We start from the raw sequence: 56,004 nt of genomic DNA on the forward strand, positions 1-56,004 counted from the left end.
ATGGCAACACCACCTCGGAGACTCCCACGACGACGGAGGCGCCGGTGACCTCGGAGGGTCCGGCGACCCATACCGAGACCACCGTCATCGAAACTCCGGTATCGCCTGCACCTGCGTCACCGTCGGCTGAGATGCCCGCTCCTCCGGGCAACGGCGGCGGTGACGGCGACATGACAGTCCAGATTCCCTCACCGGGTATCCCCTCGCCCCCGCCGATCCCGGCGCCGCCGGCGATTCCCGCGCCGCCGGCCATCCCCATGCCCTGACCGGGTCAGGGCAGCCGCCAGTCGATCGGGTCGGCGCCTTTCTGCTGCAGCAGTTCGTTGGCCCGGCTGAACGGGCGTGACCCGAAGAATCCCCGCGACGCCGACAGCGGCGACGGGTGCGGCGATTCGATCGTCGCGCAGTCACCTTCGGCCAGGAGCGGTTTGAGCGTCGAGGCATCACGACCCCACAACACCGCCACCATCGGCTGCTCGCGTGCGACGAGCGCCCGGATCGCGCACTCCGTCACCGCTTCCCAGCCCTTGCCCCGGTGCGAGGCCGGAGTGCCCGGTGACACCGTCAGCACCCTGTTGAGCAGCATCACGCCCTGTTGCGCCCATGGGGTGAGGTCACCGTTGGCCGGTTGCGGGTAACCGAGATCCTCGGAATACTCGCTGAAGATGTTCGACAGGCTGCGAGGCAGCGGACGGACATCGGCGCCCACCGAGAAACTGAGACCGACAGCATGCCCCGGCGTCGGGTAGGGGTCCTGACCGACGATCAGCACGCGTACCTGGTCGAAGGGAAAGGTGAAGGCACGCAGAACATTTTGGCCCGAAGGCAGATAAGTTCTGCCTTCGGTGAGCTCGTCGCGGAGGAACTCCCCCATCTGTGCGACATGCGTTTCCACCGGCGCGAGCGCGCGGGCCCATCCGTCCTCGACAAGTTCATTCAGGGGGCGTGGAGTCACGGAAAGCCAACTTAGCGTGAGCCGTTAGTCGAACGACTGCCATCCCGCGTTTCCCGCCCACGGCGCGCCGTCGACAAGCACCCTGGCCGGTCCTTCCGACACCCGCCCGACGGCGCGCCAGCCGGGTGGCAACGCACCGGGGAAAGTGGCGGCCAGCGCGTGGTCCTCACCACCGCCGAGCACCCACTCCCACGGGTCGGCTCCCACCGCCGTGGCGGCATCGGTGACCGCGAGGCGGTCGGCATCGAGAAGGCCGCGGTCCAGGTCGATGCCGACGCCGGAAGCCGTCGCGATATGACCCAGGTCGGCGAGCAGGCCGTCGGAGACATCGGTCATCGCGGTGGCCCCGGCGTCGGCCGCGCGGGCGCCCTGGCCGTACGGCGGGTGCGGGGTCAGGTGACGCTGCCGCAACTCGGCGAGGCCGTCCTGTCCGTCGATGCCGCGCTCCCACAGCGCGAAGCCCGCTGCCGAGCGGCCCAAGTCACCCGCCACCGCGACGGTGTCGCCGGCTCGGGCGCCGCTGCGGCGCACCGGTTCCCGGCCGCCGAGATCACCGAGCACCGTGACAGATATCACCCACAGCGGGGCACTGACCAGATCGCCACCGGCAATGCTGGCACCCAGCGCACGTGCCTCAGCCCACAGTCCGTCGGACACTTCCTTCGCCGCCGTGACGGGAGTATCGGACGGTGCTCCGAACGCCACCACGAATGCGGTGGCCCGCCCACCCATCGCCTCGATGTCGGAGGCGTTCTGAGCGATGGCTTTTCGCCCGATATCGTGCGGCGTTGACCAGTCGAGCCGAAAGTGGCGGTCCTGCACCAGCATGTCGGTGGAGACGACGGTGCGGCCGTCGGACACCGTCACCACGGCGGCATCGTCACCAGGGCCCAGCGTCACGGCCTCGGCTTGCGCGCGCCCGGCCACCAGACGGTCGATGACGACGAATTCCCCGGCGGACGCCAGGGTGTCGCCGTCGTCGTCTCCGGGATCGTCGCCGATCGTCTTGCCGGTCATGTCGCCTCCTGCCGGTCGGCCGCCGCGCCGGAAGAAACCGGACCCGACCTGCGGTACGTTTGGTGCCTGCGGCCAGCAGTTTATGCAGCGAGATCAAGGAGACAGCCGGTGGTGGAGGCTTACGTGCTGATCCAGACGGAGGTGGGCCGCGCCGAAGTCGTCGCAAAACAGCTCGCCGGCCTTCCGGGTGTGGTCTCCGCGGAATACGTGACCGGACCCTATGACGTGGTCTTGCGGGTCAGTGCCGACACCTTGGCCGAGCTGCAGTCCGACGCGGTGCCTGCGGTGCAACAGGTACCCGGAATCACCCGGACCCTGACCTGCCCGATCGCCGACACCGGCCGGCCATAGAGTTGGTGGTGTGACCGACTCGCCCGCCGCCGACGGACCGCCCCGCACCCTGCTGATCGCAGCGGTCGTCGTTGCGGTCTCGGTGCTGATCACCGTCCTCGGTATCGCGGCGTCCCGGCAGCGCTCACCGGAACAGCAACCCGTCGCCATTCCGTCGATACCGGCACCGCAGGCCGACAGCCAGCAGTGCCACGACCTCCTGAACGCACTACCCCAGCAGCTCGGCGATTTCCGTCGTGCCCCGACGGTGGACCCCACCCCGCCGGGCACCGCGGCCTGGCGTGCCGAGCCCGACACCGAGCCGGTCGTCCTGCGCTGCGGGCTGGAGCGCCCCACCGATTTCGTCGTCGGCACGCCCCTGCAGGTGGTCGACGAGATCCAGTGGTTCCGAGTGGGCGAATCGGGACCGGCCACCGATGATCAGGGCCGCAGCACCTGGTACGCGGTCGACCGCCCGGTGTACGTCGCGCTGACCCTGCCCGCCGGGTCGGGGCCGACACCCATTCAGCAGATCTCAGGTCAGATCGCCCGCACCATGTCCGCGCAGGAGCCGGCACCGGCTCCGGCGCGCTGAGGTCAGCGCAGGCCGGTCCCGCGTGCCAGCGCGGTCTCGACCATCGCGGTCAGCAATGTCGGGTAGTCGACGCCGCTGGCTGCCCACATCCGCGGGAACATCGAGATGGTGGTGAACCCCGGCATCGTGTTGATCTCGTTGATCACCGGGCCGTCGTCGGTCAGGAAGAAGTCGACGCGGGCCAACCCCTGGCAGTCGATCGCGGTGAAGGCACGCACCGCCAACCGGCGGACCTCGTCGGAGATGTCGTCGTCGACCTTGGCCGGTACGTCCAATTCGGCTGCATCGACGAGGTATTTGGTGGCGAAGTCGTAGAAGCCGTCCTCGCGTCCGCGCACGCCGGCCACCCGGATCTCGCCCACGGTGCTCGCCTCGATGCTGCCGTCGGGGAATTCGAGTACACCGCATTCCAGTTCGCGGCCAGGAATCGCGGCCTCGACGATGACCTTGGGGTCGTGACGCCGCGCGAGTTCGATCGCCGCGGGCAGCTCGTCCCATGCCGAGACCCGACTGACGCCGATCGAAGAGCCGCCCCGGGAAGGCTTGACGAACACCGGCAGGCCGAGGCGCTCGCGGTCCTCCAGATCGAGGGTCGGAACGGAACCGTCGGGGCTGGGACGCAACACCACGAAGTCGCCGATCGGCAGCCCCTCGGCAACGAGCAGCTTCTTGGTGAACTCCTTGTCCATACCGGCTGCGCTGGACAGCACGCCGGAGCCGACGTACGGAATCCCGGCCAACTCCAGCAGCCCCTGGATGGTGCCGTCCTCGCCGTACGGGCCGTGCAGCACCGGAAAGACGACATCGACGGCGGCCAGCAGTTCACCGGGACCATTGCTCAGCGCCAGCAGCTGCCCACTGCGGTTCGGGGCGGCGGGCAGCGCCAGCTCGGTACCGGACGTCTCGGTCACCTCGGGAAGCCGGCCGTCGGTGATCGCGAGGGTCTCGGGGCTTCCGTCGGTCAACACCCACGAACCGTCGGGGGTGATCCCGACGGCGACGACCTCGAACCGCTCCGGGTCGAGGTTGCGCAGGATGCTGCCTGCCGATACGCAGGAAATCGCGTGCTCAGAGCTACGCCCGCCGTAGACGACGGCGACGCGGGTGCGGGATCCGGTCTGGTTGCGGGCTGTCACAACCTAGAGAGGCTACCGTCCCGGTCCGGACCTGCCTTCCGGTGCATCCCGACCAGGGCCTTCATCGCTGCAACGCCTGCTCGACATCGGCGAGCAGGTCGTCGGTGTCCTCGATCCCGGCCGAGATACGGGCGAAACCGGCGGGAACGGGGTCGCCCCAGCGTGCCCTGCGGTCGACCGAGGTGTGGATTCCGCCGAAGCTGGTCGAGGCGATGAGCAACGTGCTGCGCTCCACCAAGGCGTGCACGGCGGCGGCATCGGCCAGCTCGATCGACACCAATCCGCCGAAACGCCTCATCTGGGTGGCCGCCAGTTCGTGTGCCGGATCTTCGGGCAACCCCGGATAACGCACCGAGCGCACCGCCGGATGGCTGCGCAGCATCAACGCCAGGGCTGCGGCGTTCTGGCACTGCCGTTCGAAGCGCAGTCCGGCACTTCCGAGGCTGCGCAGTACCAACCACGCCTCGAACGCACCCAGGATCGGCCCGGCCAGCAGCCGGTCGCGCTCCACTGCGGCCATCAGCTCGGGCTGGCTGCCCGCCACGTAGCCGGCCACCAGGTCGCTGTGTCCCGACAGTGATTTGGTGGCACTGGCCACCACCAGGTCGGCGCCGAGCGAAAGTGGTTGTTGACCCAGCGGTGTGGCGGTGGTGTTGTCGACGACGAGGGTGGAGCCACGACTGCGGCACGTGATCGCCAACCGGTGCAGATCGACGACGTCGAGCCCCGGGTTTGCCGGCGTCTCGGCAAGCACCACGTCGGCTTGAGCGGCCGCCTCACACATCTCGGCGACACTCGCTTCGATTACCGTAATACCCTGTGGCGCAAGGTATTCCATTGCATAACGACGAACCTGGTAGTAGCCGTCGGCGGGGACCACGAGCGTGGTTCCCGGTTTGGCCAGCACCCGAAGCGCCGAGGTGATCGCGGCCATGCCCGACCCGAATGTGAGTGCAGCTCCGGCACCCTCCAGCTCGGCCAGCGCCGCTTCCAGCTGCCGCCATGATGGATTGGAGCTCCGGCCGTAGCTGTCCAGCGGCTCGGTTTCGTCGGGCGAGAGATGAAACGTCGACGCGGGCACCGGGATCGGCGCCACCGGCTGGCCTGGAACCGATTCCAGACCAACAGCTTTGACGCTCCGCGTGGAATCCCCGTACAAGCCGTCCATACCTGCTTTCCTCCTCGCACCCGGAGGCCCGTCACTCCGGTTTGGTGCTGCGACCCAGTAGTCCCGCGACTGCCTCGTGAACAGACAATCCTTTGTGACACACCCGATAAACGGCGTCGGTCAATGGCATCTCGACGCCGTAGCTGGACGCCAGCGCCAGCACCGATTCACACGAGGCCACTCCCTCGGCCACGTGGCCGCCTCCCGCGATCATCGCCGATTCCATGGTGCCGCCCTTGCCGAGCCGCTCGCCGAACGTGCGGTTACGCGAATGCCGGGACGTACAGGTGGCCACGAGGTCTCCGACGCCGGCCAAACCGGCCAGCGTGGCGGGGGTGGCGCCCAGCGCGATACCCAGCCGCATGACCTCGGCCAGGCCGCGGGTGATGATCGCGGCCACGGTGTTCTCCCCCAGCCCGACGCCCACCGCCATACCGCAGGCCAGCGCGATGACGTTCTTGCAGGCACCGCCGACTTCCGCGCCGACCACGTCGGCGTTGGTGTAGGGCCGGAAGTATCCGGTGGCCAGTGCGCGCTGCAGCGTGACCGCGCGTCCCGAGTCACTACAGGCAACGACGGTCGCCGCGGGCTGCTCGTCGGCGATCTCACTGGCCAGGTTCGGCCCGGTCACGACGGCGACCCGGGACGGATCGACGCCGGTCACCTGCACGATGACCTGACTCATCCGCATGAGTGAGCCAAGCTCAATTCCCTTGGCCAGACTGACCAGCGTGACGTCGTCACCGATCAGGTGCTTCCAACCCTCCAGGTTCGCCCGCAGTTGCTGAGCAGGCACACCGAGCAGCACGGTGCAGGCGCCCGCCAGCGCCTCGGCCGGATCGGAAGTGGCCCGGATCGTCGACGGCAGCACGACATCGCCGAGATACCGACTGTTGCGATGCTCGGTGTTGATCTCCTCGGCGACCTCCGGCCGACGGGCCCACATCGTCACCGGATTTCCCGCATCCGCCAGCACCTTGGCCAGCGCCGTCCCCCACGCACCGGCACCCATCACCGCAGCCTCTACCACCCGTTCACCCTATCCCGGCGGCTGCGCCACGCGCCGTCACCGGCCGGGCTGGCAGGATGAACCCATGAGCGGCTCCCGGAGCGGCAACGCGGCAGCAACGCAGGCCGCCGACGTCACCCTCGTGATCGCGGTGAAACGGCTGTCGGCCGCCAAAACCCGGCTGGCACCCATCTTCTCCGCGGCCACGCGCGAGGCCGTCGTGCTGGCCATGCTCGTCGACACCATCAACGCCGCGTCGTCCATCGCCCCCGTCACCGTCGTCACCCCGGACGAGACGGCGGCCGACGCCGCGCGGCAACTCGGCGCCGGGGTTCTGATGGACCCCACACCGCCCGGTCATCGTGACCCACTCAACAACGCCATCGCCGCCGCCGAGGCCGAGCTCCGCTCCTCTTCACCGAATATCGTTGTCCTCCAAGGGGATCTACCTGCACTGCAACCCCAGGAGTTGGCCGAGGCGCTGTCTCTGGCCCGCGGTTATCAACGCAGTTTCGTCGGCGATCGGCACGGCACCGGAACCTCGGCGCTGTTCGCGTTCGGCACTCCCCTGGCTCCGCACTTCGGATCCGATTCGGCTGCGCGCCATCGTCACTCCGGTGCGATCGAACTCACCGGCGCCTGGCCCGGTTTGCGCTGCGACATCGACACTCCCGACGATTTGCAGACGGCACGGCGACTCGGCGTGGGCACCGCCACCGCACGCACCCTCGGCAGGCATGCCGTTAGGTAGCCGGGGACCCGCGCGATAGGGAATGATCGGACAGATGAGCGAAGCCACCGAAGCCGAGCCAGGTACCCGGTCGAACAACTCTCACCGGGACACCGCGGCAGCCGTATCGGGGCAGTCCGACGAGTCGACGACACCCGAAGCGCCACCGGCGGCCACCTCACCTGCGGTGGACGACGCGCTGCCCGAGGACCGCTACCTCAACCGCGAGCTGAGCTGGCTGGACTTCAACGCCCGGGTCCTGGCCCTGGCGGCCGACACTTCGCTGCCGTTGCTCGAGCGGGCGAAGTTCCTGGCGATCTTCGCGTCCAATCTCGACGAGTTCTACATGGTCCGGGTGGCCGGTCTCAAACGCCGCGACGAGATGGGACTTTCGGTGCGCTCGGCCGATGGCCTGTCCCCGCGCGAACAGTTGCGACGCATCAACGAGCGCACCCAGCAGATCGCCAACCGGCACGCCAAGGTGTTCCTCAGCTCGGTCCGCCCGGCGCTGGCCGAAGAGGGCATCGTCATCGTCAACTGGGCCCAGCTCGACGAGTCCGAACGCGCAAAGCTCTCCACGTACTTCCACGAACAGGTGTTCCCGGTCCTCACCCCGTTGGCGGTGGACCCGGCGCACCCGTTCCCGTTCGTGAGCGGGCTCAGCCTGAACCTGGCCATCACCGTCAAGCACCCCGACGACGGCGGACAACACTTCGCCAGGATCAAGGTGCCTGACAATGTCGGTCGCTTCGTGGAACTGACGCCCCCTGCCGATGGATCGACGGTGGTGCGGTTCCTGCCGATGGAGGAACTCATCGCGGCGTTCCTGCCGGTCCTGTTCCCCGGCCTGGAGATCGTCGAGCACCACGCGTTCCGGATCACCCGCAATGCCGACTTCGAGGTCGAAGAGGATCGCGACGAGGACCTGCTGCAGGCACTGGAACGCGAACTGGCTCGACGACGGTTCGGGTCGCCGGTCCGGTTGGAAGTCTCCGACGACATGACCGAGAGCATGCTCGAATTGCTCTTACGGGAGCTCGACGTGGCCCCCGGCGACGTGATCGAGGTGCCCGGGCTGCTGGATCTCTCCGCGCTCTGGCAGATCTACGACGTGGACCGGCCCGCGCTCAAGGACCGGCCGTTCGTGCCTGCCACCCCACCGGCTTTCGGCGAACGCGAGACACCCAAGAGCATTTTCTCGACGCTGCGCGACGGCGATGTACTGGTGCACCACCCCTATGACTCGTTCTCCACCACGGTGCAGCGCTTCATCGAGCAGGCCGCCGCCGACCCCAACGTGCTGGCCATCAAGCAGACCCTCTACCGCACCTCCGGTGACTCACCGATCGTCAACGCTCTGATCGACGCGGCCGAGGCCGGCAAGCAGGTCGTGGCGCTCGTCGAGATCAAGGCCCGCTTCGACGAACAGGCCAACATCAAGTGGGCCAGAGCGCTTGAGCAGGCCGGCGTACACGTCGTCTACGGGTTGATCGGACTCAAGACCCATTGCAAGACCTGCCTTGTGGTGCGGCGCGAGGGGTCGACGATCCGGCGCTACTGCCACATCGGCACCGGCAACTACAACCCGAAAACCGCGCGACTGTACGAGGACGTGGGGTTGCTCACCGCCGATCCCGACATCGGCGCCGATCTCACCGACCTGTTCAATTCACTGACCGGTTACTCACGCAAGGACTCCTACCGCAATCTGCTGGTGGCTCCGCGCGGCGTGCGTAAGGGCATCATCGAGCGCATCGACCGCGAAATTGCCGCTCACCATGAGGGAGCGACGACCGGAATCCGGTTGAAGGCCAACGCCCTGGTCGACGAGCAGGTGATCGATGCGCTGTACCGGGCGTCGCAGGCCGGGATCCCGGTCGAGATCGTGGTGCGCGGTATCTGCGCACTGCGCCCTGGTGTGCCCGGCTATTCCGACAACATCACGGTGCGCTCGATCCTCGGACGCTTCCTGGAGCACTCGCGGATTATTCACTTCCGCGCCATCAACGAGTTCTGGATCGGCAGTGCCGACATGATGCATCGTAATCTCGACCGCCGTGTCGAAGTGATGGCTCAGGTCAAGGATCCGAGGCTGGCCGCACAACTCAACGAGGTGTTCGAGTCCGCGATGGATCCGGCCACCCGGTGCTGGGAGTTACGACACGACGGCCATTGGACTGCGCTGCCCCAGGAGGGGCAGACAGTCCGCGACCACCAGGTGTCGCTGATGGAACGTCACCGGCACCCCTGATCCCCACTTGGCCGGGCCCATAGCCCGGACCGGTGAATGACCTGCAGGAGTTGAGGTGTCCGACGACAGCACGAAGGCGGCCAAACCGGGCACCAAGCTGGTGCCCGCGGCAGGCGCCGTGTTGTGGCGCGGCGGTCAGGACGCCGCAGGCGCGACCGTCACCGAGGTAGCCGTGATCCACCGTCCTCGCTACGACGATTGGTCGCTTCCCAAGGGGAAGGTCGAACCGGACGAAACCGATCCGGTGGCCGCGGTACGCGAGGTTCACGAGGAGACCGGGTACGCGGCACAGCTCGGCCGCCGGCTCGGCTCGATCTCGTACGAGATTCCGCAGGGCACCAAACGGGTCTGGTATTGGGCGGCTCGCGCCACCGGAGGAGACTTCACGCCCAATGACGAGGTGGACAAGCTCATCTGGCTGCCGGTGCATGCGGCCATGGATCAGGTCGTCTATCCGCATGACCGAAAAGTGTTGCGCCGCTTCGAAAAATACCCGCCAGATACGAAAACTGTGATCGTGGTGCGGCATGGATCGGCCGGGCGGCGGTCACGATTCAAGGGCGACGACCGCAAGCGACCACTCGACAAGAAAGGTCGGGCGCAGGCCGAGGCTCTGGTCGCCCAACTATTGGCATTCGGTGCCACAACGCTTTACGCGGCCGATCGGCTGCGCTGCCATCAGACCTTGGAACCTCTGGGCCAGGAGCTCGGTGTGGACATCCACAACGAGCCGGCACTGACGGAAGAGGCCTACGCCGACGATCACAAGGCCGCTCGCAATCGATTGCTCGACATCGCGGCGCGCGCAGGTACACCGGTCATCTGCTCACAAGGCAAGGTGATCCCCGGGTTGATTTCCTGGTGGTGTGAACGGGACCGCGTGCGACCCGCCACGACTGGGAACCGCAAGGGCAGTGCGTGGGTGTTGTCGATCGCGGACGGCCGGCTGCTGGCCGCCGACCACATGTGCAGTCCACTATCCAAGCAGCAGTAAACCCACACGAGAAAGGCACGTCGTGAGCTCATCTACGGCTCACGACGCGCCTTTACCGTAATTACTTGCGGCCCTTCTTGGCCGGTGCCTTCTTGGCAGCCGCCTTCTTGGCGGGCGCCTTGGTCGCGGCCTTCTTGGCAGGAGCCTTGGTCGCAGCCTTCTTGGCCGGTGCCTTCTTGACTGCGGCCTTCTTGGCGGGCGCCTTGGTCGCGGCCTTCTTGGCAGGAGCCTTGGTCGCGGCCTTCTTGGCCGGTGCCTTCTTGACTGCGGCCTTCTTGGCGGGCGCCTTGGTCGCGGCCTTCTTGGCAGGAGCCTTGGTCGCAGCCTTCTTGGCCGGTGCCTTCTTGGCGGCGGTCTTCTTGGCGGCAGTGCGCTTGGCAGGGCCTGCGGTGACGCCACGCTTGACGGCCGGACCGTCAGCCGGGAGACGCTGCGCCCCAGCGACAACCGCCTTGAACTGTGCACCCGGCCGGAAAGCCGGCACCGAAGTGGGCTTGACCTTCACGGTCTCGCCGGTGCGCGGGTTACGGGCCACCCGGGCAGCGCGACGGCGCTGCTCGAAAACACCGAAGCCGGTGATCGTGACGCTGTCACCCTTGTGCACCGCGCGGACGATGGTGTCCACAACGTTCTCGACCGCGGCGGTAGCCTGCCGACGATCGGTGCCCAGTTTGGTTGTGAGTACGTCGATGAGCTCCGCTTTGTTCATCCAAAACCTCCGAAACCAGTGGTCCTCTTTGGACCGACTAGAGGACACGGTAAACCCTGTGACCACTGATTTCCAAGAGCCACGCGCAATTTCAGGCGTAGCTAGCGAACAATCCGGCAATCCGCTTGCCCCACTTGGACTCCGCCGGGACGGGTCCAGAACCGGTTTGGCAGGCGGCGAATTCGGGCGCTGAAGCGCCCTCGGGAGGCCTCGATCAGGCCGGCAGAGTACGCGGCTTCCAGCTCGGCCTGCGCTTCTCATAATCCTCGATCGAAGACAGTTTCCGCAGCGTAAGGCCTATATCGTCGAGTCCTTCGAGCAGCCGCCAGGCCGTGTAGTCATCAATTCTGAACGGCAACACAACCGTTCCGGCGACGATATTTCGATCTTGAAGATTCACAGTGATTTCCAGGCCGGGATTCTGCTCGATGAGCTTCCATAACAGCTCGACATCGTCTTGGGCGACCTCGGCGGCCAATAGCCCGGCCTTGCCGGCGTTGCCGCGGAAAATATCGGCGAATCGGGATGAGATAACCACCCGGAAGCCATAGTCCATGAGCGCCCAGACGGCGTGTTCGCGAGAAGATCCGGTGCCGAAATCGGGGCCGGCGACCAACACGGAGCCTTTGTCGAATGGCGGGAGATTCAGAATGAACGACGGATCCGTGCGCCAGGCGGCGAACAATCCGTCCTCGAAACCTGTTCGGGTGACCCGCTTCAAATAGACCGCGGGGATGATCTGGTCGGTGTCGACGTTGGACCGCCGCAGCGGGACCCCGATTCCGGTGTGTGTACTGAAAGCGTCCATCACGCTTCTCCTTCTGGCTTTTTAGCGGGTCGCGGCGGGCAGATCGGCAGGGGACGCGAGTTTTCCGCGCACGGCGGTGGCAGCCGCGACAGCCGGTGACACCAGGTGGGTGCGGCCGCCCTTACCCTGTCGGCCTTCGAAATTCCGGTTGGATGTGGAGGCGCAGCGCTGCCCCGGGGACAGTTGATCGGGGTTCATTCCCAGACACATCGAGCAGCCGGCCTGCCGCCATTCGGCGCCTGCGGCGGTGAATATCTGGACTAGACCTTCCGATTCGGCCTGGGCACGCACCCGCATCGAGCCCGGCACGACCAGCATCCGCACCCCGTCGGCCACCTTGCGATCGCGCAGCACGTCGGCGACCACTCGGAGGTCCTCGATGCGACCGTTGGTGCAGGAGCCGACGAAGACGGTGTCCACGGCGATGTCGCGCATGGCCATCCCGGGCCGCAGATCCATGTAGGCCAAAGCCTTCTCCGCCGACTGACGCTCGCCGTCGTCGCCGATCAACTCAGGATCCGGGACCGAAGCGGACAACGGGACCCCCTGCCCCGGGTTGGTGCCCCACGTCACGAACGGGCTCAACGCGGCGGCATCCAGGTAGACCTCGGTGTCGAATTCGGCACCCTCGTCAGTGCGCAACTGGCTCCACGCGGCAATGGCGGCGTCCCAGTCCGCTCCCTTGGGAGCGTTCGGACGGCCTTTGAGGAACTCATAGGTGGTCTCGTCGGGAGCCACCATCCCGGCCCGCGCCCCGGCCTCGATGCTCATGTTGCAGATCGTCATCCGGCCTTCCATGGACAGCGCTTCGATGGCACTGCCCCGGTATTCGATGACGTGGCCCTGGCCGCCGCCGGTACCGATCTTGGCGATGACGGCCAAGATGATGTCCTTGGCGCTCACCCCGGGCGGAAGCACGCCGTCGACGTTGACCGCCATGGTCTTGAACGGCTTGAGCGGCAGTGTCTGCGTGGCCATCACATGCTCGACCTCGGATGTGCCGATGCCCATAGCGATGGCGCCGAACGCCCCGTGGGTCGAGGTGTGGCTGTCTCCACACACCACCGTCATGCCCGGCTGTGTCAGTCCGAGCTGCGGTCCGATGATGTGCACGATGCCCTGCTCGACGTCACCCATCGGGTGCAGTCGGATACCGAATTCCTCGCAGTTGCGCCGCAATGTCTCGACCTGCGTGCGCGAGACAGGGTCCGCGATCGGCTTGTCGATGTCGACCGTGGGCACGTTGTGGTCCTCGGTGGCGATCGTCAGGTCGGGCCGTCGCACCGGCCGACCCGCCATGCGCAGACCGTCGAACGCCTGCGGGCTGGTGACCTCGTGCACGAGATGCAGGTCGATGTAGATCAGGTCGGGCTCGCGGGATGCGCCCTCGCCCTCACCGCGCGCCACGACGTGGTCTTCCCAAACCTTTTCGGCCAGGGTGCGCGGCTTCACGGATGTCTGTGTCGATTGGTCCATCGCTACTTCTCGATTCGATTAACGGCATATGCGGGCTTGCATCAAGAGTCCGCCAGGGCTGGGCGGTACTGTCGTCATCTCGCCTTCATCTCACAATGCGAGACGCTAGTATCTCTCTGTGAGAAATGATAGCGGCATCGGCGTTCTCGACAAAGCGGTGGGTGTGCTGCACACCGTGGCCGAGTCACCTTGCGGGCTGGCCGAACTCTGCGAGCGGACCGGACTCCCCCGAGCGACCGCGCACCGGCTGGCCGCGGGCCTCGAAACCCACCGGCTGCTGGCCCGCGACGGCGACGGCCGCTGGCGCCTCGGCCCCGCACTGACCGAATTGGCCTCCCACGTCAACGATCCGCTGCTGGCCGCCGGGGCCGCGGTACTGCCCCGCCTACGCGAGATCACCGGCGAGAGCGTCCAGCTGTACCGGCGCGAGGGCCAATCACGGGTCTGCGTGGTGGCGTTGGAGCCGCCGGCCGGACTTCGTGACACCGTGCCGGTCGGGACCCACCTCCCGATGACCGCGGGCTCTGGAGCCAAAGTGCTACTGGCCTACGCCGACGCGGCCACCCAGCAGGCCGTGCTTCCGGCGGCCAAGTTCACCGATCGGGCGCTGGCCGAGGTCCGCAAGCGCGGCTGGGCCCAGAGTGCCGCCGAACGCGAGCCAGGAGTGGCCAGTGTCTCGGCGCCGGTGCGTGACGGGCGCGGCGCCGTGATCGCCGCGGTTTCGGTGTCCGGACCGATCGACCGTATGGGTCGCCGGCCGGGAGCCCGTTGGGCTGCCGATCTACTCGCCGCGTCCGACGCCCTGACCCGGCGACTGTGAGGCGAATCTCAGTAGCCCGGTGTGTCACGCCAGAGTGGCTGTCGAGCGCCGGCGCCACTCCAGCGTGACAAACCAGGCGGCCTACCGCCGCCCGCACCACCGAGTCTCACCGAGCGTCACGCCCGAGTGACCTTCGACACCCAGAGCCACTCTGGCGTGACAAAGCCGGCGGGAGGAACGCAAGAGGAGCGCAAGTCGGGAGAGCGACGCAAACCGGGCGGACGAATCCCATACAACGCAAAAGCGCCCAGTTCGTGAGAACTGGGCGCTTTTGCGGTTCGCGCCGAGGCGCTCACCTTCTGTACCCCCGATGGGATTCGAACCCACGCTACCGCCGTGAGAGGGCGGCGTCCTAGGCCGCTAGACGACGGGGGCTAGAACTTCCGGATGGTCAGCATAGCTCAGGCAGTGGTGCTCGCCTAATCCGGCTGAACCGCTCCGGATGGCTGGGGTACCAGGACTCGAACCTAGAATGGCGGTACCAGAAACCGCTGTGTTGCCAATTACACCATACCCCATTAATTGCCTATCACCGCAGGTGGCAGGCAATTTCGATCCGATCGGCTCAGCGGGGGCTTCCCCGTTTTGCTTTTCGGGCCGACGAGCAGACTACCAAAGATTTTCGGCGCTTTTTACCAAGCCCCGCCACCCCAGGCGCTCACAGCCGGGCCCGGGCGGACCGCAACCGCGTCAGGCTGCGGTCGGCCCCCAGCAGTTCCATGGATTCGAACAGCGGCGGGCTGATCGTGGCGCCCGTGACGGCGACGCGGATCGGCCCGAACGCCTTCCGTGGCTTGAGCTCCAGACCGTCCAGAAGGGCCTCCTTGAGCGCAGCCTCGATGTTGGCGGTGTTCCACTCCCCGACCGCCTCCAGCGCGCTCAGAGCGGCATCCAGGACCGGTGCGGCCTCCTCGCGCAGTTCCTTGGCAGCGGCCTTCTCGTCGATCTCGTAGGAGCCGTCGTCGAAGAACTTCAGCAGCCCCCACGCATCGCCGAGGACGACGATGCGCGTCTGGACCAGCGCGGCCGCTTCGGCGAATGCGGCGTCGTCCAAACCTGTGTCGTGGCCATGGGCTTCGAAGTACCCATGCAGCCGAGCCGTGAAGTCCTCGACCGTCAGCAGCCGGATGTGCTCGGCGTTGATCGCGTCGGCCTTCTTCTGGTCGAACCGCGCCGGGTTGGAGTTGACGTTGACGACGTCGAACGCGGCCACCATCTCCTCGAGGCTGAACACGTCGTGATCGTCGGCGATGCCCCAGCCCAGCAGCGCCAGGTAGTTCAGCAGACCCTCCGGCAGGAAGCCGCGATCACGGTGCAAGAACAGATTGGACTGCGGATCCCGCTTGGACAGCTTCTTGTTGCCCTCGCCGAGAACACTTGGCAAATGAGCGAATTCAGGCACCCGCTCAGCCACGCCGATCCGCATCAGCGCCCGGTACAGCGCGATCTGACGCGGCGTCGAGGGCATGATGTCCTCGCCGCGCAGCACGTGGGTGATCTTCATCATCGCGTCGTCGACCGGGTTGACCAAGGTGTACAACGGATCTCCGTTGGCGCGGGTGATCGCGAAATCGGGCACCGACCCCGCCGGGAAGCTCACCGGCCCGCGCACCAGATCGGTCCAGCCGAGGTCCTCGTCGGGCATCCGCAGGCGCAACACGGGCTTGCGGCCTTCGTCGACGAATACCTTGCGCTGCTCGTCGGTCAGGTCCCGGTCGTAGTTGTCGTACCCGAGTTTGGGATTGCGTCCGGCCGCCACGTGCCGCGCCTCGACCTCTTCCGGCGTCGAATATGCCGCGTAGACCTCACCGGCCTCGAGCAGGCGGTTGATCACGTCACGGTAGATCTCGCTGCGCTGCGACTGCCGGTACGGCTCGTAGGGGCCGCCGACCTCGGGGCCCTCGTCCCAGTCCAGCCCGAGCCAGCGCAACGCGTCGAGGATCGCGGCGTAGCTCTCGGCACTGTCACGCGCGGCATCGGTGTCCTCGATGCGGAAGACGAACGTTCCGCCGGTGTGCCGGGCGTAGGCCCAGTTGAACAGCGCGGTACGCACCAACCCGACGTGCGGTGTGCCGGTCGGGGACGGACAGAACCTCACGCGGACCGGACGAGAGGGAGATGTCATCACTTGCCTCTATTTCTGCTTACGCACAACGGGATTGGTGAGGGTGCCGATGCCTTCGACGGTGACGCTCACGGTGTCCCCGTCTTCGATCGGACCGACCCCCTCCGGGGTTCCGGTCAGGATCAGATCACCGGGTAGCAGCGTCATCACGGCCGAGACCCATTCAACGATGGCACCGATGTCGTGGATCATCAGCGAGGTTCGGCTGCGCTGCCGCACTACGCCGTTCACCTCAGTGCGAATCTCCAGATCGGACGGATCGAGGTCGTTGACGATCCACGGGCCCACCGGACAGAAGGTGTCGTGCCCCTTGGCCCGCATCCACTGACCGTCCTTGGCCTGCTGGTCGCGCGCCGAGATGTCGTTGGCAATGGTGTAGCCCAGGATGTTCTCGGCGGCGCGCGCAGCGGGGACGTCCTTGCACGGCCGCCCGATCACGATCGCCAGCTCCCCCTCGTGGTGAACGGGGTTGGCATCGGCCGGCAACTGGATCGGCACATTGGGGCCGATGATCGCGGTGTTGGGCTTGAGGAAGATCACCGGATCCTCGGGCGCCGCACCGCCCATCTCCGCGGCGTGAGCCTCGTAGTTCTTGCCCATGCAGATGACCTTGCTGGCCAGGATGGGTGCCAACATGCGGACGTCGGCCAGTGGCCAGCTCCGCCCGGTGAAGTTGGGGTTACCGAACGGATGCTCGGCGATCTCTTTGCAGACGGCATCTGCACCGTCGCCTTCGACACTGACGAAAGCGACGCCGTCGGGACTGGCGATTCGACCTAAGCGCATTTTGACCAGGGTAGTGCGCAGTGTCTTACGACCAGCGCTGACGCCTCCGGTCGGCTTCCGTCAGTGCCCGTCGAACAGCGCGGCGAGGAACGGCGTGGAGTCCGGAACCGAGGCCAGCACGGTGCCCGAGTGATCCTCGTCGGGATAAACCTTCAATGTGACGTCCTGACCGTTGGCGCGTAGTTGATCGGCGAGCTGCTGCGACATGTTTGGCGGAACATCGCGGTCCAAGAGCCCGACGCCGAGGAAGATCGGCCGGTCGTAGCCGCTGGTCGGTGTCCCCATGTAGGCGTCGAGACCTTCCGGAACGCCGGGCCGGGTGGCCAACGGCGCGCTGAAGTACGCCGTCGGTGTCATACCGGCCAGCTGCTGATCGAGATCCGGCTTGCACAGCGTCTCGGCCTTGTTCACCGCGTCCAGTCCGGCGGGGGTGAGCACGCTGTCGATGTCGAGATCGGGGCGCGCCTCACGCAGTCCGGCGAGGATGTAGCCGGTGTAGCTGTTGGCCGCGGGTCCCAGATTCGGCGGCAGCAACATATCGGGCCCGGACTGTTCGACGATTCCCTGGACGTTGAACGGTGTTCCGGTGGCCACTACGCCGCGGTAGTCCAGACCCGTCCCCCGGCTGAATTCGGTGGCCCAGCGCGCACTGTTGACCGCGGCCCCGCCGCCCTGGGACTGACCGACGATGGCCCATTTCGGTGACAACGGCAGGTCCATGTGGTGCATGGCGATCACCGAGTCGACGACGCTGTGGGCAGTGGCCACGCTGTTGAGATAGCTCATCAGCCCGGGGGTGCCGAGTCCGGCGTAATCGGAGCCGACGACGGCGTAGCCCTGGTCGAGCCAGTGCGTGAGGTATACGGCATCCCGCGCGCTGCGGGGCTGCGCCGACGGTGCGCAATCGTCACCGAGTCCCACCGTGCCGTGCGCCCACGCGATGGTCGGCCAGCCGCCGTCGGGTGCCTGGCCGTGCGGGATGAACACCACAGCGGTACTGACTGCGGCTGCATCATGCTGGTCGACAGTCGAATAAAGGATGCGGTAGGCACTCGCCGCGCCCGGTACCGAGAGCGCCGGGTCCAACGGAACCGTCTCGATCAGGGTGCCTGCCACCGGAATCGGCGCGTCATAGTGCCGGGCATCCAGGCCCGACCAGTCCGGTGCGACTGCCGCCACCGCCGTCGGCGCCGTCAAGAATCCACACGTCAGCAGAGCGGTGACCGCAAACCACATCTTCACGGTCACAGCCTAGGACAGTCCGGACGCCTCTCATATATTGAGATATCAGTTCAATATTTTGGGACATCCGTGAAACGATGCAGACATGCCGGTTTCGTCGATCAGCACATTTCGCCGTTGGTCGATGTTGGTGATCGCGTTGACTGCGACCACATGTGCCAACGTGTTCATCAACGGCGCGGCATTTCTCATCCCCACCCTGCACGCCGAGCGAGGCCTGGATCTGGCGCAGGCCGGTCTGCTGTCGTCGATGCCGAGCTTCGGATTGGTGGTCACGCTGATCGCCTGGGGCTACGTCGTCGACCGGGTCGGTGAACGGATCGTGCTGACGGTGGGCTCGGCCCTGACCGCCGCGGCGGCGTTCGGAGCGGCCGCCGCGCATTCCCTGGTGGCCGTCGGCGTGTTCCTGCTACTGGGCGGAATGGCCGCGGCCAGCAGCAATTCGGCGAGTGGGCGGGTCGTGGTCGGCTGGTTCCCACCCGACCAGCGTGGCCTGGCCATGGGAATCCGTCAGACGGCAACGCCTCTGGGTGTCGGACTGGGCGCGTTGGTCATTCCGCGCCTGGCTGAATCCCACGGTGTGGCAACCGCATTGCTGTTTCCGGCGGTCGTATGCGTGCTGTCCGCGGTGATCTGCGCTGTGGGCGTGCTGGATCCGCCACGGCCACCCCGCCACGAAGCACCGGCCGAACACCTCGCCAACCCGTATCGCGGTTCAAACGTGTTGTGGCGCATCCACGCAGTGTCGGTTCTGCTGGTCGTGCCCCAGGGCCTGGTGTGGACCTTCACCCTGGTGTGGCTGATGAGCGATCGGGGTTGGTCTGCGGCCTCGGCGGGCACGCTGGTAACCATCGCCCAATTGCTGGGCGCGGCAGGACGAATCGCCGCGGGCCGCTGGTCCGATGTGATCGGACAACGGCTGCGTCCCATCCGCACCATCGCGTTGGCGGCGGCAGCGACGATGGGGCTGCTGGCGCTCACCGACTGGCTGGGCTCCCCGATCAGTGTCGCCCTGATCGTGATCGCCTCGGTGATCACGGTGTCCGACAACGGTTTGGCGTTCACGGCAATCGCGGAGATCGCCGGCCCGTTCTGGAGTGGGCGGGCGCTGGGTACTCAGAACACCAGCCAGCACCTGGCCACCGCCAGCTCTGCGCCGTTGTTCGGCGCGCTGATCGGTGTGGCCGGATACCCCGCGGCCTTCGCGGTGTGCGCATTGTTGCCGTTGCTGGCGGTGCCACTGGTTCCGGCTGATCCGGTGCGCAAAGAACCGTAGGGCAGCGGGTCTCGGCCGACATACGCTGCACTGATGAGATCGGGCATCCCCACTCGAGTAGGTGCGGCGAGCCGGCCGGTCAGAACCGGTCGTGTCGTATCCGCACTCTTGGCGTTCGCACTGGCAACAAACGCATGTCAGGTGCACGACCAGCCGTCGAGCCCGCCGTCTCCAACCGCCCTGCTGGAGACTCACGGCCCGTTGATCGCCTACACCGTGCCGAGAGCCACCCCCTGGTTCGACTCGGGAGAGGTGGGTTTCGTGCTGACTGAAGGCTCGAATCCCATTGCCACCTGGAAAAAACAAGTTGGTGCGTCCCGGTTCGCGGGCCTGAGCGGACCTGCCTTCACTACCGACGGAACCTATGCCTTCGCGCAGTACGCCGATGAGCAGGCTGGGCGCTATCCCTACGACGGCGGCGACATGCACGCCGAGCTGGTGTGGATAGATGTGGCAAGCCGTCAAACTCACGAGGTGGCCATTCCGGCTCAGTCTCGCACCGACTCTCAACGGCCGAGTCGACCCGGCGTCCCGTATCCGTTGCAGGGCAGCACAATCGTCTGGCAGGCCCCGCCGACAGCGGACGCTCCCGACGGTCAGGTAACCCTGATGCAGTTGGACCTCAGCCGGCCGAGCCCGACGCCCAGTGTGTTGCGCACCGTTCAATTACCGCCACGAACGCCCGAGCAACAGGCGGTACCCGCCGAAACCCAGGACTTCACCGGAAACGTGATCGGCGCCGGTCATGGACGAGTGGCCATCGTCAAGAAGTACGGCTCAGACAGATTCACCCAGGCCGATCGCCTGTTCCTCGTCGATGCCGACGGCACCGTCCGCGATGTCGCGCACCAACCGACCACGCAGTGGATATCAGCGGTCTTCAGCCCCGACGGCACCCGATTCGCCTACGAAACCGGTGCCATCGACAAGACCGGCTCCTGCGACCGACACCAGGTCACAGTGTTCGACTCGGCCACCGGCCACCAAGCTGCGGGATTTCCACCGGGGCCCTTCGATGCGACCCCCGGGCCCTTCTTCTATGGCAATCAGAGCGGCGCGGTGTGGTGGACATCCGACGGGAGGTTGCGGTCCACCGCGGGTGCCGAGCAGTGTCCGACGAATCGGTCCGAGCCGACGCCGGACGGCGGCGTGTGGGAGCTGAACGGCGGCCAGTGGACACAAGTCGCGCCATCAGGAACCTACCGCGACTACCCGCTGCCCGACGGAGACGCGGTGATCGTCGCGAAGGTGCCCCGACCGTCCGATGAGCGGCAGGCCAACCAACCGCCTACCGTCACAAGCTTGTTCATCCGCGAGGGCGATCAGCGCGTCCACATCGCCGATGTCGACGCCACCAGCGTCGCCGTTGCACCAGCCCAGCCCTGACCGCGCACAACCGAACTCATTGATCGGGCGCGCTCATGTCCCCTGTCCCCGGGATTCCGTCGGCAAGTCCGTACCGCAGATACACGATGCCGTTCGGGCTGGCGACCGGCGGTTGCAGCAGTGTGACGTTGGTGGGCACCGCGCCACCGTCGAACACCTTCTTCCCCGCTCCCAGCATGATCGGGTGCACCCACAGGTCGAGGCGATCAAAGAGCTTCTCGCGCAAGAGCGTCTGGACCAGATTCAGGCTGCCGACGACCTTCACATGCTCATGCCGATCCCGGATCTCACGCACGGCGGCACCCAGGTCCGCGCCCAACTGTTGGGAACCGGCCCACGCGAGGTCAGGTGTGCCGCGGGAGGCGACGTACTTGGGGATGCTGTTGAACAGCGTGCCGAAGTCATCCGTCTGGTGTGGCCAGTAGGCGGCGAAGATGTCGTACGTCCGGCGCCCGAGCAGGAGAGCATCGGTGCCCTCGTATGCAGCGCCGACCTGTGCACCCGACACCTCGTCGATCAACGGCGCCTGCCAGCCGCCGAACGAGAACCCCTCGGGGTCCTCGTCAGGCCCGCCCGGCGCCTGCGCGACGAGGTCGAGGGTCGCGAACAGTTCGATGTCGATGAGTCCCATGCCCGTATAGACCGACCGGCGCCCAAAGACTCATCGCCTCGGTGATCGACTCTGCGTCCAGGGCGCGAATGTGCGAGTGACCCGCGCCCTCAGCGCAGAGTCGGTGCCGTGTCAGACCGGGGACGCAGCATCAACGCCGCGGCCAGAAAGCACAACGCACCGATGAAGGTGCCGAAATTGGCGAGCCGCTCGTCGACTGTCACGCCGGTCTTGCGAACGAATGCGGCGAGCGCGGAAACCCCGAACGCCACACAACCCATCATGTTGACCCACGCGGCCTGCCAGCCAACGGATTTCGGTGACCACGCGCCGACCGCCAGCACTGCGAGCACGCCGCTGAGCAGGAAGGCCAGTGAGCCCGTCGCGTCGGGGGCCCAGACGAACCGGCGCTCAGCCAGTACCGCGTGGGCCCAGACCGACGCGCCGGTGCTGAGGTTGAACAGGAGGGTCCCGGCGAATTGTGTGGCCGCCGACCACCAGTCGAGTCCGCGTCCGGCGAGCACGAGCTGGATGCCCGCGGCCGTGGTGAAAAACCACGAGCCGACGAAGCACAGCGTGTTCGTCACGCCCGCACCGGCCAAGGCAGGGAAACCCGGCACGGTGGCGGCCGCGAAGAACGACGATCCGATTGCGAACAGCCAACACTGCCTCGTCGGGGTGGCGAAGCGGGCAGTCACCGCCGACTCAGCGCAGAATCACCGGCTACAGCAGCGACAGGATCCGCTCGCCGACCTCGCTGGTCGAGTGCTTCGCGTCACCGCGGGTGGCCAGGTGCTCACCGACCGCCTTGTCGACCTGCGCGGCGGCGTCGGTCTCACCGATGTGCGTGAGCAGCAGCGCCACACTCATCACCGCGGCGGTCGGATCGGCGATCCCCTGCCCGGCGATGTCGGGTGCACTGCCGTGCACCGGCTCGAACATCGCCGGGTTCGTGCCCGTCGCATCGATATTGCCCGAGGCGGCCAGGCCGATACCGCCGGAGACCGCGGCCGCCAGATCGGTGATGATGTCGCCGAACAGGTTGTCGGTGACGATCACGTCGAACCGGCCGGGATCGGTGACCATGTGGATGGTGGCCGCATCGATGTGCTGGTAAGCCGTCTCGACGTCCGGGTACTCCGTACCGATCTCGTCGACGGTGCGCTTCCACAGCGAGCCGGCGAACGCCAGCACGTTGTTCTTGTGCACCAGAGTCAGGTGTTTGCGTCGCGCGCGGGCTTTCTCGAACGCATAACGCACCACGCGCTCCACGCCGAACCGGGTGTTGGTGGACACCTCGGTGGCAACCTCGTGCGGGGTGCCCACCCGGATCGCGCCGCCGGTGCCGGTGTAGGGACCTTCGGTGCCCTCGCGCACCACCACGAAGTCGATCTCCGGGTTGCCGGCCAAGGGACTGGAAACCCCGGCGAACAACTTCGACGGCCGCAGGTTCACGTGGTGGTCCAACGCAAACCGCATGTTGAGCAGCAACCCGCGTTCGAGCACACCACTGGGGACCGACGGATCGCCGATGGCGCCCAACAGGATTGCGTCATAGCCCTTGAGCTCCTCGACGAATCCCTCGGGCAGGGTCTCCCCCGTCGCGTGGTAACGCCGCGCGCCCAGGTCGTATTCGGTCCGGTCCACGCCGGGCAGCACCGCGTCGAGCACCTTCAGCGCCTCGGCGATGACCTCCGGACCGATGCCGTCACCGGCGATTACAGCGAGTTTCATGACAGGTCGACCACTTCCAGCGTCGTGGCGTCAACGGCAGCGGCAAGCGCGGAACGCACATCCTCTGGCACGTCGGTGTCCAGCCGCAGCATCACGATGGCGCTGTCGCCGTCGACGTCCTGGCTCAGCTGCGCGGCCAGGATGTTGACGTTCGCCCCACCCAGCAGGGTGCCGATCTTGCCAAGGGCGCCCGGCTGATCGTTGTAGTGGACGATGAGGTTGTAGCCCTCGGCGCGCAGGTCGAAGTTGCGGCCGTTGATCTGGACGATCTTCTCGACCAGCTGCGGCCCCGACAGGGTGCCCGCGACGTTCACCGCGCTGCCGTCGGCGTGCACGACGCGCACATCGACCACGCTGCGGTGGTTGGGGCTCTCGGTGGCGGTGCTGATCTCGGAGGCCACGCCACGGTCGGCGGCCAACGTCGGAGCGTTGACGAACGTGACCTGCTCGTCGACCACCGCGGAGAACAGCCCACGCAGCGCCGACAGCCGCAGGATCTCGACATCCTCCGACGCCAGCTCGCCGCGCGCCTGGACGGTGAGCGACACCGGGGCCGCATCGGACAGGGCACCGGCCAGCAGACCGAGCTTGCGCACCAGGTCCAGCCAGGGCGCCACCTCTTCGCCGACGGCGCCGCCGCCCACGTTGACCGCGTCCGGCACGAATTCGCCGGCAAGGGCGAGCTTCACGCTGGCGGCCACATCGGTACCGGCCCGGTCCTGCGCCTCGGCGGTCGAGGCACCCAGGTGCGGGGTCACGACGACCTGCGGCAGCTCGAACAGCGGGCTGTCGGTGCACGGTTCGGTCGAGAACACGTCCAGACCGGCGGCACGCACGTGGCCGCTCGTGATGGCATCGGCCAGGGCCTGCTCATCGATCAGACCACCGCGGGCGGCGTTGACGATGATGACGCCCGGCTTGGTCTTGGCCAGGTTGTCCTTGCCGAGCAGGCCGGCGGTCTCCTTGGTCTTGGGCAGGTGCACCGAGATGAAGTCGGCTCGGCCGAGCAGCTCCTCCAGCGGCAGCAACTCGATACCGAGCTGGGCGGCGCGGGCCTGCGAGACGTAGGGGTCGTACGCCACGATGTGGGCGCCGAAGGCGGCCAGGCGCTGGGCGACCAGCTGACCGATGCGGCCGAGACCGACGACACCGACGGTCTTGTCGAAGATCTCGACGCCCGAGAACGACGACCGCTTCCAGGTGTGTTCCCGCAGCGTTGCGTCGGCGGCGGGGATCTGTCGCGCCGTGGACAGCAGCAGGGCCAGGGCGTGCTCGGCGGCACTGTGGATGTTGGAGGTCGGTGCGTTGACGACGAGCACCCCGCGGGCGGTCGCGGCGTCGACGTCGACGTTGTCCAGGCCGACACCGGCGCGGGCGACGATCTTGAGTTTGGGGGCCGCGGCGATGACCTCGGCGTCCACCGTGGTGGCGGAACGCACCAGCAGCGCGTCGGCTTCCGGCACGGCAGCGAGCAGCTTCTCGCGGTCCGGACCGTCGACCCACCTGACCTCTACCTGGTCACCGAGAGCGGCGACGGTCGATTCCGCGAGCTTGTCGGCAATCAAAACAACGGGGAGACTCACGCGGACAGCCTAGTGTGTGCGCCCTACCACAGCCGAACCGCGTGCGGTGTACTGATGGGCGTGGACGTCACAATCGTCGGCAGCGGCCCCAACGGCCTGTCCGCCGCGGTCATCTGTGCCCGGGCCGGACTGGCCGTACGCGTCATCGAAGCGCAACCCACCCCGGGCGGTGGGGCACGCACCATGCCGGACCCGGAATATCCCGGAGTCAGCCACGACATCTGTTCAGCGGTGCACCCGCTGGCGTTGGCGTCGCCGTTCTTCGCCGCCTACGACCTGACCGCCCGCGGGGTGCAACTGGCGGTCCCCGAGATTTCCTACGCCAGCCCGTTGCAGCACCGCCCGGCGGCGATCGGTTACCGCGACATCGAGCGCACGTGCTCCGAACTGGACCACGGAGATTCGTGGCGACGGCTGCTCGGTCCGCTGGCTGCCGAGTGCGATGACGTGGTGGGCCTGATCCTCGGCGACAAGCGGTCGCTACCGCCGTCGCTGACCGCGGCCGCGCGTGTCGCGCCCCGATTGCTCGCCCAAGGCACCCCGTTGTGGCGCACACTGACGGGCGAAGATGCCCGTGCGTTGTTCAGTGGTGTTGCGGCACACACGATCTCGACGATGCCGTCACTGGTATCGGGTGGCGCTGGTCTGATGCTGGCGACGCTGGGACATGCTGTGGGATGGCCGATCCCGATCGGCGGATCCCAGGCGATACCGGATGCGCTGATCGCCGATCTCACCGCGCACGGCGGCGAACTCGTCCTCGGACACGAGGTCACTGAACCACCGTCGGGCGTGGTCATCTACGACACCGCACCGACCGCGCTGCTGTCGATCTACGGCAAGGCCCTGCCGCCTCGCTATGCGCGGGCGTTGAGCCGCTACCGCTACGGACCGGGAGTGGCGAAGGTCGATTTCGTGCTGAGCGGCGAGATCCCTTGGCGTGACCCGCGTCTGGCCCAGGCGCCGACCCTGCACCTGGGTGGCAGCCGGGCACAGATGGCACTGGCCGAGTCCGAGATCGCCGCGGGCCGCCACGCCGAGTGGCCGATGGTGCTGGGCGCGCTCCCCCACGTCGCCGACGCATCCCGCATCGATGACGCCGACCGGCGCCCGCTGTGGACCTATGTCCACGTACCCAACAATTCGACGCGGGACATGGCCACGGTGGTCACCGACATCTTCGAACGATTCGCCCCGGGCTTCCGCGATCTGGTGGTCGGGGTCCGCAGCGTGCCCGCGTCGCGGATGGACGAGCACAACGCCAACCTGGTCGGCGGCGATATCGGTGTGGGGGGCAACAACATGGCCAGCGCGCTGCTGGGGCCCACTCCACGGTTCGACCCGTGGACCACCCCGATCCCCAAGGCCTACCTGTGCTCGTCGGCCACTCCGCCGGGTGGTGGCGTGCACGGGATGGCCGGGTTCTACGCCGCCCGCACCGTGCTCAAACGCGAGTTCGGTATGCGGGATCTGCCTAAGCTGGCACCATGACCACTCCTGCACCCAAGGTCGCCGTCATCTACTACTCCGCGACCGGCCACGGCACGCACATGGCTCAGCGGGTCACCGCCACCGCCGAGGCCGCAGGTGCCGAGGTGCGGTTGCGGCCCGTCGCCGAGACCGCCGATCCAGAGTCCTTCGCTCACAATCCGGCCTGGACCGCGAATTACGAAGCCACCAAGGATCAACCGAGCGCCACCGGTGACGACATCGTCTGGGCAGACGCGGTGATCTTCGGCTCCCCCACCCGATTCGGTTCTGTCGCTTCGCAATTGCGCGCATTCCTCGATTCGCTCGGCGGCCTGTGGTCACAAGGCAAGCTCGCCGACAAGGTCTACGCCGGGTTCACCTCGACCAACACCGCGCATGGCGGGCAGGAGACCACGCTGCTGACGCTCTACGTGACGTTGATGCACTGGGGCGGGATCATCGTCCCGCCGGGCTACACCGATCCGCTCAAATTCGTCGACGGCAACCCGTACGGCGCCAGCCTGCTGGCCAACCACGACAACATCAGCGAGTTCGACGACACCACCTACGACGCGCTGGATCACCTTGCCCGGCGGGTCGTCAGTGTGGCGGCGCGACTGGGTTCGTAGCCGCCGACGGCTGGGGCCGGGAAAACTGCTGCGCTGCAGCACTGCCGAGGCCGCTTAGATTTGATGCGTGAACTTTGGGGGCGTCGCACGGTTGGTGGGATCAGTCCCACACCTGGATCCGGTCATGAAGTTGTTCGCGGTGGGCGACCTGGAGCTCTATCACGTGAGCCCGCCGCTGCACGGGTACAACGTCGTCGCCGCCGCGCAGACGATGTGGGCCATGCGAGCGCAGTGCATCTACCCGGACGGCCGCATCGAGCCGCCGGAGCCCGACGACCCGGTGTCGACCGAGCTGTTCGGCGTCGTCGGTGAGGGCCTGCAGATCGACAGCACCGAGAAGCTTCCCGGCAGCGCCGAAGGTAGAAATGTGGCCCGCACGCTCGCGGCGATCGGCTACCGAATCGTCTAGAAACGCCGAAAGGCCAGTTACTGCACGCTTTTAGTGATTCGCGTGCAATAACTGGCCAGTGAACGCAGCAGTTATGCCGTTTCGGTGATCGGCCGGTCGACCCAGCTCATCAGGTCGCGCAGCTTCTTGCCGGTGACCTCGATCGGGTGCTCGGCGTTGGCCTTGCGAAGACCTTCGAGCTCCTTGTTGCCGCCCTCGACGTTGGCGACCAGGCGCTTGACGAAGGTGCCGTCCTGGATGTCGGTCAGGATGTCGCGCATGCGCTGCTTGGTGTCGGCGTCGATGACGCGGGGTCCTGAAAGGTAGCCACCGAACTCCGCGGTGTCGGACACCGAGTAGTTCATGCGGGCGATGCCGCCCTCGTACATCAGGTCGACGATGAGCTTGAGCTCATGCAGCACCTCGAAGTAGGCCATCTCCGGGGCGTAGCCCGCCTCGACCATGACCTCGAAGCCGGCCTTGACCAGCTCTTCGGTGCCACCGCAGAGCACGGCCTGCTCGCCGAACAGGTCGGTCTCGGTCTCTTCCTTGAAGGTGGTCTTGATGACGCCGGCGCGGGCACCGCCGATCGCGGCGGCGTACGAGAGCGCCAGGGCCTGGCCCTCGCCCTTCGGGTCCTGGTCGACGGCGATCAGGCAGGGCACACCCTTGCCGTCGACGAACTGGCGACGCACCAGGTGGCCGGGCCCCTTGGGGGCGACCATGCCGACGGTGACGTTGGCCGGAGCCTTGATCAGACCGAAGTGGATGTTGAGGCCGTGGCCGAAGAACAGCGCGTTGCCGTCCTCCAGGTTGGGCTCGATGTCGTTCTTGAAGATCTCGGCCTGCGCGGTGTCGGGCGCGAGCACCATGATCACGTCGGCCCACTTGGCGACCTCTGCGGGGGTGCCGACCTCGAGGCCCTGCTCTTCGACCTTGACGCGGGACTTCGAGCCCTCTTTCAGGCCGACCTTGACCTGGACACCCGAATCGCGCAGCGACAGCGAATGCGCGTGCCCCTGGCTGCCGTAGCCGATGACGGCGACCTTGCGACCCTGGATGATCGACAGGTCCGCGTCGGCGTCGTAAAACATCTCAACTGCCATGCGAAATTTCCTTCTCTTTCTAGCTCTACAGCCGACTAACGCTACTTGACGTGCTTACTTCACTGCGCTGATACCACGGGGTCCGCGCGAGACCGACACCATGCCGGACTGTGCGATCTCACGGATACCGTAGGGCTCCAGGACCCGCAGCAGGGCCTCCAGCTTTTCCGAGGTCCCGGTGGCCTCGACGGTCAGGGACTCGGTCGAAACGTCAACCACCTTGGCGCGGAACAGGTTCACCGCTTCGATGACCTGACCTCGGTTGCTCGCGTCGGCGCGCACCTTGATCAGGGCGAGTTCGCGGGAGACCGAGCTGTCGTCCTCCTGCTCGACGATCTTGATCACGTTGACCAGCTTGTTGAGCTGCTTGGTGATCTGCTCCAGCGGCGATTCCTCGACACTGACGACGATCGTCATCCGCGACATGTGCTTCTGCTCGGTGGCACCCACAGCCAGGGACTGGATGTTGTAGCCACGACGGGAGAACAGTGTGGCCACCCGGGCGAGGACACCGGGTTTGTCCTCGACCAGCACCGAAAGCGTGTGGGTGGGCGTGGTGTTGCTCATCAGGCGTGCCCCTCGGCGTCGTTTTCGTCGAACAGCGGCCGGATGTCCCGAGCTGCCATGATCTCGTCGTTGCTGGTGCCGGCGGCGACCATCGGCCACACCTGCGCATCGGCACCGACGATGAAGTCGATGACCACCGGGCGGTCGTTGATCGCCCGGGCCTGGTTGATGACGTCCTCGACGTCCTCGGCCCGCTCGCAGCGCAGCCCGACGCAGCCCAGCGCCTCGGCCAGCTTGACGAAGTCCGGGATCCGACGCGAGTGCGTGGCCAGATCGGTCTGGCTGTAGCGCTGGTCGTAGAACAGCGTCTGCCACTGCCGCACCATGCCCAGGTTGCCGTTGTTGATCAACGCCACCTTGATCGGTGCGCCCTCGATGGCACAGGTGGCCAGCTCCTGGTTGGTCATCTGGAAGCAGCCGTCACCGTCGATGGCCCACACCTCGGCCTCGGGGCGGGCGAACTTGGCGCCCATGGCCGCCGGGACGGCGAAGCCCATGGTGCCAAGGCCACCGGAGTTCAGCCACGTCTTGGGGTTCTCGTACTTGACGAACTGCGCGGCCCACATCTGGTGCTGGCCAACCCCGGCGACATAGACCGCCTCGGGTCCGGCAATCTGACCCAGCTTCTCGATGACGTACTCGGGGCTGAGGCTGCCATCGCTCTGCGGGCCGTAGCTCAGCGGGTAGGTCGACTTCAGTCCGGAAAGGTACTCCCACCAGCCGTCCAATTTCAGTGCGGCACTGGTCGTTCCGTCGCGGCGCAGCACCTCGATCAGATCGGTGATGACGGCCTTCACGTCACCCACGATGGGGACGTCGGCGTGCCGGTTCTTGCCGATCTCGGCGGGGTCGATGTCGGCGTGGATCACCTTCGCCTCAGGGGCGAACGAGGACAGCTGACCGGTGACCCGGTCGTCGAACCGAGTGCCAAGAGCGATCAGCAGGTCGCTCTTCTGCAACGCACCCACCGCGGCCACGGTGCCGTGCATGCCCGGCATCCCCAGGTGCTGCGGGTGGCTGTCCGGGAACGCGCCGCGGGCCATGAGCGTGGTGACGACCGGGATGCCGGTCAGCTCGGCCAGCTCGAGCAGTTCGGCGCTGGCCTCACCACGGATCACACCACCGCCGACGTAGAGCACCGGCTTGTGCGCCGCGGCGATCAGCTTGGCGGCCTCACGCACCTGACGGCTGTGCGGCTTGGTGTTCGGCTTGTACCCGGGCAGGTCCATCTGCGGCGGCCAGGAGAAGGTGCACTGGGCCTGCAGGATGTCCTTGGGAACGTCGACGAGCACCGCGCCCGGGCGCCCCGAGCTGGCGATGTAGAAGGCCTCGGCCATCACCTGGGCGATGTCGTCACCGTTGCGCACCAGGAAGTTGTGCTTGGTGATCGGCATGGTCATGCCGGTGATGTCGGCTTCCTGGAAGGCGTCGGTGCCGATCAGGCTGCGGCCCACCTGCCCGGTGATGGCCACCACGGGGATGGAGTCCATCTGGGCGTCGGCCAGCGGGGTGATCAGGTTGGTCGCGCCGGGGCCGGACGTGGCCATCATCACGCCGACCTTGCCCGTGGCGTGGGCATAGCCGCTGGCGGCGTGGCCGGCGCCCTGCTCATGGCGGACCAGCACGTGGCGCAGCTTCTGCGAGTCGAACAGCGGATCGTAGACCGGCAGCACGGCGCCACCGGGGATCCCGAAGACGACGTCGACGCCGAGCTCTTCCAGCGACCGGACGACCGCCTGGGCGCCGGTGAGCTGCTGCGGTGCAACCCGGTTGGGCTGTCCCGAATCTGATTTGGCGTTGGTTGCGCCGTTGGCAGGCGCGGTTCCCGACCGGGCTGGCGGTCGCGTTGTCGGTGCGCTCACGATGTCCTCTTCACGGTCTGCTTCACATTCCTCTTCAGGAAGTTTCAATTTTTCATTGATTACGGCGCGCTTGTGGGCAAATAAAAAACCCCCGTCAGCCGGTAGCTGTACGAGGGTGGCGCGTCGATGCGGTTGGCTATGCCCGGCAGAGGGCCAGCGCGGCATCAACGCGCCAACCAATTACTACGAGCAATCCGGGGTTCTGCATAGCACCCGACGGTAGCTGCCGTACAGGTTAAAGGTCAAATTGGTTCCGCTGAGCGCCGGACGCCCGGTGACGCCGGCGGGGCCGTCCGCCGGGTGGTGCAAGGATGAACCTGTGAGCGCACGATCGGCAACCGCCCCTGTCGTAATCCGGATATCGCCCATGGCGCACCTGGCAGTCGGATTCCTGACGCTCGGCCTGCTGACGCTGGTCCTGAGCAATCCGACCTGGTTCTCGGTGCTGCTGGTGATCCCGATTGCGTTGTCGGCGGCCATCATTCGGTACCGCACGACCGCCGATGCCGACACCGTCACAGCGCGGTCGCTGACGCGCAGCCGCACCGTGTCGTGGACCGAGATCAAGGGATTGCGGTTCGACCGGTCCTCTTGGGCGATCGCAGATTTGAGCGACGGTACGGACCTGCGCCTGCCTGCCGTGACGTTCGCAACACTGCCGTTGCTCACCGAGGTGAGCGGCGGCCGCGTACCGAATCCGTACGCCTGACGGTTCAAACGCCGTTCAGCGCCGTCTCAACCCAGCGGGTTGCCGCCGTTGAGCAACACCCAGATCGCGATGCCGCCGGCCACGCCGAGCACCAGGGCCACGAAGGAACCCACGAACGGGCGTCGAGCCCAGCCGCGGCCGGCGTCGAATCCGTAGCGGCCCGGCCCGGTCAGGATGATCGCGGCTGCGGCGACGACGACGATCATCCGGTATTCGGTGCCGTCGGTGATGACTTCCGCGAGGCGGGCCTGCTCATGCGCCGCCATCGCGGTGGCCAGCACCCCGTTGATCAGGTAGGCCAGTGCGCCGGCCGCCGCGATCGGGGTGAACAACCCGAGGACCAGCAGCACGCCTGCGGCGATCTGCCCGCCGGTGGCGGCATAGGTCAGGATGTCGGCGTTCTTGAAGCCCATCTCGTCCAGCGACGAGTTGAACCCGTCCAGCCCTGGGCCGCCCCACCAGCCGAAGGCCTTCTGCAGGCCGTGGATGATCATCAGCCCGCCCAGCGCGACGCGCAGGATCAGCAGGCCGAGGTCCTGGGTGCCGCGTCGACCGGCCGCCCGGACCCGGTCGTCGATGAAGTCGTCGCGCTCGATCTCGGCCGGTTCGGCCGAGAAGGGGGCCATGGGGGCCGGCCCGCCGGATTGCACGTACGGCAGTGGCTCGGGGTCGGAGACCAGGCTGAATGCGGACTGGTCGCCCGCTTTCGAGTCGTAGCGGGGAATGGCGGTGGTCTCGAAGTCGCCGCCGTAGTTTTCCGACGGCAGGTCGTCTTCGGGGTCGACCAGGCTGGCCCCGGCCGGCCTGGCGGAATCGTCCGAGTAACCCGGTCGTTGCCAGGCTTGTGGGTCCTGTGGGTGGCTGGTCACAGCTGCCAGGGTAAGTGCAAGTTCGGTCCGATCCGGGTATTTACCCCGGCGCTTCCGCCTGGTATCGACCTGCTACGGATCCGACGCGCGGTCCCGACGTGGCGCGCACCGCCGAGCGATCCGTAATCTGGCGGCATGAAATCGCGCCGGCTGATGGGGGTGGCCGCCGTTCTGTGTGCCGCGATGCTTGTCGGGTCGGGCTGTGCCCGGTTCGACGCGGCCCAGTCCGAACCTTTCACCACCGAGCCCAAGATGGCACCGGGGCCGACCACCACACCACCGCCGCCGCCACCGCTGCCGGCCAAGCCGTTCCCCAAGGAATGCAAGGCGACAGGTGTCATGCAGGGCTGCCTCGACAGCACCAGCGGCCTGATCATGCTGCCCGACAGCCAGTCAGCCCTGGTCGCCGAGCGGCTCACCGGCGCGGTCAAGCAGGTGTCGGTGAAGGCCGAGCCGAAGGTCAAGGTGACGATCCCCGTCGATCCGTCCGGCGACGGCGGACTGATGGACATCGTGCTGTCGCCGACCTACGGCCAGGACCGTCTGATGTACGCCTATGTCAGCACTCCGACGGACAACCGCGTGATCCGCATCGCCGACGGCGACGTGCCGAAACCCATCCTCACCGGCATTCCGAAGGGTGCCACCGGCAACATGGGGGCGCTGACGTTCACCAGCAAGACCACCCTACTGGTGCAGACGGGCGATGCGGGCGACCCGGCATTGGCCGCCGATCCCGCATCGCTGGCAGGCAAGGTACTGCGCATCGAGCAGCCCACCACCGTCAACCAGGCCCCGGTCACCACAGCGCTAAGCGGCCTGGGTGGCGCCGGCGGAATGTGTGTCGATTCGTCAGACGGCTCGCTCTACGTCACCGACCGCACCCCGAGCGCCGATCGACTGCAGCGCATCACCAAGGATTCCAAGATTTCCACGGTGTGGACCTGGCCGGACCGGCCGGGCGTCGCCGGATGCGCCGCCCTGGAGGGCACGGTGTTGGTGAACCTGGTCAACGTCAAGAAGACCGTCGCCGTACGCCTGGCACCCGATACGGGCGCGGTCACCGGTGACCCGGAGGTGGTCCGGGAGAACGTGCGCGGTCATGCCTGGGCGTTGCAGCTCTCCCCCGACGGCAACGTGTGGGGCGCAACCGTGAACCGGACCGCCGGAGATGCCGAGAACTTCGACGACGTCGTCTTCCCGCTCTTCCCACAGGGCGGCGGCTTCCCGCGCAGTAATGCTGACAACACCTAGGACACAAGACATTTCGTCCTAGATCGACTTTCCGGCCCGGACCGGGACCGGCAGCGTCAATCGGTCGATATGAATACAACGCCCACAATGTGCCCTTAGAAATGGTTCGCCTATCACGTACCATTACCCGGGTGCCTGACCGCCAGCGCCGCAGATACGCACCGCGGCTACCGCGTGAGGAGCGGCGCGAGCAACTGCTGGACGCAGCTTTGACGGTGCTCCACGATTGCCCCCTGCACGAGCTGACCATGGAGGGGGTCGCCGAGGCCGGTGGCGTCGGCAAACCCGTTCTCTATACCGCGTTTCGGACCCGCACCGAACTGGTGGCTGCGTTGCTCGTCCGGGAGCACCAGCGGGGCCTGAGCCAGGTCCTGACCACCCTGCCCGAGAATCTGTCGGTAACCGGACCGGCAGATGCCTACACGGCGACGGTCACCGGTTTCCTACGCTGCGTGCTGGAGAATCCGGCCCGCTGGCGGCTCATCCTCACCGAACCCGACACCGCGCCGCGGGATGTCCACGCAGCGGTCCGCAACGCCCGCAACCAGATCCTCGCGGAGCTCAAGCAAATGGCAAAGGCGGGCATAGCCGTGGATCCCCGGCTGTCCGCACTGGATCCCGAGCTTCTCGGCCACACCTTGCTGTCGTTCGCGGAGATGCTCGGCCGCCTCGCCGTGCACGACCCGGCCAGCTACCCACGCGAACGGCTCGAGCAATATGCCGCCGCCGCGATGACGATGTTCGCCGGCGCCGTCAAGTAACGCGCGGTTACCCGCTCTGGCCGCAAGCGGCCAGCACCAGCTCGCGTACCCGGGCCGCGTCGGCAGAACCCTTGGTCGCCTTCATCACCGCACCGACAATCGCCCCGGCGGCCTGGACCTTGCCACCGCGGATCTTGTCCGCGACGTCGGGCTGAGCCTCGAGCGCTTTATCAACGGCAGCCTGGATCACCGAGTCGTCGCGCACGAGCGCCAGCCCACGGTCGGCCATCACCTGCTCGGGTTCGCCCTCGCCGGCCAACACTCCCTCGATGACCTGTCGGGCCAGTTTGTTGGACAGCTTGCCCTCGTCGACGAGCTTGACCACGACGGCCACCTGGGCCGGGGTGATCGGCAATGTCTCGAGCTCGACCTCGGATTCGTTCGCCTTCTGCACCAGGAAGTTGCCCCACCAGGCGCGGGCGGCCTCGCTGGAGGCGCCGTGGGAGACGGTGGCTGCCACCAACTCCACCGCACCGGCGTTGACCAGGTCACGCATCACCTCGTCGGAGATGCCCCAGTCCTGCTGAATCCGCTTGCGCGCCAACCACGGCAGCTCGGGGATGGTCTGACGCAGGCGTTCGACGAGCGCTGCGTCGGGGGCGACAGGCTCGAGGTCGGGCTCGGGGAAGTACCGGTAGTCCTGCGCGGTCTCCTTGCTGCGGCCCGGAGAGGTGTAGCCGTCCTCGTGGAAATGCCGCGTCTCCTGGGTGACCGTGCCACCGGAATTGAGAACCGCTGCCTGGCGGCGCATCTCATACCGGACGGCGACCTCGACGCTCTTGAGCGAGTTCACGTTCTTGGTCTCGGTACGGGTGCCGAACTCGGTGGCCCCGACCGGCTTCAGTGACAGGTTCGAGTCGCACCGCATCGACCCCTGATCCATCCGGACATCCGATACACCCAAGCCACGCAACAGATCTCGCAGCGCGGTCACATAGGCGCGGGCGATCTCCGGTGCCCGTGCCCCGGTGCCCTCGATCGGCCTGGTGACAATCTCGATCAACGGAACACCGGCACGGTTGAAATCGGCGAGCGAGGTCGTCGCACCCGCGATACGGCCGGTGTCGCTACCCAGATGGGTCAGCTTGCCGGTGTCCTCCTCCATGTGCGCACGCTCGATCTCGACGCGGAAGGTGGTGCCATCGTCGAGCGGCACGTCGAGGTATCCGTCGATCGCGATCGGCTCGTCGTACTGCGAGATCTGGTAGTTCTTCGGCTGGTCGGGGTAGAAGTAGTTCTTCCGAGCGAACCGGCCCCACGGCGCGATGTCGCAGTTGAGCGCGAGGCCGATCCGGATCGCCGACTCGACCGCCGCCTCGTTGAGCACCGGCAGCGACCCGGGCAGCCCCAGGCACACCGGGCAGACCAGGGTGTTCGGCTCGGCACCGAACCGGTTGGCGCAGCCGCAGAACATCTTGGTGGCCGTGGACAGCTCGACGTGAACCTCCATACCCATCACGGGCTCATAGGTGGCGATGACGTCGTCGTAGTCAACGAGTTCGGCGGTAGCGACAGACATGGTGTCGATCCTAATGGGGCCGTTTCAGGCCAGTCCGGGGTGGACGCCGGGGATCAGGCCGGCCGCGGCCGACAACCGGCGCAGCAGGTGGCGCAGCGCGGTGCGTTCGTCGTCGGACAGTGACGCCGTCACCTCGTCCTCAAGTGCACGACCTGCGGAGTCCAGGGCTGGGACCAACTCGCGCGCTCGCCCGGTCAGAGATACGGCGAATGCCCGCCGGTCATCGGGATGCGCCCGGCGTTCGACGAGGCCCTCGGCCTCCAGCGTATCGATCAGCGCGACCATGACATTGCGGTGCAGCCCAAGGCGTTCGCAGAGCTCGCGCTGCGACTGCCCGTCGACACCGGCGAGTGCCAGCAGAACCGCGGTGGCCCTGGGATGCAGACCCAACGGCTCCAGCTTCGCTCTGAAGCCATCGGCCACATATGCGCCGAGTTGGGACAGCAGGAACGGGATGCGCTCGTCGAGAGCGGACACACCGGACGGTTCCTCAACCATGCCGCCGACACTAGCACTGTTAGTGATTGTCATATAACGTGATTGTCACTATTAGTGACTAATTGGGAGGCAACATGCGAATCGCCATCTTTGGCGCCAACGGGGCAACCGGACGTCTGCTCACCCGCCGGGCCCTCGACGCCGGGCACGACGTCGTGGCGGTCACCCGCCACCCCGAGGCGTTCCCCGTCACCGGCGCCGCACTCACCGTGGCCGAGGCCGACGTGCGGGACGCGGACGCGGTCGCCGCCGCCGTCGACGGCGCTGACGCAGTCCTGTCCACCCTGGGCGTCACGTTCACGATGGATCCCGTCGACACCTACTCGATCGGCGTGAGCAACATCGTCACCGCGATGCACCGGACCGGGGTCGAGAGGTTGGCCGTCGTGAGTTCGACCGCGATCGCCGACTATCCCGGCCGCACCGCTACGCCGTTCGCGCTGCGCCTGGTCCAGCCCGTCATCAGCCGCATCTTCGGCAGGACCCTCTACGCCGACATGCGTCGCATGGAAGAGGTCGTGACCGCCAGCGGACTGGACTGGACGATCGTGCGGCCGTCCGGCCTGTTCGACCTGCCGAACGTCACCGATTACATTGCCGGCCAGTGCGACCCGGTGGGCGCGTTCACGTCGCGCACCGACCTTGCCGACTACCTGCTGAAGCTGGCCGATTCACCGGAAACCGGTGCGACCGTGACGGTTTCGACGACTGTAGACACGCCGTCCATGTGGCAACTGTTACGCCGCGAAGCGCTCAAGAGCGCATGACGTTCCCGCGCGCGCTCAGCCGAAGAACTCGGCGGCGTCGTCGTAACGGGACTGCGGTACCAGTTTGAGGTGGCGGGTCGCATCGGCCAGCGGTACCCGGCCGATGTCCTGCCCCTGCAACGACACCATCATCCCGAACTCGCCGGCATGCGCGGCGTCGGCCGCGTTCACACCGAACCGGGTGGCCAGCACGCGGTCATAAGCCGTCGGGGTACCGCCGCGCTGGACGTGGCCGAGGACCGTGACGCGTACATCCTTTTTGATGCGCTTCTCCACCTCGAGCGCCAATTGCTGTGCCACACCGGTGAATTTCTCATGCCCGAACTCGTCCATGCCGCCCTGACGCAGTTGCATGGTGCCCTCGGCCGGCTTCGCCCCCTCTGCCACCACGCAGATGAAGTGTGACGATCCGTGCTGGAACCGCTTCTTGACCAGCCGGCACACTTCCTCGACATCGAAGGGCTGCTCGGGGATCAGGGTCATGTGCGCGCCCGACGCCAGCCCGGCGTTGAGCGCGATCCAGCCGGCATGCCGGCCCATCACCTCGACCAGCATGACGCGCTGGTGGGATTCGGCGGTGCTGTGCAGCCGGTCGATGGCCTCGGTTGCCACCTGCAGCGCCGTGTCGTGACCGAAAGTCACGTCCGTGCAGTCGATGTCGTTGTCGATGGTCTTGGGCACCCCCACCACCGGGACGTTCTCCTCGGACAACCAGTGCGCGGCGGTCAGAGTGCCTTCACCCCCGATCGGGATCAACACGTCGATCCCGTTGTCTTCGAGGGTCTGCTTGATCTGATCCAGGCCCGCCCGCAGCTTGTCGGGGTTGACCCGCGCGGTGCCCAGCATGGTTCCGCCCTTGGCCAACAACCGGTCATTGCGATCATCGTTGGCCAATTGGATTCGGCGATCCTCCAACAACCCTCGCCAGCCGTCGAGGAATCCGACCACCGACGAGCCGTAGCGCTGGTCGCAGGTACGCACCACCGCCCGGATCACCGCGTTCAGGCCAGGACAATCACCGCCGCCGGTGAGAACTCCGATGCGCATGGCCCCATCTTGCCCTCCGGCGACCGTTTCAGTGGGCCGAGCAGACGCACAATTGCACGAGACACACGATTTTCATGTGACTCTGCGTCTGCTCGCCGGGAATTACAGAGCGCTGGGCAACGGGCCGCGGGCGGCCTCGTAGGCCGCGCCGACGCGGTACAGCCGGTCATCGGCCAGGGCCGGCGCCATGATCTGCAGACCGACCGGCAGGCCGTCGTCGGGCGACAGCCCCGAGGGCACCGACATGCCACAGTGGCCGGCCAGGTTCAACGGCAACGTGCACAGGTCGAACAGGTACATGGCCAACGGATCGTCGACCTTCTCCCCCAGCCGGAATGCAGTGGTCGGCGTCGCCGGCGACACCAGGACGTCCACGCTCTGGTAAGCCTGCTCCAGGTCGCGGGCGATCAGGGTCCGCACCTTCTGCGCCTGGTTGTAGTAGGCGTCGTAGTAGCCCGCCGACAACGCGTAGGTACCGATCATGATCCGGCGCTTGACCTCCGGCCCGAACCCGGCGGCCCGGGTCAACGCCATGACCTCCTCGGCGCTGTGCGTGCCGTCATCACCGACCCGCAGCCCGAATCGCATCGCGTCGAACCGTGCCAGGTTGCTCGACACCTCCGACGGCAGGATGAGGTAGTAGGCGTCCATCGCATGGTCGAAGTGCGGGCAGTCGACCTCGCTGACCTCGGCGCCGAGCGCGGTCAGTTGGGCGACTGCGGCATTGAACGACTCCAGCACGCCGGGCTGGTAACCCTCGCCCCGCAACTGCTTGACAACACCGACACGCACGCCCTTGAGATCGCCTGCCGCACCGGCCCGGGCGGCACCGACCACGTCGGGCACCGGGGCGTCGACGGAGGTGGAATCGCGCGGGTCGTGGCCGGCGATCACCTGGTGCAGCAGCGCGGTGTCGAGCACCGTGCGCGCACACGGACCGCCCTGATCCAGCGACGACGCGCAGGCGATCAGGCCGTAGCGTGAGACCGTGCCGTATGTCGGCTTGACGCCGACGGTCGCGGTCAGCGCGGCCGGCTGACGGATCGATCCGCCGGTGTCGGTGCCGATCGCCAGCGGAGCCTGGTACGCGGCCAGTGCCGCAGCGCTACCGCCGCCCGACCCGCCGGGTACCCGCTCGGTGTTCCACGGGTTACGGGTCGGTCCGTAGGCCGAATTCTCGGTCGACGATCCCATGGCGAATTCGTCCATGTTCGTCTTGCCGAGGATCGGGATGCCCGCTGCGCGCAGCTTGGCGGTGACGGTCGCGTCGTACGGTGCGCGCCAGCCTTCGAGGATCTTGGATCCCGCGGTGGTCGGCATGTCGGTGGCGGTGAAGACGTCCTTGAGCGCCAGCGGAACCCCGGCCAGCGGCGAGGGCAGCGTCTCGCCCGCGGCCACGGCCGCGTCGATCCGGGCCGCGGTGGCGAGCGCCGAATCGGCCGCCACATGCAGAAAGGCATTGAATCGCTCGTCGGTCTCGGCAATCTGGTCCAGGTGGGCCCGGGTCACCTCGGTCGAGGAGACCTCCTTGGCCGCGATCTGGGCACCCAGGGTCGCCGCATCGCGACGGGTCAGCTCACTCATGCTCGTCATTCACCCTCTCCGAGAATCCGCGGCACGGCGAAGCGGCCGTCTTCGGCGCGCGGCGCCGCGGCCAGCGCCTCCTCCTGCGTCAGGCACGGCTCGACGACGTCAGGGCGACTGACATTCACGTCCTTCAGCGGGTTGCCCGTCGCCTCCACGCCGGTGACGTCGACGGACTGGATCTGGCTGACATGGCCGAGGATGGCATCCAGCTGGCCGGCGAAACTGTCCAGTTCGTCGTCGGTCAGCGCCAGACGCGCCAGACGCGCCAGATGGGCAACCTCGTCTCGGGAGATCTTCGACACGACAAAGCAGCCTAGTCAAAGCACCAGAGGTGTCATACAGCGGCAGCACCCGCCGCTGTGTGGCGCTAGAGCGTGCGCGTGACCGCCACGACTTTGAATGTCGCCGACTTCATTTTTTCAACAGTCGATTTGTCATGGACCGACCCGAACGCAGTTCGTTTCTGGATGGCATGCGGCCCAAGGAGAGCTCCTGCACCCGAGTCCGTGGCGATCTGGACGCCACTGCTGTCGAATGCACCGAGCGTCACGAAGAAGCTGCGTGTCCGGTCAGTTTTATTGGTCAGCGTGAGGGACAACTTGGGTGATCCGGACGGGGTGACGGAGACCTCGCCGAAATCGACCTGCAGCTCATTCGCGAGAACGTCTTCGAGGTTTTCATTCATGAACTCCTCGCCACCGAGCTCAGCAGAGGGACCTGCCGCATCGGACTTGGTTGTCGGCGTCGTGAGTGCCGGTGCCACGAGCATGACAACGCTGACCGCGACCGCGAGTGCGGATATCACCGTGCCCGTAACGGCCGGTAGCGGGTGGGCCGCGGCAGTGCGGAGCAGGGCGACGATGCCTGCGGCAACGCCGATACCGGCCACGACGGTGGCCGCCGGAACCAGTGAGAACAACGCCAGCGCCATGCCGATCAATCCGGCGATGGTCGCGGCAGCCGACCACAGGTGCGGTGTGCTGCCACCGGAGCTCGGACCTGTGGGTGCCGCGGGAATCGGTGTGGCGGTGTACATCGTCTACCTCTCAGAGACCTGGTGTCGTGACATCGATAACCCGGAAGTTGGCGCCCTTGAGCTCGTCGGCTCGTTCCTTGCTCACCGGCCCGGTGAACATCTCGATGTCTTGCGAAGCACCCGGAACCAAATGCAAGACAGTCCGGTCGGCCTGGATCTGATTGTTGGAGTCGCCCTCATAGGCTCCGATCGACAACGAGAATTGTCCGCCGGTTGCCGACCTACTCGTCACCTTCACCTTCAATCGGTTGTTCACGACTCGATCCGCGTAGCCGTCGGAGGCGGGTTGGAACTCAAACTCATAGTTACCGATTTCGACGTCAAGGCCGTCGCCGGCCGCTGATACGACCTCGGACCCGCCGTAGACGAACCCCATACCGATGGCGATGGCGATGGCGATGGCGATGGCGATGGCGGACAAACCGCCGCCGAGAACCGATGGAAGCACCGATTCGTCGTGTACGCGTTCCCGCCGCAGCCATCCGATGGCGGCGGCAATGATCCCGAAGACACCGGCAACCGCACCCACCCAGCCCGCCGGTGGCGGCGCGAAGGCCAGTCCTATTCCGCAGGCGCCGACCACCAGGGAGACCAGCGGCCACCTTCGCCGCCATCCGGTCCCGGCGCTCCGCGCACGGGGCGCTGCGCCGTACCCGGCCATCGGGACTCCGTAATCCGGGGTCAACTGCGGTGCCCCACCGCCGTACATAGATGGGGGTGCGGCGTAACCCCACGATGGACCACCACCGGAATTCGGGGCCCCGGGCGTGGGTGGGAACTGTTGCCCGCCAAAGCCACCCGCCGACGGCGGATAGTCGGGCGGAGTGCCCCACGGATCTGGCCCGGTCATCGGATCGGCTCCCCACAGTGCATGAACGTCTCGTCTCGGCTATTTCGGTTCACGGGAACTCGCCTCGATCACTCGGAAGGTCGCGTTCTTGATCTGGTCGTAGTCCACGGGACTCTTGGAACCGTCAAAAGCCTTGGTTTTCTTCGTCTGTCCAGCGTTCAGCGTTTCCTCGATCGAAGACGTCGCCAATTGGGTGGTTCCTTCGAAGGCCCCGATCAGCACATAGAACGTCCGTGCTTCTGTCAGGCGATTCGTCACGGTGACCGACAACTCACCTTTCCCGCTCGACATCACAAAGTCTCCGACTGCCACCTCGAGCTGGTCGGCGAGCACGTTTTGTGTGTTCGCTCGGTCTGCTCGCGGGGCCGCCGTCTGCGCTGGGGGCGTCTCGACCCCATCGCCCGAACCTGAATAGACGAGGGTCATGACGATGCCCATGATGAGGGCGAGCGCCGAGGTGGCAGTGCCGATCGCAGCAAGAGTCGGCCCGTCGGTTCCCCGTCGTACCAGAGCAACGATTCCGACTGTCAGTCCGGCGATACCGGCCACCGACGCAACCAACCCGACGTAATAGGGCACAAACGCCAGTAGTAGTGCACCGACACCCACGATCACCGAAATGATCGCGAGTACCGATGTGGCACCGTGGGTTTGCTGCGGAGCGGGCGATACCGGTTGGCCGGTTTGTCCGAGGATGTTCGGCGGATGCGCGCCGAATCCGCTTCCGAATTCAGGCGGTTGCCCGCCGAATGGTCCCGTCACGTCAGACCTCCCTGCTCCGGGCGGCGACGACCTTGAACTCTGCCGACTTGAGCTTCTCGGCGACTGCAGGATCGGTTTCGAAAGTGAAGTACTCCACCGTGGTGGTGGCGTCGCCTTCCAACGTCCCCGGATTTCCGCCCTTACTGAAGAAGGTGCCACCAATCTGGGTGCGCTCGTCGACGAATGCTCCGATGTCGACCCCGAAGTCGCGAGCAGTGCTCGTCTTGTTATGGAACGTGACCGGTATTTTGTTGCTCCACACCTTGTTAGCGCCGCCGTCGAGCGTGTACTCGAACGCCCCGAACGTGACGTCGAGTTCGTCGCGCAAGACAGTGTTGGTCGCGCCACTCTCATCCGCCCCTGCTGACGAGGCGGGTGAGCTCCCGCTGGGCGAATTGACGTGAACCAGAACGGAACTCACCGTAAGAACAACGGCAACACCCGCGGCCACCACACCGGAAATCGCCAGTGCCGGAACCTGTTCCCGATCGCGACCAGCCTGGCGTATACCGACGATCCCCGCAGCAAGACCCGCCAAGCCGATGACGGCCCCGATCAGGCCGAGCCAGAACGGGGCGTCGCTGTAGAACGGGACCAACACGAGTGCTACGCCGATGATTCCGATCACCACGGACAGGATCGGCCACAGCGCACCGGCCGAGTCGGCTCGCGGCGACAACGGCTGACCGATCGGCGGCGGTGCTGCCAACCCAGCATCGGGATACCCGTGCTGTTGTCCATGGGCCTGGCCACCCGCCGCGAACGGATCACCGAACGGCGAATCGAACCCGCCGCCAGGCGGTTGCTGCCCGAAACCGGTCATCGCATATCCCTCCACATGCTCAGTAAGGCGAGCAACTTGCCTTGGTCACTTCGAATGTCCCGGTCCGCAACCGATCTGCGTCCTCGCGTTTGATGCTGCTCTGGCCCAGACTGAAGATGTTCTCGCGAGCGGTGGTTCCAGGATTGAGCCTCATGTCCAGCAGGTATCCACCCCGGATCTCGGCTCCCGCACCGTCGACCGCCCGTACGGTGAAGCGGCACGTGCGGGGGATGTCGCGCTTGCTGACCACCGTCATCTCGGCCACCGGATCCCGCACAATAAAGTCGCCGCCGTCGTCGCTGTACGGGCCGAAGCTGACGTCGACTTCGTCTTTGAGGACCGATTGGATGTCGTAGTTGTTCTCCGGGATCACCGTCGCCGGGGCCAACTTCTTCGAGGTCGTTGTCGTGGGGGCTGCGGATGCCGGTGCCGGTGCCGGCGTCCGATACACGATGAAGAACATCACCGCGGCAAGGGCCATCGCCAGCACCGACACCACGATTCCGGTGATCGCGCTGCCCGCGCCGCGCCCGTCGCGCTGTGCTGCCTGCAGGCCCAAGACGCCCGCGACGATGCCGAAGATCCCGACGGGTATCGCCACAAATCCGATACCGGCGGGAAAGAGCGCGACGGCCAAGGCGCAGATCCCGACGACCAACGCAATCAAGGGCCAACGGGACCCCGCTGTCGGTGGTGGCTGCGAGGTATCCGGCGGTGTACCGAACGGCTGCAATGGGCTTCCGAATGTGCCGTTGTCGGCGGGCCAACCGCTTCCCCACTGCGTCATCGCGCGACGAGCCCCCCGATCACGGTGAAAGTTACCTGTGAACACCCCTGCGCGAGCATCGTAACCGGGCCTGGCCTGGGGAGCTGACACCAATTTCCCCTCGGCTCGGCCCGCGTCGCGACGTCGCCCGGCGGCCTACCGGCATGCCCTGAGACTCCCCCTGTGCAACAGTGATGCGTGTGCCTTCGTATCTGCTCCGGGTCCAGCTAGAGGACCGACCAGGCAGCCTCGGCTCGCTCGCCGTGGCGCTCGGGTCGGTCGGCGCCGACATCCTGTCCCTCGACGTCGTCGAGCGTGGAACCGGCTACGCCATCGACGATCTGGTCGTCGACCTGCCGCAGGGTTCGATGCCCGACAGCTTGATCACCGCCGCCGAAAACCTGTCCGGCGTCTATGTCGACAGCATCCGGCCCCATACCGGGCTGCTGGAGGCCCACCGCGAACTTGAATTGATCGACCACGTCGCGGCGGCCCGTTCGAAGGCACAGCGGCTGCAGGTGCTCGCCGAAGAAGCGCCACGAGTTCTGCGGGTCGGCTGGTGCACGGTGGTCCGGTCCAATGGTGACGCAGTGGAACGGGTCGCCGCGAGCCACGGCGCACCCGAGACCCAGGCACAGTCGGCGCCGTGGCTGCCGTTGGAACGGGCTTCGACGCTCAACGGCACCGAGCCATGGGTGCCACAGGTCTGGAGTGACATGGACACCACGCTGGCCGCCGCGCCACTGGGCGACCACAACACCGCGATCCTGTTGGGCCGCCCCGGTGGTCCGGGTTTCCGGCCGTCGGAGGTGGCGCGGTTGGGTTACCTGGCCGGGATCGTCGCGACGATCCTGCGCTGAACCGGACTAACCTTCGTCGGCCGTGGCCTCGTCGGCGGCCGGCGGACCTTCCGCGAGCAGCGTGCGGAAGCCGTCCTCGTCCAGGATCGGGACCCCGAGTTCGACGGCCTTGTCGTACTTGGATCCGGGCGCGTCCCCGGCGACCACGTACGCGGTTTTCTTCGACACCGAGCTGGCGGCCTTGCCGCCGCGGCTGATGATGGCCTCCTTGGCCTCGTCGCGGGAGAACCCGGGCAGTGAGCCCGTCACCACGATCGACAGACCTTCCAGCGTGCGCTCGATGCTCGCGTCGCGCTCGTCGGCCATCCGGACCCCGGCGTCACGCCACTTGTCGACGATGGCGCGGTGCCAGTCGACGGTGAACCAGTCGACTACCGCGGCGGCGATGGTCGGGCCCACGCCTTCCACCGCGGCGAGCTGTTCCTCGGAGGCCGCGACGATGGCGTCGAGGCTGGCGAACTCCGTGGCCAATGCACGTGCGGCGGTGGGACCGACATGGCGGATCGACAAGGCCACCAGCACCCGCCACAACGGCTGGGCCTTGGCCTTGTCGAGATTGGCCAGCAGGCGCTTGCCGTTGGCCGACAGTTCGCCGGCCTTCGTGGTGAACAGCTCGGTGCGCAGCAACTGGTCGGCGGTCAAAGTAAAGAGATCGCCCTCGTCGGCGATCACCCCGGCCTGCAACAGCGCGGTGGCGGCCTCGTAGCCGAGCCCCTCGATGTCGAACGCGCCGCGGCCCGCGACGTGAAACACCCTCTCCCGCAACTGCGCCGGGCAACTGCGAGTGTTCGGGCAGCGGATGTCGGCGTCGCCCTCCTTGGCCGGGGCCAACACGGTGCCGCATTCGGGGCAATTGGTCGGCATGGCGAACGCATGCTCGGATCCGTCCCGCAGGTCGACCACCGGGCCGAGCACCTCGGGGATGACGTCGCCCGCCTTGCGGATCACCACGGTGTCGCCGATCAGCACGCCCTTGCGCTGAACTTCGGTCGCGTTGTGCAGTGTGGCCAACCCGACGGTCGAGCCGGCCACCTTGACAGGCTCCATGTAGGCGAACGGTGTGACCCGGCCGGTCCGCCCCACGCTCACCCGGATGTCGAGCAGCTTCGTGGTGGCCTCTTCCGGTGGGTATTTGTAGGCCACCGCCCAGCGAGGGGCGCGCGAGGTCGATCCGAGCCGACGTTGCAGCGCCACCTCGTCGACCTTGACGACCAGGCCGTCGATCTCGTGGTCGACGTCATGGCGGTGCTCGCCCCAGTACGCGATCCGCTCGGCGACCGCGGCGACTCCGGACACCTTGGCCGTGTGTGCGGACACCGGCAGGCCCCACTGGCCCAGCGCCCGGTAGGCGTCGTGCAACGACGCGGGGCTGAAGCCTTCGGTATGGCCCAACCCGTGGCAGATCATCCGCAACCGGCGGCGCGCCGTGACCGCAGGATTCTTCTGGCGCAGCGAGCCCGCTGCACTGTTTCGTGGGTTGGCGAAGGGCGGCTTACCCTCGGCGACCAATCCGGCGTTGAGCTCCTCGAAGTCGGCGACCCGGAAGAACACCTCGCCACGTACTTCCAGCACTGCGGGCACCGGGAACTCGTCGGAGGCCCTCAGCTGCTCGGGGATGTCGGTGATGGTGCGGGCGTTGAGTGTCACGTCCTCACCGCTGCGCCCGTCACCGCGGGTGGCGGCCCGAACCAGCCGCCCATTGCGGTAGACGAGTGCGAGCGCGACGCCGTCGATCTTGAGTTCGCACAGGTAGTGCGCGGCATCGCCCGTCTCCCCGCTGATCCGGGCTGCCCAGGCCGACAGCTCGTCGGAATCGAACACGTTGTCCAGGGACAGCATCCGTTCGAGGTGCTCGGCCGGGGCGAATTCGGTGGCGAACCCGGCGCCACCGACCAGCTGGGTCGGGGAATCGGGTGTTCGCAGCTCGGGGTGGTCGGATTCCAGCGCCTGCAGCTCCCGCAGCATGGTGTCGAATTCGGCGTCCGAGACGATCGGCGCATCCTTGACGTAGTAGCGGAACTGGTGACCACGCACCTCGTCGGCAAGCTCCTGCCAACGCCGTCGCAGGTCGGCATCGGGCTGTTCGGGCAGCACGGCGTCGGTATCCACGGGCGGCTTCTCACTCACCCTGAGCAGGCTAGTCGAGTGCGCCGACAGCTCAGGGCAGCGGCAACCGGCGGAACCTCACGATGTCGTGCCAGCGGTTCCCGGTGGCATCGCAGAACTCGAAGTCATCGGCTTCCACCAGCTCACGTAGCTCGGCCACACTTAGGCGGTCCGGGTCAGGGAACCCTTCCCGGAATATCAGCAGCGCACCGGGTTTGAGGATCCGGTGCAAGGATCGGATGCACCCTCGCCTGTCCGATATCTCACCGAACGACGAAGCCAGGAATGCCACGTCGAAACTGTCGTCATAGAACGGGAGCTCTCCGTCGGCATCGCCCATGTGGAAGCTGACGTTGTAGCACTCGGCGCGGTCCAGGGCACTGCGGGATTTATCCAGCATCTCCAGTTGAATGTCCAACAGGTCCAGCCGGCCCCGGGGCAGGTTGCGGGCGATCGCGACGCTGAAATATCCGGGGCCCGGCCCGATTTCGAGCACCCGCTCGAACCCGGTCAGCTCGAGCCGTTTGACTGCACGGTCGTCATCGCCGCTGAGTCGCCGCAACGGATTGTTCAAGAAGTAGGCAGCCCGATGGGGATACGGATACCTACCCGTCCGGCGGGTTTGCCGGGTCAGGGAATCCAACCAGGTCGTGGGCATGTCCACCTTCCTACTCGATAAGGCAAGGCTAGCCTAACAATCAATTCTGGAAGTCCGCACCTACCGCTACCCTGTCGACATGCCGCACCCGATCATGTTCAGCGACGACGACTTGGGCCTGGCCGAACTCCGCACCGTTGCCCTGGGATTTCCCGAGGCCTTCGAGAAGGTTTCGTGGGGCCGTCCGGTGTTCTGCGCGCCGAAGATGTTCGCCATGTACGGCGGGAACGTCAAACCCGAGAGCCGCGGCGAGATGGTGCCGTATCCGCATTCACTGCTGATCAAGGTGGACGAGAGCGACCGTCGGGCGCTCGAACAGGACAGCCGCTTCTTCTTTCCGGCCTACATGGGCCCCTTCGGCTGGCTCGGTCTGGACTTCACTGCGGCGAAGGTGGATTGGAGCGAGGTCCGCGAACTCATCGACGCCTCGTTCCGCCTGGTCGCCTCACGCCGCCTCATCAAACAACTCGACGAGAACTGATCGGAAACAGCCATGAGTTTCGCCAGCCCATTCCCCGACGTCGACCTGCCGGCCGTCAGCGTCTACGACTACCTGTTCGCCGACATGTCACCGGCCGACGCGGACCGGATCGCCTTGGTGGATGCCAAGTCCGGTACCGAAACCAGCTACGGCGATCTGGTCAGCCGGATCGACGCATTCGCCGGCGGGTTGGCGGCCCGCGGGATCGGTGTCGGTGACGTGGTGGCACTGCTGTCCCCCAACAGTTCGGATTTCGCGATCGCGTTCCACGGCATCCTGCGCGCCGGGGCCACCGCCACCACCGTCAACGCACTGTTCACGGCACGGGACATCACCAAGCAGCTCAAGGATTCGAAGGCCCGCCTGCTGGTCACGGTGAGCGCGCTGCAACCCCAGGCCCTTGAGGGAGCACTGGGAGCCGGCCTCACCGAGGACCAGGTGGTGGTACTCGACGGCGCCGGACTCGGCGCCGACGGCCCGGCGCCCGAGGTGAGCTTCGATCCGGCCACCCATCTCGCGGCGCTCCCCTACAGCTCGGGCACCACGGCCAACCCCAAGGGTGTCATGCTCACCCACGCCAACCTGACCGCCAACGTCGCTCAGATCCGCCCGTTGCAGGGTTTGACCTCCGATGACCGGCTGTTGGCCGTGCTGCCGTTCTTCCACATCTACGGCATGACGGTGCTGCTCAACGCCGCCCTGCATGCGCGCGCCCAACTGGTCATCATGCCGTCGTTCGATCTCGGCGAATTTCTGGGCAACATCGCGAACCGCCGGTGCACCTTCGTCTACATCGCCCCGCCGGTGGCCGTCGCACTGGCCAAGCACCCGCTGGTCGATTCCTACGACCTGTCCTCGTTGCAGGCCGTCCTCTCCGGTGCGGCCTCCCTCGACGCCGATCTGGGTCGCGCGGTCGCAGATCGATTGAGCTGCACGGTGTCTCAGGGCTACGGCATGAGCGAGTTGAGTCCGGTCAGCCACATCACCCCGCACGACGGTGGACTGGCTGCGGTGGGCACGGTGGCTCCGCTCGACTCGTGCGGCTGGACCGTCCCCAACGGCGTGAGCAAGCTGGTCGACCCCGACACCGGTAAGGAAATCGAGATCCCCGCAGAGGGTTTGAGCGAAACCGGCGAACTCTGGTTCAAGGGCCCCAACGTGATGGCCGGCTACCTCAACAACGAAGCAGCCACGCAGGAGACCATCGACGCCGACGGCTTCCTGCACACTGGAGATCTGGCGCAGGTCGATTCCGCCGGCTGTGTCTACGTCGTCGACCGGCTGAAGGAACTCATCAAGTACAAGGGCTACCAGGTGCCGCCGGCCGAACTGGAGGCCGTGCTGCTGGGCCACCCCGGCATAGCCGATGCCGCGGTGATCGGGGTCCAGGACAAGGAATCCGGCGAGGAAGTGCCGAAAGCCTTTGTGGTCAAACAGCCTGCATCCGAATTGAGCGCCGACGAGGTGATGGCGTTCGTGGCCGGCCTGGTGGCTCCCTACAAGAAGGTGCGCCAGGTCGAATTCATCGACGCAATCCCCAAGTCGTCGGCCGGCAAGATCCTGCGCCGGGAACTCCGCGGCGGCTAGACCACTTTGTCACGCCAGAGTGGCACTCGGCATCGACAGCAACGCTGGCGTGACAACGGGCGTGCGAGACGTTCGCTACTCCTCGACGTAGGCCCGCAGGCGGTCGATCGCGCCGTCCCAGCGCTGCGACAGCGCTGTCAGGTAGTCGCTGGCCTGCACCAGCGGCTCGGGCTCGATCCGCCAGATTCGTTCGCGGCCCTTGCGGTCGCTGGTCACCAATCCCACCGCCTCCAGCAGCAGCAAGTGCTTGGTCGCGGCCTGACGCGTCACCGGAATCACTTGCGTCAGTTGCACTGTCGAACAGGGCCCGCCCTCGCACAGGCGGGTGACGATGCGCAACCGGTTGGGATCGCCGAGCGCGTCGAACAGCGGTGCGCGGTCGGCGACGGCGCCTGTCACGCCGGCTCACCGAGTGCGAGGTATTTCCGCACCATCTCGGTCTGGTGGGCCCAGCCCTCGCTGTTGCCCTCGAAGGCCGACCTCCGCCGCGCCTCGGGGATCGCGTCGAATCCGGATTCGACGATGCGCAACAACACGCCGCCCTCGGATTCGGTCAAGGTGAACTCGACGAGCGTCGTGGGCGCCTCGGGCTCGCGGGAGCCCGGTTCGACGGCGTAGGGATGCCAGCGGTAAGCCAACCGGTGCGGCGCCTCCACCGCCACGATGTGCCAGCCGTCGGCCTCCCCGGCGTAGGGCTCCTGCATCGCGGCGACCTCCTCGTCGACCTCGGTCGGGGTCATCACCCCGTTGACCGATTTCCCGGCGACGAACGGCCCGTCGAAGCGCACGCCGAACCAGCGGCCGAACTCCTCCGAACTGCTGATGGCCCGCCAGACCCGGTCCAGCGACGCCTTGAGCAGAACTTCCTTTTCGATCCGGTCGGTACTCATATGCAACCTTTCAGTTGCTTCTCAGCGTAGGAGCATCCGCACTCACACGCAACCTTTTGGTTGCTTTTTTCAGATCGCGTCCGGATCTTCGGCGAAGGCATCCGCTGCCTTCTGCGCGAGTTCCACCGCGGTGCGCGCCCACTTCGCGGTGGCGCCGGCCAGCCCACAGGCCGGCGTGATGCCGATCCGGTCACGAAGGACGGGCCTGCCGAAACCGAGTCGGTCCGTCAGCGCCGCGGCCGCCTTGGCGACCTCTTCGGCCGAGGGCCTGCCCTCGGGAGCTGTCGAGGGCACCACCCCGAGCAACACGGTCCGGCCCGAGTCGACGAACTCCCCGATTCCGTCCAGATCAGCGGGCGTCAAGGTCGAAACATCGACCAAGACGGCGTGAACAGCACTGCGCAACAACGCCTTCCATGGCAGATCGGGCGCACAGCTGTGCAGCGCGACTTCCGACCCGGCCGCTGCCACGCACGCGTCGAGCAGGTTCATCGCCAGCGGCTCGTCCACCGGATGCACGGGGGTGAAACTCGTGACCCCGGACAGCCGCCCCGCCAGCGCAGCGGGCAGTGACGGCTCGTCCAACTGGACCACCACCGGGGTTTCCAACCGCCGGGCCACCTCGGCACGGTGAACCGCCAAACCCTCGGAGAGGGACGCCGAAAGGTCCCGCAGCGCACCGTGATCGGTGATGGCGCGATGTCCGTTGGGCAGCTCCAGCTGAGCCGCCAGCGTGATCGGGCCCGAAGCCTGTACCTTCACCGCACGCCCACTACCCCGCAGTCCGGCGCGCTCCCACGCTTCCTCCAGCGCATCGATGTCCTCACCGAGCAGGCTCACCGCTCGGCGCAGCGCAGCGCTACGCCCCGGGGCGATGCGGTACCCGCGCGGCACGGTGTCGATACCGATGTCGACCAGCAGGGCCCCGGCCCGGCCGATCAGATCGGCACCGATCCCCCTGGCCGGCAGCTCTACGAGGTGCGACAGGGAGTGCAGCTCACCTACGACGACTTCTGCGGCAGTCCGCGCCTCTGTCCCCGGCCAGGAACCGACACCGGTCGCTGTGGCGAAAACACTCACGCGCGTGCGATGGTCGCGCTGGCGATGACCTCGTCGCCCTCGGCATCGGGTCGGTACAGCACCACCGTCTGCCCGGGAGCGACGCCGCGCAGCGGCGCCCGCAGGGACAACACCAACCTGCCGTCGCACAGCTCGGCCACCGCGTCGGTGATGCCGCCGTGCGCGCGCACCTGGATCTGGCATTCCACCGGTCCGTCCAGCGGGGTCCCGCTGGTGAATACCGGCTTGTCGCCGAACAACTCCCGCACCTCGAGATCCTCGGCAGGTCCGACCCGCACCGTGCCCGTCTCGGCATCGATCGCGGTGACATACCGCGGCCGGCCATCGGCTCCCGGTCCCGGAATACCCAGGCCCTTGCGCTGGCCGATCGTGAAACCGTGCACGCCTTCGTGTTCGGCGAGTACCGTGCCGTCGTTGTCGAGCACCGCTCCGGGCCTGATGCCGATACGTGCGCCCAGGAACGCCTGGGTGTCCCCCGACGGAATGAAGCAGATGTCATGACTGTCAGGCTTTTTCGCGACTGCCAGGCCGCGCTCGGCGGCCTCGGCCCGGATCTGCGGCTTGGGCGTGTCACCGATCGGGAAGACCGCATGTGCCAACTGCTCGGCCGTCAGCACACCCAGTACATAGGACTGGTCCTTGTCGGCATCGACGGCGCGCCGCAATCGGCCGTCCTCCAGCCGCGCGTAGTGACCGGTGGCCACCGCATCGAAACCGAGAGCCAGGGCGCGGGCCGCCAGCGCGGAGAACTTGATCCGCTCATTGCACCGGACGCAGGGGTTGGGGGTCTCGCCGCGGGCGTAGGACTCGACGAAGTCGTCGATCACGTCATCCTTGAACCTGTCGGCGAAATCCCATACATAGAACGGGATGTCGAGGATGTCTGCCACCCGGCGGGCATCGCCCGCGTCTTCCTTGGAGCAGCATCCCCGCGATCCGGTGCGCAAAGTGCCGGGCGCCGACGAGAGCGCCATGTGCACTCCGACGACATCGTGTCCGGCGTCGACCATGCGGGCTGCGGCCACCGAGGAATCCACGCCACCGCTCATTGCGACCAGGACTCTCATGAGAAGGTCCTTCCCGCACTGGCCAGTGCCGCCTGCCGGGCTCGCTCGACCGCCGCGGGCAGTACGTCCAGCACCGCATCGACGTCGGCGTCGGTGCTGGTGTGCCCCAAGGAGAACCGCAGTGATCCTCGCGCGGTGGCCGGGTCGGCACCCATCGCGATCAGAACATGTGACGGCTGCGCCACGCCGGCTGTACACGCCGAGCCGGTGGAGCATTCGACGCCCTTGGCGTCGAGCAGCATCAGCAGCGAATCACCTTCGCAGCCACGGAAGGTGAAGTGTGTGTTGGCGGGCAACCGGCCGGCTCCGCGGGGCCCGTTCAGGTAGGTGTCCTCGATCATGGACAGCACGCCCTCGATCAGCCTGTCCCGCAACGCCTGCACCCGCGAGCTGTGGTCGGACAGCCCCCCGATCGCCACCTCGGCCGCCGCGGCCATCGCCACGGCACCGGCCACATCCGGGGTCCCGGAGCGTACGTCGCGCTCCTGACCGCCACCGTGCAGCAGCGGCACGCAGGCGGTGTCCCGACGCAGGACCAGCGCGCCGATGCCCATCGGGCCGCCGAACTTGTGGGCGGCCACGCTCATGGCCGCCAATCCGGTCTCGCCGAAATCGACGGGGACCTGGCCGACGGCCTGAATGGCGTCGCTGTGCATCGGGATTTCGAACTCGGCCGCGATGGAAGCCAGTTCGGCGATCGGCATGATCGTGCCGACCTCGTTGTTGGCCCACATGATGCTGACCAGCGCAACGTCAGCGGGTCCGTCACCGGCCTCGAGCGCCGAGCGCAGTGACTCGGGTGTGACGACGCCCTCGGCGTCGACCGGGAGCCAGGTCACCTCGGCGTCCTCATGGTCGACGAGCCACTGCACGGCATCGAGAACCGCATGATGCTCGACGGCGGTCGTGACGATGCGGCGCCGCTTCGGCTCGGCATCGCGGCGGGCCCAGTAGATGCCTTTGACGGCCAGGTTGTCGCTCTCGGTGCCACCGGCGGTGAAGATCAACTCCGACGGCCGGCAGCCCAGCAGGCGGGCCAGCGTCTCGCGGGCCTCCTCCATCCGGCGCCGTGCCAGGCGCCCTGAACCGTGCAGCGAGGAGGCGTTGCCCACACTCGACAGCGCAGCCGTCATCGCGTCGATGGCGGCTGGGTGCATCGGGGTGGTGGCGGCGTGATCGAGATAGACCGGCCTGCCCGCGGAGGAGCTCATAACCTCTCCAGGATAGCCGCTGGCAGGCGACCCGCCCTCCAGCCGCCTCAGGCCACCAGAATGTGCGCGGGAGCTCCAGGAAGCTCCTGGTGGCCCCGCACCACTGCCTCGCAGCGTCCGGCCAGCACCCGCCGGTCTTCTCCGGGCAGCTGCAGCGACCCGACGTGGACATGGCACACCGTGCGACGCGCGGTGATGACCCGCCGCACCGACCGCAACAGGGTGTCCTCGCCCACGAAGGCCGGGATCGTCGACGGGCGGCCGTCGCGGTGACGGTAGTCCAGCCGCAGCGGCTGCACCGGGCGGGCCGCATCGATCGCGGCCTGGAACATCGCCGGCCGGAACGGTCCGTACGCCAGCCCGCACCAGGTGGTGCCCTCCGGGAAGGCCACCACGGTATGTCCGGCCCGCAGACGTTCGGCCACGGTGTCGACCACCGCGGGCAGCCGGCGCAGGCTGCCCCGGTCGATCGGGATCACCTTCATCACCCGGGCCAGCCGGCCCAGCGCGGGCCATTCCACCAGATCCGCACGGGCCACGAAGGAGCCGGGCAGCACCGACCCGACCGTGAAGATGTCCAGCCAGGACACGTGACCGGTGACCACGAGCACCCCTTGCAGATTACGAATAGGGCCGCCCGACAAGGCGATTCGCACTCCGAAGCAACGCAGCATCAGCCGACAGTAGAACCGCTGCAGGTGCCAGCGTCCGGGCATCGGCACTGCCAGCAGAACCGCCCCCGGGAACAGGACAACCGCCATGACAACCCGCACCGTGGTGCGTACCCACACCACGAGCCGCCTTCCGGCGTCTGCACCGTCTACGTGCACACAGCTGGAGTCACACGACGCCCTGGGCAGCCATGGGTGCTGGACGTTTGCGGCGGTCACGACGCGTCCCCGGCCACCCCGCCGGCCATGTCGGCGGCTGCCGAGACCGAGCGCAGGCGCTTGAGGTAGCGGACGTCCGCGCGGCGCTTGTCCAGTAGAGCCGGGAAATCCCCCACCCCGAAGTCGGGGTCGTGGGCAGGTTCCCCGCATACCTGCGCACCGAGCCGCAGATAGCCGCGCATCAGCGGCGGCACCGTGGTCCGCGACGGCGGGTCGATGTCGTCGAGTCCTCTGCCGTCGAGCACCACCGGCCGGTACGGGTACACGGTGTGCTCGGCGGGGGCCGCGTGGCGGCGCCGCACGAAGTCGCGGACTCCGCGGATCTGGGTTCCGGGCGGCCCGTCGGCGTTACCTGCAACCGGAACCGATACGCAGCCGGTCACGTAGTCGTACCCGGAGCGGTCGAGGTAGGCCAGGATGCCTGCCCACATCAGCAGGACGACGGCCCCGTTGCGGTGATCGGTGCGCACCACGGCGCGGCCCATCTCGACCAGGGACGGCCGCAGCGCGTCGAGACCGCGTACATCGAATTCGGTGGCGGTGTACAGCCCGCCCGCGGCGATGGCGCCCGGTGGCGGCAGCATCCGGTAGCAACCCACCAGCTCGCCGGTGCGGTCCTCCCGGACCAGCAGGTGGTCGCAGTGCTCGTCGAATCGGTCGGCGTCACGTCCATCGGTGGTCCCGGCCAGAGCGAACCCGGGTTCGGAGGTGAACACGTCGTGCCGGAGCCGCTGGGCGGCTTCGATGAGGTCGGGGTCGGCGGACAGCAGCAGGGTGTAGCGCGGCGCATCGGGCGTCGCACTGTCGGCGTGATCAGCGGCGATGAGTACAGATGCAGTGCTCATACCGAGCACGGTCGCCCAGCCGGGTCTCCAGACGGCATCGCCCGTATGACATGTCTGTGAGCGCCAGGTGACGTTTTGTGCTGCGATCAGGCGTCGAGGAACACCACGTTCTCGGTGATCGGATCGCGGGGTGTGTCCAGGTGGTTGGCCGGAAAGTCCGGGTCGGCATAGCCGATCGACACCCCGCACAGGACCGTCAGCTCGTCGGGGATACCGAGTTGTTCACGCAGCACATCCGGATAGAACGAGATCGACACCTGCACGCAACTGCCGATACCCCGTTCGTTCAACGCCAACAGCAGGGTCTGCAGGAACATCC

General features: G+C 66.9%; 58 protein-coding genes and 2 tRNA genes (2 of these 60 only partly in view). 19 read left to right on the plus strand and 41 right to left on the minus strand.

Annotation, left to right across the window (positions count from 1 at the left end; translation table 11 throughout):
• Window positions 1–266 carry the 3' portion of a hypothetical protein gene (locus tag AC4ELH_RS01110; protein WP_131812738.1) on the plus strand. 97 nt of this gene lie to the left of the window's left edge, so 266 of the gene's 363 nt are visible here — the last part of the coding sequence; its start codon lies off the left edge, out of view; the stop codon is at window positions 264–266.
• 5 nt (window positions 267–271) lie between these two features.
• Here AC4ELH_RS01110 and AC4ELH_RS01115 read toward each other — a convergent pair whose 3' ends face one another.
• A complete protein-coding gene (locus tag AC4ELH_RS01115) occupies window positions 272–955 on the minus strand; it encodes a uracil-DNA glycosylase (RefSeq protein WP_498883010.1) in 684 nt (227 codons plus the stop codon).
• Between the two features lie 24 nt (window positions 956–979).
• Window positions 980–1,972, minus strand: a complete 993-nt coding sequence (locus tag AC4ELH_RS01120; RefSeq protein WP_498883011.1) for a thiamine-phosphate kinase — start codon at window positions 1,970–1,972, stop codon at window positions 980–982.
• A gap of 108 nt (window positions 1,973–2,080) precedes the next feature.
• On the opposite strand from AC4ELH_RS01120, the gene AC4ELH_RS01125 reads away from it, so the two are divergent.
• Both AC4ELH_RS01125 and AC4ELH_RS01130 read left to right on the plus strand, forming a co-directional pair.
• The gene (locus AC4ELH_RS01125) at window positions 2,081–2,323 is read left to right on the plus strand and encodes an Lrp/AsnC family transcriptional regulator (RefSeq protein WP_498883012.1); all 243 of its coding nucleotides are present in this window, start codon (window positions 2,081–2,083) and stop codon (window positions 2,321–2,323) included.
• A 10-nt stretch (window positions 2,324–2,333) separates the two neighbouring features.
• Complete coding sequence (locus AC4ELH_RS01130) at window positions 2,334–2,897, plus strand: DUF3515 domain-containing protein (protein ID WP_064881849.1); 564 nt, start codon at window positions 2,334–2,336, stop codon at window positions 2,895–2,897.
• Window positions 2,898–2,899: 2 nt separating this feature from the next.
• On the opposite strand, the gene AC4ELH_RS01135 is transcribed toward AC4ELH_RS01130, so the two are convergent.
• From AC4ELH_RS01135 to AC4ELH_RS01145, 3 genes are all read right to left on the minus strand, one after another.
• Window positions 2,900–4,033 (minus strand): D-alanine--D-alanine ligase family protein, encoded by a 1,134-nt coding sequence (locus AC4ELH_RS01135; RefSeq protein WP_463790239.1) that lies wholly within the window; start codon window positions 4,031–4,033, stop codon window positions 2,900–2,902.
• Between the two features lie 61 nt (window positions 4,034–4,094).
• The gene (locus AC4ELH_RS01140) at window positions 4,095–5,201 is read right to left on the minus strand and encodes a cystathionine gamma-lyase (protein ID WP_064960686.1); all 1,107 of its coding nucleotides are present in this window, start codon (window positions 5,199–5,201) and stop codon (window positions 4,095–4,097) included.
• Window positions 5,202–5,232: 31 nt separating this feature from the next.
• Window positions 5,233–6,213: an NAD(P)H-dependent glycerol-3-phosphate dehydrogenase gene (locus AC4ELH_RS01145; RefSeq protein ID WP_498883062.1), complete on the minus strand. Its 981-nt coding sequence runs from the start codon at window positions 6,211–6,213 to the stop codon at window positions 5,233–5,235.
• 82 nt (window positions 6,214–6,295) lie between these two features.
• On the opposite strand from AC4ELH_RS01145, the gene cofC reads away from it, so the two are divergent.
• Genes cofC through mutT1 form a run of 3 tightly spaced genes read left to right on the plus strand, consistent with a single transcriptional unit; the run spans window position 6,296 to window position 10,185 of the window.
• Window positions 6,296–6,961, plus strand: coding sequence for a 2-phospho-L-lactate guanylyltransferase (cofC, locus tag AC4ELH_RS01150; RefSeq protein ID WP_064881861.1), 666 nt, complete (start codon window positions 6,296–6,298; stop codon window positions 6,959–6,961).
• Between the two features lie 22 nt (window positions 6,962–6,983).
• Window positions 6,984–9,191, plus strand: coding sequence for an RNA degradosome polyphosphate kinase (locus AC4ELH_RS01155; RefSeq protein ID WP_448446885.1), 2,208 nt, complete (start codon window positions 6,984–6,986; stop codon window positions 9,189–9,191).
• A 55-nt stretch (window positions 9,192–9,246) separates the two neighbouring features.
• Window positions 9,247–10,185 carry an 8-oxo-(d)GTP phosphatase MutT1 gene (gene mutT1 / locus AC4ELH_RS01160; RefSeq protein WP_448446887.1) on the plus strand — a complete coding sequence of 313 codons (939 nt, stop codon included), beginning with the start codon at window positions 9,247–9,249 and terminating at the stop codon, window positions 10,183–10,185.
• Window positions 10,186–10,246: 61 nt separating this feature from the next.
• Here the strand turns inward: mutT1 and AC4ELH_RS01165 are convergent, their stop codons facing one another.
• From AC4ELH_RS01165 to leuC, 3 genes are all read right to left on the minus strand, one after another.
• Window positions 10,247–10,894 (minus strand): HU family DNA-binding protein, encoded by a 648-nt coding sequence (locus AC4ELH_RS01165; RefSeq protein ID WP_055112756.1) that lies wholly within the window; start codon window positions 10,892–10,894, stop codon window positions 10,247–10,249.
• 214 nt (window positions 10,895–11,108) lie between these two features.
• Window positions 11,109–11,702 (minus strand): 3-isopropylmalate dehydratase small subunit, encoded by a 594-nt coding sequence (gene leuD, locus AC4ELH_RS01170; protein ID WP_064881882.1) that lies wholly within the window; start codon window positions 11,700–11,702, stop codon window positions 11,109–11,111.
• A 21-nt stretch (window positions 11,703–11,723) separates the two neighbouring features.
• The gene (gene leuC / locus AC4ELH_RS01175) at window positions 11,724–13,178 is read right to left on the minus strand and encodes a 3-isopropylmalate dehydratase large subunit (RefSeq protein WP_498883013.1); all 1,455 of its coding nucleotides are present in this window, start codon (window positions 13,176–13,178) and stop codon (window positions 11,724–11,726) included.
• Window positions 13,179–13,296: 118 nt separating this feature from the next.
• Here leuC and AC4ELH_RS01180 point away from each other — a divergent pair, with 118 nt between their 5' ends.
• On the plus strand, window positions 13,297–13,998 hold the full coding sequence (locus AC4ELH_RS01180; RefSeq protein ID WP_064881892.1) for an IclR family transcriptional regulator: 702 nt from the start codon (window positions 13,297–13,299) through the stop codon (window positions 13,996–13,998).
• A 302-nt stretch (window positions 13,999–14,300) separates the two neighbouring features.
• Here AC4ELH_RS01180 and AC4ELH_RS01185 read toward each other — a convergent pair.
• The 5 genes from AC4ELH_RS01185 to AC4ELH_RS01205 form a co-directional block, all read right to left on the minus strand.
• Window positions 14,301–14,373: transfer RNA gene (locus AC4ELH_RS01185), tRNA-Glu, on the minus strand.
• A gap of 68 nt (window positions 14,374–14,441) precedes the next feature.
• Window positions 14,442–14,516 (minus strand) — tRNA-Gln (locus tag AC4ELH_RS01190).
• Window positions 14,517–14,656: 140 nt separating this feature from the next.
• The gene (gltX, locus tag AC4ELH_RS01195) at window positions 14,657–16,123 is read right to left on the minus strand and encodes a glutamate--tRNA ligase (protein WP_064881894.1); all 1,467 of its coding nucleotides are present in this window, start codon (window positions 16,121–16,123) and stop codon (window positions 14,657–14,659) included.
• 9 nt (window positions 16,124–16,132) lie between these two features.
• Window positions 16,133–16,909 carry a fumarylacetoacetate hydrolase family protein gene (locus AC4ELH_RS01200; protein WP_498883014.1) on the minus strand — a complete coding sequence of 259 codons (777 nt, stop codon included), beginning with the start codon at window positions 16,907–16,909 and terminating at the stop codon, window positions 16,133–16,135.
• Window positions 16,910–16,969: 60 nt separating this feature from the next.
• A complete protein-coding gene (locus AC4ELH_RS01205) occupies window positions 16,970–18,145 on the minus strand; it encodes an alpha/beta hydrolase family protein (protein ID WP_498883063.1) in 1,176 nt (391 codons plus the stop codon).
• A gap of 91 nt (window positions 18,146–18,236) precedes the next feature.
• Between AC4ELH_RS01205 and AC4ELH_RS01210 the strand changes: the two genes are divergently transcribed.
• Window positions 18,237–19,427 carry an MFS transporter gene (locus tag AC4ELH_RS01210; RefSeq protein ID WP_064881898.1) on the plus strand — a complete coding sequence of 397 codons (1,191 nt, stop codon included), beginning with the start codon at window positions 18,237–18,239 and terminating at the stop codon, window positions 19,425–19,427.
• A gap of 141 nt (window positions 19,428–19,568) precedes the next feature.
• The gene (locus AC4ELH_RS01215; RefSeq protein ID WP_498883015.1) at window positions 19,569–20,813 is read left to right on the plus strand and encodes a hypothetical protein; all 1,245 of its coding nucleotides are present in this window, start codon (window positions 19,569–19,571) and stop codon (window positions 20,811–20,813) included.
• A 16-nt stretch (window positions 20,814–20,829) separates the two neighbouring features.
• Here AC4ELH_RS01215 and AC4ELH_RS01220 read toward each other — a convergent pair whose 3' ends face one another.
• The 4 genes from AC4ELH_RS01220 to serA all read right to left on the minus strand — a co-directional run bounded on the left by AC4ELH_RS01220 (window position 20,830) and on the right by serA (window position 24,740).
• A complete protein-coding gene (locus AC4ELH_RS01220; RefSeq protein WP_448446894.1) occupies window positions 20,830–21,444 on the minus strand; it encodes a dihydrofolate reductase family protein in 615 nt (204 codons plus the stop codon).
• Window positions 21,445–21,533: 89 nt separating this feature from the next.
• On the minus strand, window positions 21,534–22,121 hold the full coding sequence (locus AC4ELH_RS01225) for a hypothetical protein (RefSeq protein WP_448446896.1): 588 nt from the start codon (window positions 22,119–22,121) through the stop codon (window positions 21,534–21,536).
• Window positions 22,122–22,146: 25 nt separating this feature from the next.
• Window positions 22,147–23,157: a 3-isopropylmalate dehydrogenase gene (locus tag AC4ELH_RS01230; RefSeq protein ID WP_498883016.1), complete on the minus strand. Its 1,011-nt coding sequence runs from the start codon at window positions 23,155–23,157 to the stop codon at window positions 22,147–22,149.
• Window positions 23,154–24,740: a phosphoglycerate dehydrogenase gene (gene serA / locus AC4ELH_RS01235; protein WP_064881906.1), complete on the minus strand. Its 1,587-nt coding sequence runs from the start codon at window positions 24,738–24,740 to the stop codon at window positions 23,154–23,156. The genes AC4ELH_RS01230 and serA overlap by 4 nt, the downstream gene beginning before the upstream one ends.
• Window positions 24,741–24,800: 60 nt before the next feature.
• Between serA and AC4ELH_RS01240 the strand changes: the two genes are divergently transcribed.
• The 3 genes from AC4ELH_RS01240 to AC4ELH_RS01250 all read left to right on the plus strand — a co-directional run bounded on the left by AC4ELH_RS01240 (window position 24,801) and on the right by AC4ELH_RS01250 (window position 27,248).
• Window positions 24,801–26,231 (plus strand): phytoene desaturase family protein, encoded by a 1,431-nt coding sequence (locus tag AC4ELH_RS01240; protein ID WP_448446901.1) that lies wholly within the window; start codon window positions 24,801–24,803, stop codon window positions 26,229–26,231.
• Entirely contained in the window at window positions 26,228–26,839 is a 612-nt protein-coding gene (gene wrbA / locus AC4ELH_RS01245) for an NAD(P)H:quinone oxidoreductase (RefSeq protein ID WP_064881909.1), read from the plus strand. The genes AC4ELH_RS01240 and wrbA overlap by 4 nt, the downstream gene beginning before the upstream one ends.
• A 67-nt stretch (window positions 26,840–26,906) precedes the next feature.
• Window positions 26,907–27,248, plus strand: a complete 342-nt coding sequence (locus AC4ELH_RS01250) for a hypothetical protein (RefSeq protein WP_448446903.1) — start codon at window positions 26,907–26,909, stop codon at window positions 27,246–27,248.
• A 71-nt stretch (window positions 27,249–27,319) separates the two neighbouring features.
• Here the strand turns inward: AC4ELH_RS01250 and ilvC are convergent, their stop codons facing one another.
• The 3 genes from ilvC to AC4ELH_RS01265 all read right to left on the minus strand — a co-directional run bounded on the left by ilvC (window position 27,320) and on the right by AC4ELH_RS01265 (window position 30,762).
• Complete coding sequence (gene ilvC, locus AC4ELH_RS01255; RefSeq protein ID WP_498883064.1) at window positions 27,320–28,321, minus strand: ketol-acid reductoisomerase; 1,002 nt, start codon at window positions 28,319–28,321, stop codon at window positions 27,320–27,322.
• Window positions 28,322–28,387: 66 nt separating this feature from the next.
• Window positions 28,388–28,900, minus strand: coding sequence for an acetolactate synthase small subunit (ilvN, locus tag AC4ELH_RS01260; RefSeq protein WP_055112725.1), 513 nt, complete (start codon window positions 28,898–28,900; stop codon window positions 28,388–28,390).
• Window positions 28,900–30,762, minus strand: coding sequence for an acetolactate synthase large subunit (locus tag AC4ELH_RS01265; protein WP_064881981.1), 1,863 nt, complete (start codon window positions 30,760–30,762; stop codon window positions 28,900–28,902). Before AC4ELH_RS01265 ends, ilvN begins: the two co-directional genes overlap by 1 nt.
• A 367-nt stretch (window positions 30,763–31,129) precedes the next feature.
• On the opposite strand from AC4ELH_RS01265, the gene AC4ELH_RS01270 reads away from it, so the two are divergent.
• Window positions 31,130–31,471 (plus strand): PH domain-containing protein, encoded by a 342-nt coding sequence (locus AC4ELH_RS01270; RefSeq protein WP_064881916.1) that lies wholly within the window; start codon window positions 31,130–31,132, stop codon window positions 31,469–31,471.
• Window positions 31,472–31,497: 26 nt separating this feature from the next.
• Here AC4ELH_RS01270 and AC4ELH_RS01275 read toward each other — a convergent pair whose 3' ends face one another.
• The gene (locus AC4ELH_RS01275) at window positions 31,498–32,340 is read right to left on the minus strand and encodes a DoxX family protein (RefSeq protein WP_064881917.1); all 843 of its coding nucleotides are present in this window, start codon (window positions 32,338–32,340) and stop codon (window positions 31,498–31,500) included.
• Window positions 32,341–32,475: 135 nt separating this feature from the next.
• Here AC4ELH_RS01275 and AC4ELH_RS01280 point away from each other — a divergent pair, with 135 nt between their 5' ends.
• Window positions 32,476–33,594, plus strand: a complete 1,119-nt coding sequence (locus AC4ELH_RS01280; RefSeq protein ID WP_174554320.1) for a PQQ-dependent sugar dehydrogenase — start codon at window positions 32,476–32,478, stop codon at window positions 33,592–33,594.
• Window positions 33,595–33,695: 101 nt separating this feature from the next.
• Window positions 33,696–34,355 carry a TetR/AcrR family transcriptional regulator gene (locus tag AC4ELH_RS01285; protein WP_064960699.1) on the plus strand — a complete coding sequence of 220 codons (660 nt, stop codon included), beginning with the start codon at window positions 33,696–33,698 and terminating at the stop codon, window positions 34,353–34,355.
• 7 nt (window positions 34,356–34,362) lie between these two features.
• On the opposite strand, the gene gatB is transcribed toward AC4ELH_RS01285, so the two are convergent.
• Window positions 34,363–35,874 carry an Asp-tRNA(Asn)/Glu-tRNA(Gln) amidotransferase subunit GatB gene (gene gatB, locus AC4ELH_RS01290; protein WP_448446908.1) on the minus strand — a complete coding sequence of 504 codons (1,512 nt, stop codon included), beginning with the start codon at window positions 35,872–35,874 and terminating at the stop codon, window positions 34,363–34,365.
• A gap of 24 nt (window positions 35,875–35,898) precedes the next feature.
• Window positions 35,899–36,372: a MarR family winged helix-turn-helix transcriptional regulator gene (locus AC4ELH_RS01295; protein ID WP_448446910.1), complete on the minus strand. Its 474-nt coding sequence runs from the start codon at window positions 36,370–36,372 to the stop codon at window positions 35,899–35,901.
• Window positions 36,373–36,446: 74 nt separating this feature from the next.
• Here AC4ELH_RS01295 and AC4ELH_RS01300 point away from each other — a divergent pair, with 74 nt between their 5' ends.
• Window positions 36,447–37,139, plus strand: coding sequence for an NAD(P)-dependent oxidoreductase (locus AC4ELH_RS01300; protein WP_064881985.1), 693 nt, complete (start codon window positions 36,447–36,449; stop codon window positions 37,137–37,139).
• 15 nt (window positions 37,140–37,154) lie between these two features.
• Here AC4ELH_RS01300 and AC4ELH_RS01305 read toward each other — a convergent pair whose 3' ends face one another.
• The 8 genes from AC4ELH_RS01305 to AC4ELH_RS01340 all read right to left on the minus strand — a co-directional run bounded on the left by AC4ELH_RS01305 (window position 37,155) and on the right by AC4ELH_RS01340 (window position 44,031).
• Window positions 37,155–38,186, minus strand: coding sequence for an ATP-dependent 6-phosphofructokinase (locus AC4ELH_RS01305; protein WP_064881925.1), 1,032 nt, complete (start codon window positions 38,184–38,186; stop codon window positions 37,155–37,157).
• A 102-nt stretch (window positions 38,187–38,288) separates the two neighbouring features.
• Window positions 38,289–39,770 carry an Asp-tRNA(Asn)/Glu-tRNA(Gln) amidotransferase subunit GatA gene (gene gatA / locus AC4ELH_RS01310; RefSeq protein ID WP_064881987.1) on the minus strand — a complete coding sequence of 494 codons (1,482 nt, stop codon included), beginning with the start codon at window positions 39,768–39,770 and terminating at the stop codon, window positions 38,289–38,291.
• Between the two features lie 5 nt (window positions 39,771–39,775).
• A complete protein-coding gene (gatC, locus tag AC4ELH_RS01315; protein WP_064881926.1) occupies window positions 39,776–40,075 on the minus strand; it encodes an Asp-tRNA(Asn)/Glu-tRNA(Gln) amidotransferase subunit GatC in 300 nt (99 codons plus the stop codon).
• 65 nt (window positions 40,076–40,140) lie between these two features.
• On the minus strand, window positions 40,141–40,713 hold the full coding sequence (locus AC4ELH_RS01320; protein WP_131811635.1) for a hypothetical protein: 573 nt from the start codon (window positions 40,711–40,713) through the stop codon (window positions 40,141–40,143).
• 106 nt (window positions 40,714–40,819) lie between these two features.
• A complete protein-coding gene (locus AC4ELH_RS01325) occupies window positions 40,820–41,659 on the minus strand; it encodes a hypothetical protein (RefSeq protein WP_498883018.1) in 840 nt (279 codons plus the stop codon).
• Between the two features lie 39 nt (window positions 41,660–41,698).
• The gene (locus AC4ELH_RS01330) at window positions 41,699–42,421 is read right to left on the minus strand and encodes a DUF4190 domain-containing protein (protein ID WP_064881929.1); all 723 of its coding nucleotides are present in this window, start codon (window positions 42,419–42,421) and stop codon (window positions 41,699–41,701) included.
• 1 nt (window position 42,422) lies between these two features.
• Entirely contained in the window at window positions 42,423–43,244 is an 822-nt protein-coding gene (locus AC4ELH_RS01335; protein WP_131811637.1) for a hypothetical protein, read from the minus strand.
• Window positions 43,245–43,263: 19 nt separating this feature from the next.
• A complete protein-coding gene (locus tag AC4ELH_RS01340; RefSeq protein WP_448446918.1) occupies window positions 43,264–44,031 on the minus strand; it encodes a DUF4190 domain-containing protein in 768 nt (255 codons plus the stop codon).
• 179 nt (window positions 44,032–44,210) lie between these two features.
• On the opposite strand from AC4ELH_RS01340, the gene AC4ELH_RS01345 reads away from it, so the two are divergent.
• The gene (locus AC4ELH_RS01345) at window positions 44,211–44,870 is read left to right on the plus strand and encodes an ACT domain-containing protein (protein ID WP_064881989.1); all 660 of its coding nucleotides are present in this window, start codon (window positions 44,211–44,213) and stop codon (window positions 44,868–44,870) included.
• Between the two features lie 6 nt (window positions 44,871–44,876).
• Here the strand turns inward: AC4ELH_RS01345 and ligA are convergent, their stop codons facing one another.
• Entirely contained in the window at window positions 44,877–46,961 is a 2,085-nt protein-coding gene (gene ligA / locus AC4ELH_RS01350; RefSeq protein WP_498883065.1) for an NAD-dependent DNA ligase LigA, read from the minus strand.
• Window positions 46,962–47,028: 67 nt separating this feature from the next.
• Window positions 47,029–47,619: a class I SAM-dependent methyltransferase gene (locus AC4ELH_RS01355; RefSeq protein ID WP_064881992.1), complete on the minus strand. Its 591-nt coding sequence runs from the start codon at window positions 47,617–47,619 to the stop codon at window positions 47,029–47,031.
• A gap of 94 nt (window positions 47,620–47,713) precedes the next feature.
• On the opposite strand from AC4ELH_RS01355, the gene AC4ELH_RS01360 reads away from it, so the two are divergent.
• Both AC4ELH_RS01360 and AC4ELH_RS01365 read left to right on the plus strand, forming a co-directional pair.
• Window positions 47,714–48,115, plus strand: coding sequence for an MmcQ/YjbR family DNA-binding protein (locus tag AC4ELH_RS01360; RefSeq protein ID WP_064960708.1), 402 nt, complete (start codon window positions 47,714–47,716; stop codon window positions 48,113–48,115).
• A 12-nt stretch (window positions 48,116–48,127) separates the two neighbouring features.
• Window positions 48,128–49,702: a 4-coumarate--CoA ligase family protein gene (locus AC4ELH_RS01365; RefSeq protein WP_498883019.1), complete on the plus strand. Its 1,575-nt coding sequence runs from the start codon at window positions 48,128–48,130 to the stop codon at window positions 49,700–49,702.
• Window positions 49,703–49,777: 75 nt separating this feature from the next.
• On the opposite strand, the gene AC4ELH_RS01370 is transcribed toward AC4ELH_RS01365, so the two are convergent.
• The 8 genes from AC4ELH_RS01370 to AC4ELH_RS01405 form a co-directional block, all read right to left on the minus strand.
• Entirely contained in the window at window positions 49,778–50,101 is a 324-nt protein-coding gene (locus AC4ELH_RS01370; RefSeq protein ID WP_064881940.1) for an ArsR/SmtB family transcription factor, read from the minus strand.
• Window positions 50,098–50,592 carry an SRPBCC family protein gene (locus AC4ELH_RS01375; RefSeq protein WP_498883020.1) on the minus strand — a complete coding sequence of 165 codons (495 nt, stop codon included), beginning with the start codon at window positions 50,590–50,592 and terminating at the stop codon, window positions 50,098–50,100. The genes AC4ELH_RS01370 and AC4ELH_RS01375 overlap by 4 nt, the downstream gene beginning before the upstream one ends.
• 69 nt (window positions 50,593–50,661) lie before the next feature.
• A complete protein-coding gene (locus tag AC4ELH_RS01380) occupies window positions 50,662–51,672 on the minus strand; it encodes a uroporphyrinogen decarboxylase/cobalamine-independent methonine synthase family protein (RefSeq protein WP_498883021.1) in 1,011 nt (336 codons plus the stop codon).
• Window positions 51,669–52,739, minus strand: a complete 1,071-nt coding sequence (gene mnmA, locus AC4ELH_RS01385) for a tRNA 2-thiouridine(34) synthase MnmA (protein ID WP_498883022.1) — start codon at window positions 52,737–52,739, stop codon at window positions 51,669–51,671. Before mnmA ends, AC4ELH_RS01380 begins: the two co-directional genes overlap by 4 nt.
• Window positions 52,736–53,950: a cysteine desulfurase family protein gene (locus tag AC4ELH_RS01390; RefSeq protein ID WP_498883024.1), complete on the minus strand. Its 1,215-nt coding sequence runs from the start codon at window positions 53,948–53,950 to the stop codon at window positions 52,736–52,738. Before AC4ELH_RS01390 ends, mnmA begins: the two co-directional genes overlap by 4 nt.
• A gap of 47 nt (window positions 53,951–53,997) precedes the next feature.
• Complete coding sequence (locus AC4ELH_RS01395; protein ID WP_064881949.1) at window positions 53,998–54,840, minus strand: lysophospholipid acyltransferase family protein; 843 nt, start codon at window positions 54,838–54,840, stop codon at window positions 53,998–54,000.
• Complete coding sequence (locus tag AC4ELH_RS01400; protein WP_064881951.1) at window positions 54,837–55,685, minus strand: GNAT family N-acetyltransferase; 849 nt, start codon at window positions 55,683–55,685, stop codon at window positions 54,837–54,839. Before AC4ELH_RS01400 ends, AC4ELH_RS01395 begins: the two co-directional genes overlap by 4 nt.
• An 86-nt stretch (window positions 55,686–55,771) precedes the next feature.
• Window positions 55,772–56,004 carry the final stretch of a nitroreductase gene (locus AC4ELH_RS01405; protein ID WP_064881952.1) on the minus strand. Its footprint extends 427 nt past the window's final position, so the window shows 233 of its 660 coding nt (coding positions 428–660); the start codon falls outside the window, past its right edge — the gene reads right to left on this strand; its stop codon occupies window positions 55,772–55,774.

It is taken from the genome of Mycobacterium shunyiense (assembly GCF_058270075.1).

Bases quoted from the DNA above. Each gene is read 5' to 3' on its own strand.
- AC4ELH_RS01120 (WP_498883011.1), bottom strand. From the start codon at position 1,972: ATGACCGGCAAGACGATCGGCGACGATCCCGGAGACGACGACGGCGAC.
- AC4ELH_RS01140 (WP_064960686.1), bottom strand. From the start codon at position 5,201: ATGGACGGCTTGTACGGGGATTCCACGCGGAGCGTCAAAGCTGTTGGT.
- AC4ELH_RS01145 (WP_498883062.1), bottom strand. From the start codon at position 6,213: ATGGGTGCCGGTGCGTGGGGGACGGCGCTGGCCAAGGTGCTGGCGGAT.
- cofC (WP_064881861.1), top strand. From the start codon at position 6,296: ATGAGCGGCTCCCGGAGCGGCAACGCGGCAGCAACGCAGGCCGCCGAC.
- AC4ELH_RS01155 (WP_448446885.1), top strand. From the start codon at position 6,984: ATGATCGGACAGATGAGCGAAGCCACCGAAGCCGAGCCAGGTACCCGG.
- AC4ELH_RS01165 (WP_055112756.1), bottom strand. From the start codon at position 10,894: ATGAACAAAGCGGAGCTCATCGACGTACTCACAACCAAACTGGGCACC.
- leuD (WP_064881882.1), bottom strand. From the start codon at position 11,702: ATGGACGCTTTCAGTACACACACCGGAATCGGGGTCCCGCTGCGGCGG.
- leuC (WP_498883013.1), bottom strand. From the start codon at position 13,178: ATGGACCAATCGACACAGACATCCGTGAAGCCGCGCACCCTGGCCGAA.
- gltX (WP_064881894.1), bottom strand. From the start codon at position 16,123: ATGACATCTCCCTCTCGTCCGGTCCGCGTGAGGTTCTGTCCGTCCCCG.
- AC4ELH_RS01200 (WP_498883014.1), bottom strand. From the start codon at position 16,909: ATGCGCTTAGGTCGAATCGCCAGTCCCGACGGCGTCGCTTTCGTCAGT.
- AC4ELH_RS01205 (WP_498883063.1), bottom strand. From the start codon at position 18,145: ATGTGGTTTGCGGTCACCGCTCTGCTGACGTGTGGATTCTTGACGGCG.
- AC4ELH_RS01210 (WP_064881898.1), top strand. From the start codon at position 18,237: ATGCCGGTTTCGTCGATCAGCACATTTCGCCGTTGGTCGATGTTGGTG.
- AC4ELH_RS01220 (WP_448446894.1), bottom strand. From the start codon at position 21,444: ATGGGACTCATCGACATCGAACTGTTCGCGACCCTCGACCTCGTCGCG.
- AC4ELH_RS01230 (WP_498883016.1), bottom strand. From the start codon at position 23,157: ATGAAACTCGCTGTAATCGCCGGTGACGGCATCGGTCCGGAGGTCATC.
- wrbA (WP_064881909.1), top strand. From the start codon at position 26,228: ATGACCACTCCTGCACCCAAGGTCGCCGTCATCTACTACTCCGCGACC.
- ilvC (WP_498883064.1), bottom strand. From the start codon at position 28,321: ATGTTTTACGACGCCGACGCGGACCTGTCGATCATCCAGGGTCGCAAG.
- ilvN (WP_055112725.1), bottom strand. From the start codon at position 28,900: ATGAGCAACACCACGCCCACCCACACGCTTTCGGTGCTGGTCGAGGAC.
- AC4ELH_RS01270 (WP_064881916.1), top strand. From the start codon at position 31,130: ATGGCGCACCTGGCAGTCGGATTCCTGACGCTCGGCCTGCTGACGCTG.
- AC4ELH_RS01280 (WP_174554320.1), top strand. From the start codon at position 32,476: ATGAAATCGCGCCGGCTGATGGGGGTGGCCGCCGTTCTGTGTGCCGCG.
- AC4ELH_RS01285 (WP_064960699.1), top strand. From the start codon at position 33,696: ATGGTTCGCCTATCACGTACCATTACCCGGGTGCCTGACCGCCAGCGC.
- gatB (WP_448446908.1), bottom strand. From the start codon at position 35,874: ATGTCTGTCGCTACCGCCGAACTCGTTGACTACGACGACGTCATCGCC.
- AC4ELH_RS01295 (WP_448446910.1), bottom strand. From the start codon at position 36,372: ATGGTTGAGGAACCGTCCGGTGTGTCCGCTCTCGACGAGCGCATCCCG.
- AC4ELH_RS01300 (WP_064881985.1), top strand. From the start codon at position 36,447: ATGCGAATCGCCATCTTTGGCGCCAACGGGGCAACCGGACGTCTGCTC.
- AC4ELH_RS01305 (WP_064881925.1), bottom strand. From the start codon at position 38,186: ATGCGCATCGGAGTTCTCACCGGCGGCGGTGATTGTCCTGGCCTGAAC.
- gatA (WP_064881987.1), bottom strand. From the start codon at position 39,770: ATGAGTGAGCTGACCCGTCGCGATGCGGCGACCCTGGGTGCCCAGATC.
- AC4ELH_RS01325 (WP_498883018.1), bottom strand. From the start codon at position 41,659: ATGACCGGGCCAGATCCGTGGGGCACTCCGCCCGACTATCCGCCGTCG.
- AC4ELH_RS01335 (WP_131811637.1), bottom strand. From the start codon at position 43,244: ATGACCGGTTTCGGGCAGCAACCGCCTGGCGGCGGGTTCGATTCGCCG.
- AC4ELH_RS01340 (WP_448446918.1), bottom strand. From the start codon at position 44,031: ATGACGCAGTGGGGAAGCGGTTGGCCCGCCGACAACGGCACATTCGGA.
- AC4ELH_RS01360 (WP_064960708.1), top strand. From the start codon at position 47,714: ATGCCGCACCCGATCATGTTCAGCGACGACGACTTGGGCCTGGCCGAA.
- AC4ELH_RS01365 (WP_498883019.1), top strand. From the start codon at position 48,128: ATGAGTTTCGCCAGCCCATTCCCCGACGTCGACCTGCCGGCCGTCAGC.
- AC4ELH_RS01375 (WP_498883020.1), bottom strand. From the start codon at position 50,592: ATGAGTACCGACCGGATCGAAAAGGAAGTTCTGCTCAAGGCGTCGCTG.
- mnmA (WP_498883022.1), bottom strand. From the start codon at position 52,739: ATGAGAGTCCTGGTCGCAATGAGCGGTGGCGTGGATTCCTCGGTGGCC.
- AC4ELH_RS01390 (WP_498883024.1), bottom strand. From the start codon at position 53,950: ATGAGCTCCTCCGCGGGCAGGCCGGTCTATCTCGATCACGCCGCCACC.
- AC4ELH_RS01400 (WP_064881951.1), bottom strand. From the start codon at position 55,685: ATGAGCACTGCATCTGTACTCATCGCCGCTGATCACGCCGACAGTGCG.